This window comes from Rhizobium sp. BK491 (assembly GCF_014194925.1).
Taxonomy (GTDB): Bacteria; Pseudomonadota; Alphaproteobacteria; order Rhizobiales; family Rhizobiaceae; genus Rhizobium.
Window position 1 is genome coordinate 340,653 of the sequence record NZ_JACIAR010000005.1, and the last position, 57,671, is coordinate 398,323.

The window sequence follows — 57,671 nt, forward strand, 5'->3', positions numbered from 1 at the left end:
CTGAGACCGTGCCGCCGCGTTTGCGCAGCTCTTCCCAGTAGTTGTACCATTCCTTGGCGTCGTCGACGCCGAAGCCGAGTCCACCCTCTTCGGTGAAGAGGCTTTTGCCGCGCTGGCGCAGCCAGACATCGAGCACGTAATTGTAGCGAGCACCATAAGGACCGCCCCAATATCCACGCTTACCGGCAGCCTTGGTCATTTCCACCGCGAGATCGGCATATTCGGCCCATGTCGTCGTCGGACCGGGCGGCGTCAGGCCGGTCTTCTTGAACATGTCCTCGTCATAGAACATTGCGAAAGAATTCAGTCCGAGACCAACGCCATAAAGCTTGTTGTCGACCGTGGTCAGCTTCAACACGTCCTTGCCGAAGCTGTCGATCTTCAGCGTCGAGGGCACAAACTGGTCGAGCGGCATGCAGGCGCCGCGTTTCGAATAATCCGAGATCGTGCTCGGCTCGAGCTGGAAGACATCGGCAATGTTCTGGCTGGCCATTCCCGTGGCGAGCTTGGCCCAGTAGCCGTCGCCGCTGATGCTCTCGCCGATGACGGACAAATCAGGATTCTTGCTGTGAAACAGTTCGGCAACCGCGACGGTACGCTTGCCGCGATCGGGCGAGCCCCACCACATCGCCCGGAGCTGCGTCGCATCGGCAAAGGCGGGCATTGCGCCTCCCCCGAAGGCAATGCCGGCCGCGGTCCCAGTGGCTCCGATCATGAAAGAACGACGATTCATGCGCATGAGATTCCTCCTTCTCTTGCGTTGCCATCCGCGGCGATCTCCCCGACGCCTTCAGCGGACAAGTAGCGTGACGATATGCAACTTCATTGCACCGTGCAATAAAAAATCTTTCTATTGCAAATTTGCATAATTTTGCATAGCGTTTGCGACATGAACGATAATCGCTCCAAACGCATCAGGCAGGCCGACATCGCCGCTGCCGCCGGCGTCTCCGTCTCGACGGTGTCGCGGGTCCTCACCAATGAACCCGGCATCAGCGAGACGATCCGCCAGCACATCTTCAAGGTGGCGAGTGATCTCGGCTATCCGCTGAAGACCGCAGCCGAGACGGCAGCCGGCGGCCTGGCATTGATCGCCAGTGACAGCGTCACCGGCGGTTTGAGCGTCTTCTATGAAGGCATTCTGGAGGGCCTTCGGGCAGGCGCTGCCGAGCGCGGCATGCGCTTCGATATCCGCCTCATCCGCGAGGCAAGGACGGAACCGGAACTGGTGAGGGAATATCTGCAGACTGCCGGTGCCGAGGGCCTCTTTCTCGTCGGCATCGACCCGTCGGAAGAGCTCTGCCGGTGGCTCGAAGCCAGCGGTACGCCGACCGTGCTCGTCAACGGCACCGATCCGAAGCTGCGCTTCGACGGCGTTTCGCCCTCGAATTTCTTCGGCGCCTACAACGCCACCCGACGCCTGCTCGATGCCGGCCACCGCCGCATTCTGCACCTGACCGGCTCGCATCGGCAGACGATCCGCGAGCGCATCCGCGGCTTCGAGGCGGCGATCGCTTCGGTGGAAGGCGCTGAAGGCCGCATCGTGCTGATGAATTTCAGGGGTAGCTCCAGCCAGGAAGCCCACGACAAGACCGCCGAGATCCTTGCGGCAGACAAAGGCTATACCGCCGCCTTCTGCATGAACGATTTCATCGCTGTCGGCGTGCTCGACGCCGTCATTGAAGCAGGCCTGCGGGTGCCAGAGGATTTCGCTATCGTCGGCTTCGACGACCTTCCCTGCGCCCTGATGACCAATCCTCGGCTGGCAACCATGCGCGTCGACCGCGCAGCTCTCGGTCGCGAAGCGATCGGCCTGATGATCGCACGCTTCCGCGACCGCGATGCGCCGGCCCGCCACATCTGTCACGGCGTCCAGCCGATCGCCGGCGGCACGTTGCCACCCGAAACCTGAAATTCAATCCACCGCGGAAACGATCGAGAAAGCCGAACCGATGATCTATGACCCCGCCAGCTCCAATCCGCTTGCCGGCAACCCGCTGAAGACCCTCCCGGACATGCGCCGCGCGCTCACCGATCTGTTCGATCCGCTGCTACCCTACTTTTCCAAGGGCAATGCCCGCGTCCGCATCGATGGCGCAGGCGCCCATTTCGACCGCGCCGCCGCCGATCTCGAGGGTTTCGCCCGCCCGCTCTGGGGCCTCGCGCCGCTCGGGGCCGGCGGCGGCGATTTCCGCCATTGGGACCGTTATGCCGAGGGCCTCGCCAATGGCGTCGATCCGCAACATCCGGAATATTGGGGCACGGTCAACGGCCGCGACCAGCGCATGGTCGAGTTGGCCGCTCTCGGCTTCGCGCTTGCGCTCGTACCCGAAAAGATCTGGGAGCCGCTCGATCAGCGCGCGCGTGACAATCTGATCAGCTATCTCAAGCACGCCCGCACCTTCGATTATGCCGACAACAACTGGAAATTCTTCCGCATCTTCGTGGATATCGCGCTCGACCGGCTCGGCGCCACCTTCGATCGCAGCCTGACCGAAACCTATCTGAACGAGCTGGACGGCTTTTACATCGCTGACGGCTGGTATCGCGACGGCAATGTCCGCCGCATCGATCACTACATTCCCTTCGCCATGCACTTTTACGGGCTGATTTATTCCAAGCTGGTGGATGACGATCGCGCCGAGCGCTACCGCGAGCGTGCAGCGCTCTTCGCCAGGGATTTTCGTCATTGGTTCGCGCCCGATGGGGCCACCATCCCCTTCGGCCGCAGCCTGACCTATCGCTTCGCCTGCGCCGGCTTCTGGTCAGCACTCGCCTTTGCCGATGTCGAGGCGCTGCCATGGGGTGAAATCAAGGGCCTGTGCCTCCGGCACCTGCGCTGGTGGGCCGACAAGCCGATCGCCCATCGCGACGGCACCCTGCCGATCGGCTTTGCCTATCCCAATCTGCTGATGTCGGAGAACTATAACTCCGCCGGCTCGCCCTATTGGGCCTTCAAGGCCTTCCTGCCACTGGCGCTGCCTGAAACGCATCCATTCTGGACCGCCGAAGAAAAGCCGCCGGAAAATGAGCCGGCTATCATCCCGCAAAAGCATCCCGGCATGGTCCTGCTGTGCAGTAGGGATGATGTCGTGGCACTCTCCTCCGGCCAGGAAAACCAGCAGATGCGCTTCGGCGCCGAGAAATACTCGAAATTTGCCTATTCCGCACGCTACGGCTTCAGCGTCGAAAGCGACGAACGCATCTTTACCGGCGGCGCCTTCGACAGCATGCTCGCCTTCAGCGATGACGGTCTGCACTACCGCGTGCGCGAAACCAATGAAGAGGCCAAGCTTGCGGGCGATACGCTCTATGCCAAATGGTCCCCCTATCCGGATGTGACGGTGGAGACCTGGCTAATGCCGGCCTCGCCCTGGCACATCCGCCTGCACAGGATCAACACGCCGCGACCGCTGCAGACGGCCGAAGGCGGCTTTGCCATCGCACGGCGGGATTTCGAGGCCGACACGCTCTCCTCGACGATCGGTGCCGCCTATGCCATCGGCGAAGAGGATTTCAGCGGCATTCTCGACCTCGGCTCGACGATCGCACGCGAAGGCATCGCGCAGAAGGCGCCGCCGAATACCAATCTTATCGCCTCGAAAACCTTGGTGCCGCAGTTGCGCGGCTCGATTCCGATGGGCGAAACCATTCTCGTCTCCGCCGTGCTTGCGGCGAAAGACCCAACTGCCATCGATCACGCCTGGAGCAGGCCGCCCGCAAAGCCCGATATTGATGCGCTGTATGCCCTCATCAAGAACAAGGGCATCACGGTCAGCGCCATCAAGGCACCGGGTCGCCTGCCATGAGGCAATCCCTCTCCAGTCACCCGGCCATCGCCTTTGCCATGCAGCCGTCGCGCACGCAGCATGTTCTGCCGGAAGCACTCATCCGGCGTCTCGATACCATCGGCCGCGTGCTCGATACCGCACCGATGCAAAGCTTCGACGATGAGCATGCAGCCAAACTGCTCGCGGAAACCGAAATCCTGATCACCGGCTGGGGTTCGCCGACGATCGATGTTGCCGCACTGGCGCAAGCGCCGCATCTGAAGCTGGTGGTCCACGCTGCCGGCACAGTGAAAGGCCTGCTCGGCGAAAGCCTCTTCGATCGCGGCATTCTCGTCAGCCACGCCGCCCAGGCCAATGCCCTGCCGGTCGCCGAATTCACGCTGGCCGCCATCATCTTCGCCGGCAAGAAGGTTTTCCGCTTTCGCGATTTCTACCTCGCCGATCGCAACCGCAATCGCACGATACCGATGCACGCCGACGCCATCGGCAATTATGGACGCACCATCGGCATCATCGGCGCCTCGCGGATCGGCCGGCGGGTGATCGAGCTGCTTGCTCCCTTCGACTACCGTATTCTGCTCTATGACCCGATGGTCGATGCGGCCGAAGCGGCACGTCTCGGCGTCGAAAAGGCCGAGCTGGACGTGCTTATGGAATCGGCCGACATCGTCTCGCTACACGCGCCCTCGCTGCCCGCCACACGCCATATGATCGATGCCAACCGCCTGTCGCTGATGAAGGATGGAGCGACGTTCATCAATACGGCACGTGGCGCGCTGGTCGACGAAGCCGCCCTGATCGCTGTGCTGAAGACCGGGCGGATCGATGCAATTATCGACGTCACCGATCCGGAAATTCCGGAGGCCGGATCGGCCTTCTACGGCCTGCCGAATGTGTTCCTGACGCCTCATATAGCCGGTGCCGTCGGCCTGGAACGGACCCGCCTCGGTGAGATGGCGGTGGACGAAGCCATCCGCTTCATCGAGGGCAAGCCATTGCTCTATGAAGTCCGCCGCGAGGACATGACGCGCATGGCATGATGCGACGCAGCAAAACCATGAAAACACCCTGAAATCGCCCCATTTCGACACAGGCAAACAACCCGTTTTTAATCATTCCGCGCTAGCAATCTCATAAGCGTGGGTCCGCCAAAAGCTCGGTCTCGAACTTTTGGAAAGGATCATGCGCCGGCAGGTTGTTGCTACGTATCTCGTGCCACTGAAAGACGCACGGCGCAGCAATGAAGAGGTTCTAGTAATGCGTACCCGCGTCCTTTCCATTCTGGCCGTAATGCTGCTCGCCGTGCTGGCAGGCTGTGCCACCGCACCGTCGCGCACCCGCAATATCTGCGCTATCTTCGATCAACGCGACGGCTGGTTCAACAACTGGCAGCGAGCTGCCGAACGCACGGAACGCAAATACGGCGTGCCGGTGCCGATCCTGATGGCGACGATCTATACCGAATCCGGCTTCCGGCCTCGCGCCCGTCCGCCGCGGCGCTATTTGCTCGGCTTCATTCCCTGGAAGCGCCCGACGACGGCTTACGGCTACTCGCAAGCGCTCGACGGCACCTGGGATAAATACAAGCGCGAAACCGGCAACTGGACGGCGAGCCGCACCAATTTCGCCGACGCAATCGACTTTGTCGGCTGGTATCACTACCAGACGCATCTGCAGACCGGCATCGCCCTGAACAATTCCTACGATCTCTACCTCGCTTATTACTCAGGTCCCAAGGGCTACCTGCAGGGATCGTGGCGCGGCAATTCGACAGCCCTCGCCGGAGCCAGGCGCTTCAACGGCATGACGAGACTTTACGCGCAGCAGCTCCCTAGCTGCAGCTGATCGCAGCGTGGTTTCCGTCAACTGTAAGCCGCAACCCTAAGGCCGCGGCTCCAGCAGATTGAGACCGCCATCCTCGCCCCAGATATCGGCAACCGATACCTGCTGGCCTGTGCGACTGCTCTGCAGCGCGGCAATGCCACAGAGGACCGACATCGCTCCTGCCCGCGAGCCAGCGCGCTGCTTGAGCTCGTCGTTCGGACCGGAGCGTAGGAGCATGTTACGCAGCCGGTCGTCGCCGCCATAGTGCCCGCCGGATGAATGCGGCACCCATATCCGCTCGACATCGCCGAAATTCTTCATCACGACGATCTCGTCCGCCGGCGGTGTCGTCCAGTTCTGCTTCTCATATTGCCGGAGCTCGATACGCCCCTTGTGACCGTTGAAGGCAATGTGATGCCCTTCGATCGGCATATAGGTATTCAGGGAATAAGAGACGTTGATGCCGTTGCGATAGCGGATGGAGGCAACCATCGTATCGGGGATGTCGATATCCTCGCGGAAGACGCAGGCATCGCGCGCATAGCCATCGACGGTCGACGGATCCTCATAGAGGCTTTCGAGCAGCGGCGTCTCGCTGATGTCGAGATAATAGTCGCACTCGTCCTTGTACCGACAGCTTCGACAGCGCTCGCCGCGGAACGGACCCTTGCGGCCGTAATGCTTGAGATCGGCAAAGGCGGCGACCGTTTCCGGATCGGAATCCAGATACCAGTTCAAAAGGTCGAAATGATGCGTCGCCTTATGAACGAAGAGGCTGCCGGAATTTTCGACGTAAGCATGCCAGCGGCGGAAGTAATCGGCACCATGGCTGGTGTCGAGATACCAATGGAAGTCGACAGAAGCGACATCGCCGATGACGCCCGAAGTGATCAGCTCCTTGATCTTCGCCGCCGTGGGTGCGAAACGGTAGTTGAAGGAGATATCCAGCCGTTTGCCGGTGCGCGCCTCGGCATTGAGGATGCGCTTGATCTTGTCGACGGTGGTCGTCATCGGCTTCTCGCTGATGACATCGGCGCCGGCTTCCATCGCCTTGACGATGAGATCGTCATGGGTGGAATCGCGGGTGCAGACGATAACGAGATCCGGCTTTTCCACCCGCAGCAATTCGTCGAAGTCGGTATAGATGGGCACCGATGCGCCGATATACTCCAACGCCCGCTTTGCGCGCATGGCGTTGAGATCGCAGACCGCCACGAGCTCGACCTCATTGCTCCAGCGCTCCACAAGATCCTTGCCCCACATGGTCGCACCACGGTTTCCCGTGCCGACCAGAGCGTAACGTTTCCTCGATGACTGCATCTGCTCCTCCAGACTCTGCAAACAGCGATGATGAGGCCTCGGCGACCTTCATTTACTTCGGCATGCAGAGAATCTACGCTGTCAGCGACCTCTCCATCGCCGCCCAATCCGGCGCGACCGACGAACCGAGACCGATAGCACCGATAACGGAGCGGATCGCAAGCTGCCCCGCCTCGATCCGCAGCCGCGTGCGGCCATTGCTGACGCGGTAGAGATCGGAATGGGCCTCGGCGAAAGCGGCCTGCTCCGCCTCCGGCGCACCGGCCATGCCGTCGACATAATGGTGACCGTTGCGCTCGATATGCGTCATGCCGATGAGGGAAGCGAGCGCCAGATCCTGCTGCACGGCAAGGCCGCCCTGTGTCGTCAGATCCTCCGCCGACATGAAATAGGGAATACCGCCCTCGGCGCTCCATTTGGCGACGCGGGCGCGGTTCAATAGCGAGCGATAGAAACCCTTGCAGGATTTCGAGGATATGCCGGTATAGCCGAGCCCTCTCGCCGTGACGAAGGCATCGATGTCGGCATCGGATTCGTCGATCTCCACCGGTTTGAAGGCGGCGAGCGCCTTCACCGGCTTCTCGAAGGCATGGGCGCGGGCGATCGGCTGCTCGACAAACAGGATCGAAGAAGCGAAACGCGCAAGCCTCGGCTCTTCCTTCACGCGGCCAAGCAGATCGGCGACCGCCTCGGCGGATGAAAATTGCTCGTTGCCGTCGAGCGTCACCGAGTAATTGGGCACCTTGGCATCGATGACGGCAGCGACGCGGCAAAGGCGGTCGATATCAGCATCCGGGGCGCCGGAAACCTTGACCTTGAAAAAGGTCAGGCCATAGGCGTCGATCGCCTCTTCGAAACTCTCCGGCAGGCCGTCGTTCAGCCGCTCGCTTGCCGGAATATCGCGTGATACGATGGCGTCGACCAGGCCGACAGTATGGCGGGCAGCAAGGCTTGCGGATGGCTGCAAGGTCGAGAGGAAACCGGAGAGATCGAAACCTGTGAGATCGCGCGCGGTGGAAGCATCGATGCCGGGGCGGTTCGCCTTGATTGCTCTCGCGACCGTCAGCCCTTCCAGCCGGCAGAGCGCGTCGAGAATAGCCCGGTTTGCAAGCGCCAAACCGAAGGATGCGACAAGCCCGTTCAGCTTCTCAGCCGCCGCGCGGGCGTGATGCGAGGGCTCGACCGCCGCATGCAGGCCAAAAGCTGTTCCCGCACCCGCATCTCTTAGGGAATCGAGCGCCAGAGCCAGCGACCGGCGCAGCTGGTTTTCATTATCGGCATTGGAAAGGTCGGGCGATTTGTCGAACCATTTCGGCACCATCAGCTCGGCTGCCATGCCCTCCGCCGACCGTCCCTGCGCATCCTCGATGCGTACCCGCAGAAAAATCTGTCGCGCCTCCCGCAAAGTCGCCGCCCCGAAACGGAAGGGAAGCCGCAACTTGACCGGGCGCTCGAATGTCACGGCCTCGACAAGCCTGATGTTCAATGGATCGGTCATGATGCTGGTCGGCTCCTGTTATGGTCATCTATTTGCATAGGGCACCAATATGCGTGGCCCCTCACCCCAACCCTCTCCCCGCCTGCGGGGAGAGGGAGTCTTCCAGCCCGAAATTGATATAGCGAGTTGGTTTGCTCTGTCGCCCCCTCTCCCCGTTTCAACGGGAGAGGGCTGGGGTGCGGGCTATTCAGTTCATTGCAGAAGCAGTTTACCGTCAGCCAATCGCATCGCCCTATGGCAGGAGATAGATCGTGTCGGCACGACAGATTTCATGATTTTCCTCCATGCCCGATTCCCTCCAGAATCAGGAAAAGCAAATGCTTGGTCCTCCAAGCATTGTAACCATATAGTTACAAGATCGCGCGTTACCTCCGGCCTTGTCAATTACCTTTTGAAAATTTCTCGAAACCGCTGCGCTGCACGGCATTACACCCGGATCGAAGCAAGCGTGACGGCAACGATATGCTCACCCCAGGCATTGAGCGCATCCGGCGCCATCAGCTTCCGTGCAAAAATCGTCGACAGCGTATGGCGGTTCGACAGATAGAAGAAACCGAGCGCCGCGATCGTGAGATAAACGGATATCGGATCGACTGCCGGCCGGAAAATGCCGAGTGCCTCCCCGCGACGCAGCACATCGGAAAGCTCGTCGATCAGATGCGAATGCATGGCCGAGATTCTATCGGAGCGCTGCAGATAATGCGCGTGATGCAGGTTTTCGGTGGCAAGCAGGCTCAAAAACTCAGGATGCGCTAGGAAATGCCGCCAGGTGAACAAGGCCAGCTCCCGCATCCCCTCCTCCGGATGACGATGCGCCAGATCCAGCTGCTTTTCGGCATTGCGGATCGTCGCATAGCTCGCCTCTAGCACGGCGAGATAGAGCCCCTCCTTATCGCCGAAATAGTGATAGAGCATCCGCTTGTTGGTCTGTGCCCGCGCTGCGATCGCATCCACCCGGGCGCCGCCGAAACCATGCGCGGCAAATTCTTCCGTCGCCGCGTCCAGGATCGTTTCCTGGGTGCGCTGCGGATTGCGTGAGGCCTTCGTTGACCGCTTGTCCATGGTCTTGCAGGCATCCGCTTGTGCTTTATTTTCAGTCTCTTGTCTCGCCCTGACCGCCATGGACGATCTCCTTCCGAACGGTAGCATTAGCGACGGATGCGGCCGGTTCCGGCATGCATCGTTTTGATTGCCGCACGATTGGCGCTTGACAGCGGTCGCGTTTCTATCCAACTTGTAACCAAATAGTTATATCATGCAAAGCAGTTCGTAAATCATCGGTTCGCTGGGGAGGAGACCAGGATGACGTTGACGATCGACCGCCGGCAGTTGCTTGCCGGCATGGCAGCCACACTTGCTTTCAGCAGCATCGGACTTTCCCGCGCCAATGCGGCAACCGCGATGCGCCTTCTTTGGTGGGGGTCGAAGGAACGCAGCGACCGGACATTTGCAGCGGTAAAGGCCTATCAGGCCAAGAACCCGGATATCACCATCGCCGGCGAATCCTTCGGCTGGGACAGCTATTGGACTCGCCTCGCCACCCAGACCGGGGGCGGCAATGCGCCCGACCTCATCCAGATGGACTATCGCTACATCTTCGAATATGCCCGCCGCGGCGCGCTGCTCGACATGACGCCTTATCTAGGCAAGAGCCTGAAGATCGAGGATTTCGGCCCCGCCAACATCGATTCCGGCAAGGTCGACAACAAGATCTACGGCGTCAGCCTCGGCGTGAATTCCTTCATGGTCGTCCTCAACACGGCCGCCTGGGCCGAAGCTGGTGTCGAACCGCCACATGACGCCATGACGTGGGAACAGGTCGGCGATGCCTGCGCCAAGGTAACCGCCGCCAAGAAGCGTCGCGGTTTCTACGGCACGGCCGACGCGAGCGGCGGGGAGCCGGCGCTAGAATGCTGGCTGCGCCAGCGCGGCAAGGCGCTCTATACGACGGACGGCAAGCTCGCCTTCGAAGCCAAGGACGCTACCGAATGGTTCGATCTGTGGGGCCATATGCGCAAGATCGGCGCCTGCGTTCCGGCCGACGTACAGGCGCTCGATCAGCAGACACTCGAAACCGATATGCTTGTCACCAAAAAGGCAGCGATGAGCTTCGCCCATTCCAACCAGTTCGTGGCCATTCAAGGCCTGAACAAGGAAAAGCTCGATATCGTCTCCTATCCGGTCGCGAGTGCAGACAGCAAACCCGGCCAGTATCTGAAGCCCTCCATGCTCATGTCGGTCTCGGCCACATCCCAGAACAAGGATGCCGCCGTCGCCTTCGTCAACTACCTGGTCGAAGACCCGGAAGGCACCAAGGCACTCGGAGTCGAGCGCGGCGTTCCGCCTTCAAAAAAGATCCGCGATCTCCTGACGCCGGATCTGGATCCCGTCAGTAAACAGGTGGTCGATTATATCGGCCGGCTGACACCACATGTCGGAGCGCTGCCACCATCCCCGCCGAACGGCGCCGGCGAGAATGCATTCCTGCTGAAGAAGATCGCCGAGGAGGTGGCCTTCGGCAAAACCAGCGCACAGGACGCTGGCACGAAGTTCACCGAACAGGCAGCGGCAAACATTACGCGAGGCTGACACCGTGGGTACAAACAGCAAGAGCGTTGCCGGCGGCCTGGCCGTCGGCGCGCGCGCGCCGTTGCGCGTGGAAACCGCCTATAAGGCGCCGAGCGCATTCGCGCGCAACGCACCCGGCTATCTCTTCCTTTTGCCGTGGTTCATCGGCTTCTTCGGACTGACCCTCGGCCCGGCGATCGCCTCGCTCTATCTCTCCTTCACTGACTACAATCTGCTGCAGTCGCCTAACCTCGTCGGCATCGAGAACTATGTGCGGATCGCGACGGCCGACGACAAGTTCCTATCGTCGATGAAGGTGACGCTGTTCTATGTCATCTGTTCCGTGCCGCTGAAGCTCGCCTTCGCGCTGCTGGTGGCGCTGCTGCTCAACCGCGGCATCAAGGGCCTGCCGGTCTACCGCGCCATCTTCTACCTGCCGTCGCTGCTCGGCTCCAGCGTCGCGATTGCGGTGCTCTGGCGTCAGATCTTCGATGCCGACGGCATCGTCAACACCCTGCTTTGGTACGCCTTCGGCATCAACGGGCCGAGCTGGATCTCCAATCCCGACTATTCGCTCTATACGCTCGTCATCCTGGCCATATGGCAGTTCGGTTCGCCGATGATCATCTTCCTCGCCGGCCTCAGGCAAATCCCGACGGATCTCTACGAGGCCGCCAGCCTGGACGGCGCCTCCAAGGCGCGGATCTTCTTCAAGATCACCCTGCCGCTTTTGACGCCCGTGATCTTCTTCAACGCCGTGGTCCAGACGATCGACGCCTTCAAGGCCTTCACGCCGGCCTACGTCATTTCCTCCGGCACCGGCGGGCCGATCGATTCGACGCTGTTCTATACGCTCTATCTCTACCAGGAAGCCTTCGGCTATTTCCGCATGGGCTATGCCTCGGCGCTGGCCTGGATCCTGGTGATCATCATCGCGATCTTCACCACCTTCTCCTTCCTCTCCGCTCGTTATTGGGTCCACTACGATGACTGACGCGAAGCTCACCCATTTTGCCGAGGACATGAAGCCGCCGCGCGAGCGCCCGTGGTTCCTCTCCGTCCTCATCCACGTCGCCCTCGCCGCCGCGTCGATCGTGATGCTCTATCCGCTGCTGTGGATGCTCTCAGGTTCGATCAAGGATCAGAACGAGATCTTCGGCACAGCATCGCTGATCCCGTCACATTTCGATTTCAGCTCGTTCTCGCGCGGCTGGTTCGGCGGCCAGGTCACCTTCGGCAAATTCGTCTGGAATTCGGCTGTCATCGCTGTGCTGTCGGTCATCGGCAATGTCATTTCCTGCTCGCTGGCGGCCTACGCCTTCGCGCGGCTGAACTTCTGGGGCAAGAATTTCTGGTTCGCGCTGATGCTGGGCACGCTGATGCTGCCCTATCACGTCACGCTGATCCCGCAATATATCCTCTTCCTGAAGCTCGGCTGGGTGAAGACCATGCTGCCGCTCGTTGTGCCGAAGTTCCTCGCGGTCGACGCCTTCTTCATCTTCCTGATGGTGCAGTTCTTCCGCGGCATCCCCCGCGAGCTGGACGAGGCGGCCATGATGGACGGCTGCAGCCCATGGCGCATCTACTGGCGCATCATGCTGCCCCTGTCGCTTCCCGTTCTGGCAACGGCCGCCATCTTCTCGTTCATCTGGACCTGGGACGATTTCTTCGGGCCGCTGATTTATCTATCGGATATCAACACCTACACGGTGCAGCTCGGCCTGCGCTCCTTCGTCGACTCCACCGGAAGTTCCGACTGGAGCAGCCTGTTCGCCATGTCGAGCCTATCGCTGATCCCGGTCTTCCTGATCTTCCTCTTCTTCCAGAGGCTGCTGATCGACGGCATCGCGACCGCCGGCCTCAAACGCTGATTACGAAGCCCGTGGTCCCGAATACCCAAGATTTGGGGCTGCGAACCCACAAACCCACGAAAGGAAATGTCGCATGAGCGCGCTGCGCTTCGCCGCCATCGGCCTCAATCACGATCACATCTACGGCCAGGTCAACGTCATGCTGCGGGCCGGCGCCGAACTCGTCGCCTTCCATGCGGTGGAGGACGATCTCGCCGCCACCTTCGCCGAGCGATTTCCGCAGGCCAAGCGCGTCGCCGACAAGCGCGAGATCCTGGAGGACAGCTCGATTGCGCTGATCGTCAGCGCCGCGATTTCCAGCGAGCGCGCCGGCCTTGCCATCGAGGCCATGCGTCACGGCAAGGACGTGATGCTCGACAAGCCCGGCATGGTGACGCTGGATCAGCTGGCAGACGTCAAAAAGGTACAGGCTGAGACCAAGCGCATCGTCTCCATCCTCTACTCCGAGCACTTCGAGACGGCATCGACCGTCAAGGCAGGCGAACTGGTGAAGGCAGGCGCCATCGGCAAGGTCATCCACACCACGGGCCTCGGTCCGCACCGTCTGCGCAAGCCGACCCGCCCGGACTGGTTCTTCGACCGCAAGCGCTATGGCGGCATCATCGCCGACATCGCCTCGCATCAGTGCGAGCAGTTCTTGTTCTTTGCCGATTCCCTTGAAGCCGAAGTGCTGTCGGCAACGGTGTCCAATCGCGCCAATCCAGAAACGCCGGGCCTGCAGGACTATGGCGATTTCCATGTGAGGACGCCTGATGTCACCGGCTATGTCCGCGTCGACTGGTTCACGCCGGACGGTCTTTCCACCTGGGGCGACGGTCGCCTCTTCATTCTGGGCACAGAAGGCACGATTGAGCTGCGCAAATATATCGACGTTGCCGGCCGGCCCGGCACCGATCACCTCTTCCTGACCGACCGCAAGGGCATGCAGCATATCGATTGCAGCGGAGTGGAGTTGCCCTATGGCCGCCAGCTTGTCGCCGACATAAGAGATCGCACCGAAACGGCCATGGGCCAGGAACATTGCTTCAAGGCCATGGAGCTGGCGCTGAAGGCGCAGGCGCTTGCCGAGGCTACATCGCTCAAGAACATTCAAAGGTAATTGCGATATGTCCGACATCAAGAAAGTCGCGATCATCGGCCTCGGCATCGGCCGCTCCCACATCGTCGAAGGTTATCTGCCGCATTCGGATCGTTTCGAGGTCGCCGTTCTCTGCGATCTCAACGAGGAACGCCTGAACGCGGTCGGCGATGAATTCGGCATCGCGAGACGCCTCAGGGATTTCTCCGAAGTCCTCAACATGCCCGATATCGACATCATCGACATCTGCACGCCGCCCGGCTCGCATTTCCAACTGATTATGCAGGCGCTATCGGCCGGCAAGCATGTGGTCTGCGAAAAGCCGCTCGTCGGCTCGCTCGCCGATGTCGACGCGGTTATCGCGGCCGAAAAGACGGCCAAGGGCCGGCTGATGCCGATCTTCCAATATCGCTATGGCGACGGCATCCAGAAGGCCAAGCGCATCATCGCTTCAGGCATCGCCGGCAAACCCTATGTAGCGACGTCAGAGACACATTGGGTGCGCGGCGCCGACTATTATGCGGTCCCCTGGCGCGGCAAGTGGGATACCGAACTCGGCGGCGTTCTGATGACGCACTCCATCCATCTGCACGATATGCTGACCTATCTGATGGGACCGATCGCAGGCCTCTTCGGCCGCGTCGCCACCCGGGTCAACGATATCGAGGTCGAGGATTGCGCCAGCGCCAGCCTGCTGATGGAAAACGGCGCACTCGCCACCATCAGCGCCACGCTCGGCTCGCAGGAGCAGATCAGCCGCCTGCGGCTCGCCTTCGAAAACGTCCTGATCGAAAGCAACCACGAGCCCTACAGCCCCGGCCAGGATCCATGGAAGATTGTTCCGGCCAATGACGAGATCGGCGCGAAGATCGATGCGCTGCTCGCCAACTGGTCGCCGATCCCGAACCGTTTCAATACGCAGATGAGGCTGTTCCACGAAGCGCTGGTGTCTGGCGGCCCGTTGCCGGTGACGACAGCCGATGCCCGCCAGGCACTGGAGCTGGTTACGGCATTCTACGAATCGTCGGAAACCCGCACGGAAGTCCGCTTCCCCGTCGGGCCGGAAGCCAAGAAATACAAGAGCTGGAGGCCGGCATGAACATTGCTCCGCGAGCCATCGGAACCAAGAAGGAGGAAGCACCCATGGCGACAAGCGTATCGCTGCAGAAAGTTATCAAGCGCTATGGCGAGCTTCAGGTGGTTCACGGGATCGATCTGGAAATCGAACCGGGAGAGTTCACCGTTTTCGTCGGCCCATCCGGCTGCGGCAAGTCCACGCTCCTGCGCATGATCGCCGGGCTGGAGCCGATTTCGGGCGGCGGCCTCTATCTCGACGGTAGCCGCATGAACGATGTCCCCGCTTCCAAGCGCGGCATCGCCATGGTCTTCCAGTCCTATGCGCTCTATCCGCATATGACCGTCTACAAGAACCTGGCCTTTGGCCTCGAAACTGCCGGCATGAAGAAGCAGGAAATCCAGCCCCGCGTCGAAAAGGCGGCCGAGATCCTGCAGATCAAGCAGCTGCTGCAGCGCAAGCCGAAGCAGCTTTCCGGTGGCCAGCGCCAGCGCGTCGCCATCGGCCGCGCCATCGTGCGCGAGCCCAACATCTTCCTCTTCGACGAGCCGCTCTCGAATCTCGATGCCGAACTGCGTGTGCAGATGCGCGTCGAGATTGCCCGCCTGCACCAGCGGCTCGGCAACACCATGATCTATGTCACCCACGACCAGACGGAAGCCATGACCATGGCCGACAAGATCGTCGTGCTCAATGGCGGCAAGATCGAGCAGGTCGGCGCTCCCCTTGACCTCTACAACAGGCCGAAGAACAAGTTCGTCGCCGGCTTCATCGGCTCGCCGAAGATGAACTTCCTCGATGCGAAGATCGTCGCCTCTGACGACGGCTCCGCCGTCATCGATCTCGCCGGCCAAACCGTGCGCCTGCCGCGCCGGCTCGGTGGTCTCCAGCCCGGACAGCCCGTGACGCTTGGCGCGCGCCCGGAACATTTGAACGTCGGCGATCGCGGCGTAGGGCTCGGTAGCGCACGCGTCGATCTCGTCGAGCACCTCGGCGGCCAGACCATCCTCTACGTCACGCTGCATGGCGGCCAGGCACTGACGGTCGCGCTGGAAGATCAACAGAGCATCCGCGCCGGCGAAACGGTCAGCATCCATATCGATCCCGAGCGCTGCCATCTGTTCGGCCCGGATGGCATGACTTTGTGATGGAGCTGGCGGCGGGCACGGAGTTATCCCGCCCCTGGCTGGCGAGATAGGCGCTCAAACCTCGACGATCCGCCGGCTGCCGACCGTGCGGATCTGGCCGGATGGAATGACATCGGCCGGAACGCCCTCCCGTCGGTACAGCCGAAGTCGCCGGCTGCCTGGTGCAAGATGGAACCAGTCATCCTCGGCGCGATAAGCTTCCAGGTCGATTTGCACCGATTGCGCCAACCGATCGCTGCTCAACTCGAGGAACCAGTCTTCACCCTCCTGCACTGCCGACGCCGTGATCTCCGCATCGTGGAACGCCTTTGTGCGCCCGAGCGGGAAGTAAAAGGCCTGGGCGATCACAGTACCGGTCGCAGGAGCTGTCAGCCGCGCCACTGTCACATCATGCGATGGCGGTCCGAAACGGAACGCATAGGTCGTATCGAAGAAGGCGCCGAAAAGATCAGTGCAGGCTATCTTTTGCTTGCTTCGGGCATCGAGCACCAGATCGCGCCCGCCACCGACGACGATCTGACGGCCGTCGCGCAGGCAGGATACCTCGACGGTCAGATCGAGCGCCGCATCGCTCTCGTTGATGACATGCACGTCGAGGCCGTTCGTGCCTTCATCCATGAGCAGCACCTGCACCGGCCGGAAGGCTCGGCGCAGCCCGTACCAGACCGGCTTCGGCTCCCCCGTCGAATCGATCACGCCCCAACCGGCGCCGGGAAGCAGATCCTGCAGCGTCCAGACGAGGGCACCGTTGCAGCCGGAACCTTGGCGGCGCCACTCGGCATAGGTCTCCTCGGCCACCTCGCCGGTTACCGCACGGGAGAGGTTGAGATAGAAATCCGGGTCTTCCCGCCGTAGCCGGTTTGGCTCGAAGCCGTAAAGCTCCTGAAGATAATGATCACGCACATCCTCGAAATCCCAGGACGCGCCGCGATCGCGCGGCACGCGCTCTTTCCATAGCGGGCTATGGACTGCCGGAACCGGCAGGTGCTGGCCGAGCGTGCGGGCTTGCGGCACGTGCGCGAAAGCCAGGCTCTCGGCGGCGAAGCGAACATCGGCGCGGCGGGCATCGGCAAGCGGCCGCATATAGGCGCCGACGCCGTAATAATGCGTGACGCCAACATTCGAAGAAAACGGCATGGCCCCGCCGGACGGCGAATTGACGACATAGGGCACGTCCGGCCGCAGCGATTGCACCAGTGGCGGGATGATCTCCTCGACAACGGGGCTCTTCCAGAACTGTTCGGGCAGGCCCATCATGGCCGCCTGCTGATGGATCTCGCTGCCACCGCAAAGGATAGCCAGGCAAGGCGAGAGGCGCGTCCGACCCAAAAACTGCGAAACCTCCGTTTCGACATGGGCGCTGAACGCCTTGTCGTTCTTCGGATAGTCGAAATTGGCGAACATGAAATCCTGCCAGACCATCAGACCAAGTTCGTCGCAGATGCGGAAGAACTCCGGCGTCTCATAGGCCGTGGTGCCGCCGATGCGGATCATGTTCATGCCGGCTTCCGCCGCCAGCCGCAGCCAGCCCTCGTAATCACCGCGGTCGCCGCGCAGGCGCACGATATCCGCCGTAGTCCAGACAGCACCTCGGCAGAAAATCCGCTCGCCATTGACGATGACAACGAAATCCTGCCCATCGGCGCCACGATCGACCGATAGCCGCCGAAACCCGGTCTGTCCGAGCGCATGCTCCACGCCATCGACGACGAGCGTGACATCATGGAGCTGCGGCACGCCATGCGTATGCGGCCACCACGGCACGACATCGGGAATTTTCAAGATTGCGGTATAGCGCCCCGCACCATCCTTCTCAAACGCCTGTTCCGTCTCACCGCAGCGCAAAAGGAGCTCTTCAACATCGCCCTCGATCGAGAGCGAAGCATAGAGCCGACCTTCACCGTTCTCGAGCAGGTCCGGCCGCAAGGAGAGATCACGAATAACAGGCGCATTCGGCCGCAGCAGCGAAATCGGCCGCCAAGGACCGACGGCCTGAACCTCCGGGCACCAGCCGGGCATGTGGCCCAGCAGCGTCGTGCGCACCATCCGCAGACCCTGCGGCGTGATCATCTGCGGCCGCCAACGGGCACGCGGCCCAGGCTCCAAAAGCTTCGGCTCCAGCGCGCGGAAGCAGAGCGCCAGCTCGTCGCCGCCAAGGAGGGTAACATCGACGTCATGGGCCTCGAACATGCTTTCGGAGACGAGGATTTTCTGGCCGTTGAGGAAGACTTCGCAAAGCGTCGCGAGCCCCTCGAGCCGCAAGACCGCCTCACCGGCGTCAGAATCCACCAGACGGCAGATATACCAGGCATCACGGTCGTGAAGAGGCTGCGGCCTCGTCCGGTCGAAACGACCGGCCCTTTCCAAGGCTTCCGCCACCGTGCCCGGCACCGGCGCTGGAATGAAGCCAGACGCCAGCGGCACATCGGAGGGCGAGAGGCAGGTGCCCGCCTCCGTCAATACCAGATTCCAGCCTTCGCTCAGCCGCATTCCATCGCCGAGATCCGCCAAGCGCCCGCCCATGACATTTTTCGAGGGATTGCCCCCGCCCCAATATGTTCAGAAATAACCCAGCCGTATCGCGATCCAACGGAAGCCGATTAGAGCTTCCGTTCGAGTTCGCTCATCATGGCATCCCACGCATCGGCAGCCGGATCAAGGGCCGTACGCAGCGGCTCGAATTTCTTGCGTGTGATGGCGCGGGCAAGCTGGAACTGCACCGACTTCGCAGTCTCGGAAATTTTCCGCGCCTCGGCCACCGCTTCAGACAGATCGGTCGAAAGCCAGTCGAAATGACTGCCGGCAAGCTCGAAATTGGCGCCGAGCTGACGCAACGTGTTGAAGGCATATTTATGGAAGAAACCGAATGGCCGTTCGGCGACCGCTTCCACCTGCGTAGGGAAAACCTCCGCGAAAGCGCGGATCGGATTGGCCAGCGGACGACGGCGGAAATGGAAAGACAAAAGCTGTCGTGCCGTCTGACGGATCGCAGCGTCGGCCGGTGCCGTCTCCGGGAATTTCGCAAATTCCGTATAGGGCAGGAAGGGCAGATCCCCATCCGTCAGATGCAGCTGGAAAAGCCCGTCGAAATCCTCGCCGGACAGGCTGAAGAACCCGCCATTGTGGAAGTAATCGAGCGTGCGGCCCTGCATGTCGAGCCGGTTGATCGCGACCGTCGTCTTGCCGTGTTCGCGGCGATAGCCGACCCCTTGAGTATCCGGCATGAAGAAGGAATCCATCTCCACCAGGCAGAGCCTGCCACGGCCGATCTGCTCGGCGACATGGTTCTGAACCTTGTCGTAGATCGCAAGCTCGGTGCAGCGCACGCCATAGAGCGCTTCCAGATCCTCGAGCGGCACCTTGAAGAAGGTGAACTGGTCGCCCTCGAAATCCTGCGTCACCGTGAAGCCGAGCATGGCTTCCGGCGGCAGCTTCAGGCTCGAAAGAACCTCGATCCAGAGATCGATATAGCAGTTGGTCTCGGGCCACATGCGCTCGCTGTCGTGCAGTGCATGTGGCTTGTAGGCGGCGGGATCCAGCCCCTGAAACACGGAAGCCATGGGTGCGATCAGCCCCACAGCGCCTTGCGCACGCTCTCGGGCCATTCCTTGGTGTCGAGACCATGAGTGTGGAACAGCGCCAGCGCGATGCGCTCCAGGCCAAAGCCGACGCAGGCCGTATGCACGACGCTACCATCGGCAAAGTTCAGGCCCCACTTCGTGCCAAAGGCATCCTGATGATAGTTGAAGCTCATGCAGGCGGTCGGCTTGGCGGTCGAGGTGATCGGGATCAACAGCTCGAACTTCAGGTTCTGGTCGCGCTGGTTGTTGGCGAGCATCTTGCCGGCGCGGCCGAAGAATGGGTCGTTGGCGACATCGATGGTCACATCGAGACCGACGGCCTTCATCATCTCGACACCGCGATCCATCCAGCTCTGGCGGAAATCCGTCACATGCTTTTCGCTGCCCATGCAGACATATTCGCGCATGCGGAAGAGCTGCTGACGGGCCGGATCCTTGGAGGGCTCGTGGCGGAAGCAATAGGATTGCAGATCATAGAGCGCGCCGTCTTCCGGAATGGCGCCGCGCTTGGCAACGGTCGGATAGAGCGGATAGCAGGCGGCGGGCGTCAGCACGATATCGGTCGCTTGCTGGTCTTTCGTCCAGTCGTCGCCGACTTCCATGCACTTCAAGAGGCTCATATGGTCGAGCTCGTTGCCGCAGAAGCTGTGCACCGTGCCGGCAAGCTGCGGGAAGCTCTTCATGTAGCCGCTCGTCTCAAAGAAGGCGCGGTTCATGCCGGGCGGAAAGCGGATGGCTTCAGCGCCGTCCGCACCGCCGAACGTGTCGATCAGACGCTCGAAGGCGGAAATCACGTCTTCGAACTGGCCGCTGCGGCCGTAGAGACCATCGACGCCAGTGTCGATCAACAGGCCGGAATCGAAAAGACGGTCGAGAAACGATGTTTGCATATCCATGACGGTTACCCCAACAGGCTGGTATCTTGTTTGTGGACGAGCAGCATGGTCGACGTATTGCCGAGAATGCGGTCGTTCGAGATCATCAATTGTGCCGAATGCGCGTCGCGCAGGTGGCGGCCGAGGCTGTAGGGCGTACCGTTCTTGTAGCCCATGATGCCGCAGATCAGCATCGCATGGTTGATGATCGGCAGGATCATCTCCGATGATGCGATCTTGACGTTGTTCATCGCCACGGCAAAGGCCATCGACGACAGGCGGTCCGCGTCGAGCTTCGCCTCTTCATAGGCCTTGAGCCCCGCGACCACATTGGATTTCACCATCTGCAGCATGCTGGATGCTTCAGCCAGACGTAGCGCGCCGGGCGGCGGCGCGCCGGGAGACTTGCGGGCAGCAGCCCGCACGAAAGCCTGCGCGCGGGAAACCGCATCGGCGGCAATGCCGTACCACACACCGCTCCAGAGCAGATGCGAGCTTGCGAGCATCGACTGTGCGGCGATCTCGGCAAAGGGCTTCGGCAGGATCTGCTTGGCCGGAGCCTTTCCCTTAAACAGGAAGCCGTCGGAACAGGTGCCACGCATGCCGAGCGTGTTCCACTCGACGGTGCGCTTGATGTCGTATTGATCTTTCAGGAAGCAGGTCAGTACCTGATCGGAGGACGCCGCCTCGGCATGGCTGCGCGAGGTGATCAGAATGGCGTCGGCATGAGCGCCATAGGAAATGACGGTCGCATCCTTTTCGAGGGTGCAGGTATCGCCTTCGACATTGATGGCGCAGATACTGTTGCGCAGGTTGCCGCCGATCCCGCCCTCGGTCGTCGCAGAGGCAAGCAGCAGCTGTTCCCTGGCGATACGGCGCATGAAATCACGATGCCAATCGCTGTCGACGCCGTGCTCGACCAGGCTCGAAAGCTTGATCTGATGCATGGCGAAGACCATGGCGCTGGCGGCGCAAGCCTGACCGAGGATCGAGCAAAGCTCGGCGATTTCGGTCATCGACGCGCCTTCGCCGCCGAGATCGGCGGGGATCTGGATGGAGAGCAGCTTTTCGGCGCGCATCGCGTCGACTGCTTCGCGTGGGAACCGGCCCTCGGCGTCGACGGCATCGGCGTGTTGGCTGGCGATCGCTGCGACGCGGGCGGCGCGCACCGCCGCTCCCTCGCCCGTCCCAACCTCGAGTAGAGCGACCGCCGCAGTCATCAGGCGACCTTTCTGCTGTCCAGGATCATGCCGACGGTTCTTTCGATCGCGGCGATGCTGGCGAAAGACTTGCGGTTCAGCAGGTTGTCCGGGAATTCGATGTCGAAGGCTTCCTCGATGCCGAGCATCAGCTGTACGGAAGCGAAGGAAGACAGCCCCGTCGCATAAAGATCAGCATCGTCTTCGATCTGATCGACAGCAACGGGAAGCGCGCCGAACTTGGCCAGCAAATCGCGAATCGTCTTGTTCATAGTCTAGTCCCTTCTGGCAATGGCAAGCATAACTGCAGTTACGCAGTCTTATTCTTCGCCGAGAAGTAACAGGCAAAATAGAACATTCCGCTAAGCGACGTGGTAAATACAACCAACTTATGCTTCGTGTAAAATTGCTATATTCGATACTTACCTGATTGAAATTTACCAAGCGTAAGCCATCTAACACGCGGCTCAAGCACGAATATCGAAAATCTCTAATATTAAGGAATGACGATTTTTGGAATGTCGAGAGGTGAAAGAAGGTTAACGTACCAAAATTCGCCACCACGTTTCATTCAAAAAACGTCATAACAATCAGAGCGTCAGTGAAAGTATAGGCCTGCAGGACAAAGGCCGCCCCTAGCCTTCCGGCGGATAGATATGGCCGCCGCCGCGATAGTCCGAAATCGAATAGCAGCCTTCGCGCAGCTCCCGCACCGACGTTTGCCCGATATCCGCCTTGCCGTAGCCGCCGGGAATATCGAGAATGTAGGTCGGTTGGCAAAGGCCGGAAATGCGACCGCGCAGGCTTGCTACAATTGCCTGCCCTTCGGCGATCGTGAGGCGGAAGTGGCTGGTGCCGGGCGCAAGGTCCGGATGATGCAGATAATAGGGTTTCACCCGGGTTTCGACGAAAGCCCTCATCAGCGCCGCCAGCACCTCCGGATCGTCATTGACGCCCTTCAACAGAACCGACTGGCTGATAAGCACGATTCCCGCATCGACCAGCCGGGCGCAGGCAGAGCGCGCCTCCTCCGTCATCTCCCGCGGATGATTGGCATGCAGCGCCACATAGATGGTCTTGCCGCTCGCCTTCAGTGCCGCAATCAGCGCCGCATCGACCCGCAAAGGATCTACGACGAGGATGCGGGTGTGGAAGCGGACGATCTTCACATGGTCGATCTCGGCAAGCTGCCCGAGAATCTCTTCCAGGCGCCGCGGTGAAAGCACCAGCGGATCGCCGCCGGTCAGAATGACCTCCCAGATCTCCTTGTGCTCGCGGATATAGGCAAAGGCGCCGTCAAGCGCAGCGCCGTCCAGCGTCCCGAGCCCCTGCGGTCCGACCATCTCGCGGCGGAAGCAAAAGCGGCAATAGACCGGGCAGACATGCACGGCCTTCAGAAGCACACGGTCGGGATAGCGGTGGACGATACCCTCGACCGGGCTATGCGCGTGATCGCCGATCGGATCGGCCCGCTCCTCCGGGGTGACGAGGAGTTCCGCCGCATCAGGCACGAACTGCCGGGCTATGGGATCGACAGGGTTTTCGGCGTCGATCAGTCGCGTCACGGTCGGCGTCAAGGCGACGGCGTAGCGCTCCGCCACGGCTTCGAGCGCCACTGCCTGGTCGGCGTCGATCAGCCCGGCGCGCTCAAGTTCGCCGATAGTCCGGATTGGGCGCATCACATTCATGCGTCATACTCCGCGACTGGTGCCCACAGCACCTGTTCGACCCGCGAAGCGCCGGTTGCCAGCATCACGAGCCGGTCGAAACCCAGCGCGATGCCGCTTGCGTCAGGCATGACGGCAAGCGCCTCCAGAAACTCCTCGTCCAGCGGATAGGTCTCGCCATAGACGCGCTGCTTTTCCGCCATCTCGATCTCGAACCGGCGGCGCTGCTCCTCGGCGTTGGTGAGCTCGCCAAAGGCATTGGCAAGCTCCACGCCGCAGGCGTAGAGCTCGAAACGCTCGGCAACGCGGTGGTCGGCTGCCGACGGCCGGGCAAGCGCCGCTTCGGAAACGGGATATTCATCGAGGATCGTTGCGCGGCCGAAGCCTAGATTCGGCTCAATCTTCTCAACCAGCACCCGGCTGAAAAGATCCTGCCAAAGATCGTCGTCGGCAACGCGGATGCCAGCCTGCCGCATATCCGCTGCCAGACGCTCGCGATCCGTCGATCCGTCGAGACCGATGGAGGCAAAGAGATCGATGCCGGCATAACGTTCGAAAGCGGCTGCGACGCTGATGCGCTCGGGCTGGAGGAACGGATCGGTCTCCGCGCCGCGATAGCTGAATTTCTTCGCCCCGACCGTCTCGGCAGCAAGCCCCAGGATTGCGGCGCAATCGGCCATGAGGGCCTCGTAGCTCTCTCCTGCCCGGTACCATTCCAGCATGGTGAATTCCGGATGATGCAGCGGCCCGCGCTCGCGATTGCGGTAGACATGGGAAAAGCAGGCGATGCGCTCCTCGCCCGCCGCAAGCAGCTTCTTGCAGGAAAATTCCGGTGAGGTGTGCAGATAGAGGGGCAGCGTTTTGCCATCCGTCGTCACCGCCTCCGTCACGAAAGCATGCAGATGGGCCTCGTTGCCGGGCGATACCTGCAGTGTCGCCGTATCGACCTCGATGAAGTCGTTGCGCGCGAAGAAAACCCGCAACGCAGCCTGAATGGCATTGCGGCCGATGAGGAACGGCCGCCGGTCCGCATGGACATTGCGGGTCCACCAGGGGGACGCTTTGCTCGTCTTTGGCTTCATTCCTAGCTTTCTTCGGGGCACGAGCCACGCAAGGGGGTGGCAATTTCCATTGATTTAGGGTAGTTGCGCCCCCAAGCAAACAATTGCTGCGTCTCGGAGAGCATTTCGACAGTCCCTCTACGACGCAAAACGCAGCGTTACAAGGAAGTCTTATGGTCAAGGTCATCGCCTCTTCGGTCCGCAAGGGCAACGTTCTCGATGTCGACGGCAAGCTCTACGTCGTTCTCACCGCTCAGAACTTTCATCCGGGCAAGGGTACGCCGGTTACCCAGGTCGACATGCGCCGCATCGTCGACGGCGTGAAGGTCTCTGAGCGTTGGCGCACCACCGAACAGGTCGAGCGCGCCTTCGTCGAAGACGTGAACTTCCAGTACCTCTATGAAGACGGCGAAGGCTTCCACTTCATGAACCCGGCCACCTACGACCAGGTTGTGGTCGACGTCGAAACCATGGGCGACCAGAAGGCCTATCTCCAGGAAGGCATGACCTGCATCCTGTCGATCCACGAAGGCATCCCGCTCGCGATCGAACTGCCGCGCCATGTCACGCTCGAAATCAGCGAGACAGAGCCGGTCGTGAAGGGCCAGACAGCATCGTCTTCCTACAAGCCCGCCATACTGTCGAACGGCATCCGCACCCTGGTGCCGCCGCACATTACCGCCGGCACCCGCGTCGTCATCGCCACGGAAGACAATTCCTACGTCGAGCGCGCCAAGGACTGAGCCTCAAGCTCATAGCTTGCATGAAAAACGCCTCGTCCTCGCGACGGGGCGTTTTGCGTTTTGGGCGGTTGAAGCCAGAGGATCACAAGAAGATGGATCCCACCGTATTAGGGAGCACTGGCCTTTTTCCCGCCCGTCCGCATTGCACCGGCGGTCTCGGGCGGCGTTTGCATATCGGTGCTGTGCTCATGCGGAGCCAAGGACTGCAGATGCAGGATGCGCGGCGACATGGAGTTCATGAAGGCTTCTGAGCGCCCGATATAGATCAGAGTCGCATCCTTCAATTCGGTGAGCATAGCAAAAGCCTTCGCCTGAACTTCAGCCTCGAGCCCATCCATGGCATCATCGAAGACGATCCATTTCGGCTTCGCGAGCAGCAGATGCGCAAAGCCGACAGCCTTCTGCTCTTCGGTATCGAGCAATCGATCCCAGCGGGCCTGCGTATCGAGACGGCTCTTCAGCCGGCCGAGGCCCACCTTGTCGATGACGGCCTCGACAGCGGCATCGTCGTAGGCGTCCGGATCATCCGGAAAACAGATTGCCTCTCTGAGCGTGCCGGTCGGCACATAGGGCGTATGCGGCACGAAGAGCATGTCATCCATCGGCGGCAGGCTGACCGTGCCCGAGCCGCTGTACCACTGGCGCGCCAGCACCTCGAACAGCAGCCTGCGGTTTACGCCGTGATCGCCATTGATCATCACATGCTCGCCGGCATTGATCGTGACCGTACCCTCCGCGATTCGGAAGCCGTTTTCAGTCGCCTCGTCGCTGGTCTTCGTCGAAATTTCCAGATCGGTCCAAGCCATCGTCCCGGGTGCCGCCTTCTCAAAGACGAGGGTGTGCGGCATCGGCGTCTTGTCGTCCATCTCCGTCAGCGCCTTGCGGAAGTCGGTCACGCGCATCAGCGTCGCGCGCCATTCGGCGATCGGGCCGAAATTCGCGACATACCAGCGCAGCGCCGAATTGACCTGATTGAAGGCGCCGACCGCCACCATCAGCTGACCGAAGGTCAAGCCTCCGGAGAAATAGGCGGGCGCGGCAACGAGGATCGGAATGATGAGCACCAGCCAGCCATAGCCGGCGGACACCCAGGTGAGATTGGTATTGGCGATGGCAAGCTGCCGGATGACGGCAAGCACGGCCGATATATCGAGATTGATCCGCCGGCGCTCGTTCTCTTCGCCGCCGGCAATCGTGATCGCCGGCATGTGCTCGTTGGCATGCATGAGCGCAAAGCGCAGCTCGGCCTCTTTCGAATAGCGATCCGCATTCAGCCGCACGAGGCGGCGGCCGACGAATTGGCTGAGGAACGATGCCGATCCGGCATAGAGGATTGCCGCCCAGACCATGTAGCCGGGGATGGCGAAACTCATGCCGTTGACTTTGAATACCATGCCGCTGGAAAGCTCCCAGAGCACGCCGATAAAGCTCAGCAGCAGGATCGTCGCCTGCACCAGACCGATGGCAAGCCCGGTCGTGCTTTCCGCGAGGTTGCGAGCATCTTCATGCAGACGCTGGTCGGGATTGACGCCGATCAGGCCGGAAGAGGCGAGACGAAGCGCGCGCTTCGCCTGAAGCCACTGATTGACGAGATCACGCGCCAGACCCTCGCGCATGTACAGCGCGGTCATCTGGTTAAGCCAGGCCTGGATGACGTTGAGGACCAGGAGCGAACCGGCGATGATGCCGAAGACGCCGAGCTGATGGAAGAAAGCGGTGATATCGCGTCTTGCCAGCGAATCGTAAAAGGGCGCGTTCCAATTGTTGAGCAGCACCTGAACATAGGCCGTGACGAGGATGATTGCGAAAAGCGCGACGACGAGAATAATGAGCTTGATGCGGACCGGCGAATTCCAGAACGCGGAAAACATCATCCTCAACCGAAAGAAGAGGCTCAAATCGTATCCGACCTGCTCGTTCCCCTGCCCATTCGGCTTGGCTTGCGTATCAACTGCCATCAGCACTTCCCTGCCACGCGTCCCGTCAGTTAATCATGAGCCGCCCTCATGTCCACCCTTGCAATAGATCGGTGGGATCACATTCCTATATACACGGTTTCGCGTCTTAAACCGAATAAGACCAGCAATTAGCTTGCGCTTGAAAAATTGAGAAAGCCTTCCGATGCAATTTCAGGGAACTGCCGACTATATCGCCGACAAGGATCTGATGGTCGCCGTCAATGCCGCCATAAGGCTGGAGCGTCCGCTTCTCGTAAAGGGCGAACCCGGTACGGGCAAGACCGAACTCGCACGCCAGGTGGCCACCGCGCTCGGCCTTGACCTGATCGAGTGGAATGTCAAATCGACGACGAAGGCCCAGCAGGGTCTCTACGAATATGATGCGGTTTCGCGCCTGCGCGACAGCCAGCTCGGCGACATCAGAGTTCATGATGTCAGCAACTACATCCGTCGGGGCAAGCTTTGGCAGGCATTCACCTCGCCGCAGAAATGCGTGCTGCTGATCGACGAGATCGACAAGGCCGATATCGAATTCCCGAACGATCTCCTGCAGGAACTCGACCGCATGGAATTCCATGTCTACGAGACCGGCGAGACGATCCGGGCCGCGATCCGCCCGATCGTCATCATCACCTCGAACAACGAGAAGGAGCTGCCGGACGCCTTCCTGCGCCGCTGTTTCTTTCATTATATTCGCTTCCCCGACATGCAGACGCTGACGCGCATCGTCGAGGTGCACTATCCCGGCATCAAGCAGACGCTCGTCCATGCGGCACTGACGCAATTCTTCGAAATCCGCGACGTGCCGGGCCTGAAGAAGAAGCCCTCGACCTCGGAAGCGCTCGACTGGATCCGCCTGCTGGTCGCAGACGATATCGATCCGGAAACGCTGCGCGCCGATGCGAAGAACGTATTGCCGAAACTCCATGGCGCGCTTCTGAAGAACGAGCAGGACGTGCACCTCTTCGAGCGGCTGGCCTTCATGGCACGTGGGCAGGGTAGATAATGCAACCCGATGCCGTAAAGGTTTTGATCTATGCTGTTCGGAATCGGCATCTGCTGGTATTCGATGAGCCAGACTTCCCCGCCGTCCAGCTCCAAGTTCCTGGTGGCACTGTCGAATCCGGTGAGGACATTGTAGCGGCCGCAGCGCGCGAATTCGAGGAGGAGACCGGTTTTGCGCCGCGCGAACTCTATTCCCTGGGCGTCCACGACTACCGTTTCGAAAAGAACGGCCGCGATTACTATCACCAACGGCACTATTTCCGCTGCGGTATCTCCGAGCGAGCGCCTGCCACTTGGCTCCACCACGAAATGACGCCTTTCGACGGTGGCGACCCGATCGGCTTCCGCTTCTTCTGGCTACCGATCGAGGCTGCCAGGCATCGCCTCGGTTATGGCATGGAAGCTCTCATTGAACATCTGTAGGCCACATCGCGCCTCCGAGCTCAGTCCCGGACTTTCCCCGACGCTCGCCCCATTGACCCGCGGAGATGTCGGGTTTATGAGATTTCCCTTGTGGTGATTTGGCCGGCCGGCTTGCAGCCACGTTAAATAAGTCGCTAAAGGGCCGCGTGCGGACCGGTAGCGATTCATCGCGGCCGGTTTTTTTGTATTTGGCGAGTGAAAAGATGCCCATCAAGATTCCCGATACGCTCCCCGCGTTTGAAACCCTCCAGAACGAGGGTGTGCGGGTGATGACCGAAACGGTGGCGTTCCGTCAGGATATCCGCCCCCTTCAGATCGGGCTTCTCAACCTCATGCCGAACAAGATCAAGACCGAGATCCAGATGGCGCGCCTGGTCGGCGCATCGCCGCTGCAGGTGGAGTTTTCCCTGGTGCGCGTTGGCGGCCACAGGGCCAAGAACACCTCGCAGGAGCATCTGCTTGCTTTCTACGAGACGTGGGAGGAAGTGAAGCATCGTAAGTTCGACGGCTTCATCATAACCGGCGCGCCGATCGAGCTGCTCGAATATGAGGACGTCACCTACTGGAACGAGATGCAGGAGATCTTGGATTGGACGACGACCAACGTCCATTCGACGATGAACGTCTGCTGGGGTGCGATGGCAGCGATCTACCATTTCCACAAAGTGCCGAAATATACGCTGACGGAGAAGGCCTTCGGCATCTACCGCCATCAGAACCTGAAGCCCTCCTCGGTCTATCTCAACGGCTTTTCCGACGATTTCGCCATTCCGGTCTCGCGCTGGACCGAAGTGCGCCGCGCTGACATCGAAAAAGTGCCTGGTCTGGAAATACTGATGGACTCGAGCGAGATGGGCGTCTGCCTCGTGCATGAACGGACTTGCAACCGGCTCTACATGTTCAATCACGTGGAGTATGATTCCACATCGCTGGCGGATGAGTATTTCCGGGATGTGAATGCCGGCGTGCCGATCAAGATGCCGCACAACTATTTCCCGCATAACGACCCGGAAATCCCGCCGCAGAACCGGTGGCGCAGCCATGCACACCTGTTCTTCGGCAACTGGATCAACGAGATCTATCAGACCACGCCATATGATCTGGAGGAGATCGGCCAGGAAAGGATTTGAGGCTTGTTCATTCCCTTCTTCCTGAAGCTCAAGGAAGCGAAGGTTCCGGTGACGCTCCGGGAATTCCTGTCGCTGCTTGAAGGAATGGAGGATGGGATTGCCGATTACGACGTCGAGGCCTTCTACTATCTGGCCCGCGCGACGCTGATCAAGGACGAGCGCTTCATCGACCGTTTCGACCAGGTCTTCGCCGATTACTTTCGTGGCGTCGAGGCGATCGGCGGCAATGCCGATGGAGAAGCGGCGGAGCCAGCCATCCTTCCCGAGGAATGGCTGCGCAAGCTCGCCGAGCGGCATCTGACCGAAGAGGAAAGACGGCAGATCGAGGCGCTCGGTGGCTTCGACAAGCTAATGGAGACGCTGCGCGAGCGGCTGGCCGAGCAGAAGGGCCGGCATCAGGGCGGCTCGAAATGGGTCGGCACGGCGGGCACCTCGCCCTTCGGCGCCTATGGCTATAACCCCGAAGGCGTGCGCATCGGCCAGGAAACCTCGCGCCACCGCCGCGCGGTAAAAGTCTGGGATCGACGCGACTTCAGGAATCTCGACGATGGCGTGGAGCTTGGCACCCGCAACATCAAGGTAGCGCTGAAACGCCTGCGACGCTGGGTACGCGAAGGCGCCGCCGAAGAACTGGATCTTTCCGGCACCATCCGCTCCACCGCCGAACATGGCTATCTCGATGTCCAGACACGGCCGGAGCGCCGCAACGCCGTCAGGCTGCTGATGTTCTTCGATGTCGGCGGCTCGATGGACGACCATATCCGCGTCGTCGAGGAACTCTTCTCCGCCGCCCGCGCGGAGTTCCGCCACATGGAATATTTCTACTTTCACAACTGCCTCTACGAGGGCGTGTGGAAGGACAATCGCCGCCGGCGCGTCGACATCACGGCGACGACGGATCTCATCCGCACCTTCGGTCCCGACTACCGCGTCGTCTTCGTCGGCGACGCATCCATGAGTCCCTACGAGATCACTCAAGCCGGCGGCTCGGTGGAGCACTGGAACAAGGAGGCTGGGGAGGCCTGGCTCGCCCGAATGACCGGCCATTTCCGCAAATGCATCTGGATCAATCCGGTGCCGGAAAGCTATTGGAGCCATACGACCTCCATTTCCATGATCCGCTGCCTGATGAGCGACCGCATGTACCCTCTGACACTCGGCGGGCTGGAAAAGGCGACGCGGGAACTGTCGCGCTGAATGTTCAGCATTTGCCTGTCGCGGCGCCACCAAATAACCACAACCATTTGTAGAAAGAGAAGCGCAGCCGATACCGCCCCGAATCGCTGCGGAAACTGGTGGAGATGTGCGTGCGCTGCGCTGCAAAATTACTTCTCTTCATCGCAACCATTTTGTTCGTCTCGCAGCAGGCAAGATCCGAAGAATTGGGCTTCTCCGGCCAATGGGAACAGATCGACTCCAACGCCAGCGCCGGTGAAAAATGCCGCATGGGAATAATCAGGCAGGGCAGGTTTATGAGGATCAGCACCAGCAATGGCTGGAGCGCTACCGCGGAGACAAGCAGTTATGCAAACGCCAGCTACGCGGCAGGTATGGGACGCTGGAGCTCCTATGTGGAAAAATACAGTCAAAAGGCGTTCTATATCCTTCTCGCCGTTCGCGGCGACAGGTTGATGGTAATCATGAAGGCCGAAAAAGCGGACGGGTCGAACCAATTAATTCGAACGCTTTTCAGCAGACGGACAGCCAACTCTCTTCACGACAAGCTGGACGGATCAGGACGAAATCGACCGCCTGTCTTCTGCGCCTCACATTCACAGCATAACGTGTCAATCTACTAGCTATGGGCAAAGCCTAATCAGACCTTGCCCCCTTCCCACCCGCCCCTAAATTTCGCCATCGAACTGGTTGCGGAACGGCGCGAATGGAGGCAGGGTCTGACCGCGCATACTCAAAAGCAATGGATGAGCTGATATGACGGAAAGCACTTTGCGGCGGGAACATTTTGGGACGACGGCGGATGGGGAGACTGTCTATCGCGTCAAAATCGTCGGTGGCGGCCTGACCGCCCATATCATGTCCTGGGGGGCGGTCATCCAGGATCTGCGCCTTGACGGCCACGAGCCCTCGCTTCTGCTCGGCTTCGACAATTTCGCCGATTATCCCGCTCATTCCTCCTATTTCGGCGCCACGCCCGGCCGCTGCGCCAACCGCATCGGCGCCGGCCGCTTCACGCTCGACGGCAAGCAGTATCAGCTGGAGCTCAATGAAAAGGGCGTCACCCATCTGCACGGCGGCAAGGACAATATCGCCAAGCGCAACTGGACCATCGTCGAGCACGATACCGACCGCGTCGTCCTGAAGATTGTCGATCCCGATGGCCGCGCCGGCTATCCCGGCAACTGCACGATCCAGGCGACCTATCGCGTGCATGGCAATGGCGAACTGTCGGTCACCTATGAATCGACCACCGATCAGCCCACTCTCGCCAATGTCTGCCAGCACGCCTATTTCAACCTCGACGGCCGCGACGATGCGCTCGGTCACGACATCATGATCGCCGCCGATCACTACACACCGACGGACGACAAACAGATACCAACAGGGGAAATCCGCTCCGTCGAAGGCACTGCCTTCGATTTCCGCGAGATGTCGCCGATGAAGCGTTTCGAAGGAAGCGAGCAGGCGCTCTACGACCATAATTTCTGCCTCTCGACCGAGCGCACCGCCAAGCGGTCCGTCGTTCTCGCCCGCAGCGTCAATTCCGGCGTATCGCTTGAGGTCCGCACCACCGAGCCCGGCGTGCAGTTCTATACCGGTTTCAAGCTGGATGTCCCGGTTCCCGGCCATGACGGCCGCAAGATCGGGCCGTTTGCCGGTTTCTGCCTGGAAACGCAGGTCTGGCCGGACGCCATCAACCATGAAGGCTTCCCCAATGCCGTGCTCCGCCCGGGCGAGGTATTGCGGCAGGAAACGGATTACATCTTCACCAAGAACTAGAGCCGGGCGTGCCTTGCTCACTTGAAAATCGGCCGGGCGTCCAAAGCGCCCGGCCGATTCTTTTTTTGCACTGCGGACAGATTCACCTTGTGAATTGGTTCTAAATAGGTTCTATATGACGGCTATGGATAGAACCAGTTTGATCGCCGAACTGAACAATCGCGGCCTCAGCGACGGGGCTGGTAGCGGCCCGCTATACAAGCGCCTGGCACAAGCGCTGACGGGTCTGATCCAAGAGGGCCTACTGAAACCGGGCACGGCACTTCCGGGGGAGCGCGATCTCGCCAGCGCACTGGAAATCGGCCGCGTTACCGTGCGAACGGCCTATCGCGACCTGCTCACTTCAGGCGTCATCGAATCCCGCCACGGCAGCGGCACCTTCGTCTCGCAGCATGTGGAGCGCATCGAGCAGCCGCTCTGGCGGCTGTCCTCTTTTTCCGCAGACATGCGATCGCGCGGCCGCGAACCCGCAGCGCGCATCCTGTCCCGCACTGTTAGCGCGCCCGCGCCGGAGGAATCCTTCCTGCTCGGCCTCGGCCTTGATGAGCCCGTGTTGCGGCTCGATCGACTGCGTCTGGCGGATGGCCAGCCGCTCGCCATCGAGCGCGCCGTCGTTCCCATCAAGTTCCTGGGTGAGGAGGCCATATCCGAGGGATCGCTTTATGACGCTCTGGCCGCCAAAGGCTTCAAGCCCGTGCGCGCCCAGCAGAGGCTGACCGCCGTGACGCTCGACCCGACCTCCGCCTCGATCCTGACCGTGAAGGCCGGAGCGCCCGCGCTTCTGATCGAGCGTGTCTCCCGCCTCGCGGACCAGCGCGTTGTTGAATATACCCGCTCGCATTACCGCGGCGATGCCTATGATTTTGTTGCTGAATTGAGAATTGGAGATGACCTATGAGCGAGACCCAATCCCTGATGCTGACGGAAGCCGGCCAATCGCCCGAGGTGGTTGCGACGCTGCTTGAAAAAGAAAAGCCTGCTTTTGCCGAGATCGCGAAGCTCTTCTCGACCGGTCGCCCATCCCTGATAACGACTGCCGCGCGCGGCTCGTCCGACCACGCCGCCACCTTCTTCAAATATCTCTTCGAAATCTCCTGCGGTATCCCGGTCGCTTCCGTCGGCCCGTCGATCGCTTCTGTTTATGGCGCTCCGCTGCACCTGAAGGGCGGCATTCACTTCACGGTCTCCCAGTCCGGCGGCAGCCCCGATATCATCGCCATGCAGGCCGCCGCAAAGAAGGGTGGCGCAACGACGATCGCCGTCGTCAACGTCACCGACAGCCCGCTCGCCAAGGAAGCCGACATCGTGCTCGGCCTGAACGCCGGCAAGGAACAGAGCGTCGCCGCGACCAAATCCTTCATCGCCTCGGTTGCCGCTCTTGCCGGTGTCACGGCTGCAGTGTCGCAGGACAAGGCGCTGATCGATGGTCTTGCCAAGCTGCCGGAGGCGCTTGCCGCGACCTCGGGCATCGACGGCAGGGCGGCCGAAGATGTGCTCTTCGACGCCTCCTCGCTCTATACCGGCGGCCGCGGCCCGGCTTTCGCCATTGCACTCGAAGCGGCCTTGAAGGCCAAGGAAACCGCCGGCCTTCATGCCGAAGCCTTCTCGCTCGCCGAACTCATGCACGGGCCGATGCGCCTCGTACAGCCGGGCTTCCCGATCGTCGCCTTTTCGCCCGACGACGCAGCCTTCGCTAACAATGCCAAGGCGCTGGAACGGCTCCAGAAGCTCGGCGCCACCGCCGTCTCCTTCTCGACCGCGCCGCTTGCCGGCATCAACCTGCGCATGCCGACGACAGGCAACGGCCTGCTCGACCCGCTCGTGTCGCTGCTGTGCTACTATCGCCTCATCGAGTCGGTGACCCGCCGCAAGGGCTTCGACCCGGATAAGCCGGCTAATCTTCTCAAGGTAACGGAGACCATGTGATGGACTACAAGGTCTTTACCGGCGCCCGCGTCTTCGATGGCGACCGGTTTCACGAGGATAGCGCGTTGGTGATCGGCAATGGCCGCATCCATGCCATTACCGGCATCAACGATGTGCCCGATAATGCCGAAACCATTCAGCTGAAAGGCGGCGTTCTCTCTCCGGGCTTCATCGACGCGCAGGTCAACGGCGGCGGCGGCCGCATGCTGAATGACGAGCCCTCGCCGGCGTCCATGTACATGATCGCCGAAGGGCACCGCCCCTACGGCACGACATCGGTGCTGCCGACGCTGATAACGGATGTCGCAGCCGCAACGACGGCCGCGATCGAGGCGGCCATCGAAGCCGTAAAAGCCAATCGCGGCGTCGCCGGCCTGCATCTGGAAGGCCCGCATTTGGCGCCTGCCCGCAAGGGTGCGCATCTGGCCGAACTGATGCGTCCGGTCGAAGACAGCGACGTCAAGACTTTCATCCGCGCCCGCGAGGCGATCGGCACGCTGCTGGTCACCATGGCGGCCGAGCAGGTGACGGAGCGGCAGGTGCAGGCGCTCGCCGAAGGCGGCGTCATCGTCAGCATCGGCCATAGCGATTGCACGGCTGAAGCCGCCGATGCGCGCTTCGACGCCGGCGCCCGCGGCGTTACCCACCTTTTCAATGCCATGAGCCAGATGGGCCATCGCGCGCCCGGCCTCGTCGGTGCAGCGATCGACCATCCCACCCCCTGGTGTGGCATTATCGCAGATGGTCATCACGTCGAGCCGACGGCGCTTAGGGTTGCACTGCGCGCGAAACGCGGTGAGGGCCGTCTGTTCTTTGTCACCGATGCCATGTCGCTGGTCGGCACCGATCTTCCGAGTTTCACGCTGAACGGCCGCACGGTCTATCGCACCAAGGGCGGCTATTGCTCCAAGCTGACGCTCGATGACGGCACGCTGGCAGGCTCTGATGTCGATATGGCCTCGACCATTCGCTATGGCGTCAATATTCTCGAGCTGCCATTGGCTGAAGCCCTGCGCATGGCGACCTCCTACCCTGCCCGCTTCCTCCGGCTTGCCGATCGCGGCCATTTGGCGCCGGGAATGCGTGCCGATCTCGTTCACATAAACGACGGCATCGAAGTCACGGAAACATGGATCTCAGGTCAAGCTTCGGCCTGACTCAGCGTATGAGGAAGCTCGGCATGAGCGCAGTCACGGACAACTATTTCTCCGCTCTCATCGGTCGGTTAGAGACCCTGCGCGAAACGTTGGCCGAGCCCATGTCCCGGGCCTCGGCCGCCATTTGCGCGGCCGCGCGCGCCGACCGCCGCGTCTATGTCTTTGGCACCGGCCATTCGCATATGCTGGCCGAAGAGGTGCATTATCGCGCCGGCGGCCTCGCCTTCACCATTCCCGTGCTCGTGGGCTCCGCCATGCTGCATGAAGGCGCCGTCATCAGTTCGGTCTATGAACGCACCGAAGGCCTTATCCGCCCGGTCTTCGAGCGCTACGGCATGCAGCCGGGCGATGTGCTGATCATCGCCTCCAATTCCGGCGTCAACGCAGCACCGATCGAGGCGGCGGATTATGGCCGCGAGATCGGCGCAACGGTCATCGCCATCACGTCGCTCGCCTATTCGGCCGCCATCGCCAATGGACGTAGGAAGCTCGCCGATATCGCCGATATCGTGCTGGACAACGGCCTGCCGCCCGGTGACGCGATGATAGAGCTGTCGGGAACGGAGCTGAAGGTCGGGCCGGCCTCAACAGCCGTCGGCGCGACGGTGCTGAACGCCATCTTCGCCGATGTCGCCGCCGAACTCTGTAAAGATGGCAATCCACCCGTCTACCTCAGCGCCAACATGCCAGGCGCCAAGGAAACCAATCAGCGGCTGGTCAAGAAATATAGACCGCGCAATCCGCATCTATAATGCATTCAGCGAAAGAATATTGAACCGCTTTGCGTCTGGCATTGCCTGAAAGCAGCCAGATAGAGAGGCCGAGCGGTTCCCGTGAAACGCTCGGCCTCTCCTCTGCTAGATATCATTGTGCTGCGGCATCTGTGGCCGAGGGCTCCTGCGCGGCTTCCGCCTGCTTGCGCCGCCTGCGCAGGACGACATAGAAGACCGGCGTCAGGAACAGGCCGAACAGCGTCACGCCGAGCATGCCGGAGAAAACGGCCGTACCGAGCGACTGACGCATTTCCGCGCCAGGGCCTGTCGCAACCATCAGCGGCACGACGCCGAAGATGAAGGCGAAGGCCGTCATCAGGATCGGACGCAGACGTAGGTGGCTGGCCTCGATGGCCGCCTCGACGGCGCTCTTTCCCTCTGCCTGCGCCTGCCGGGCGAACTCGACGATCAGGATTGCGTTCTTGGCCGCAAGGCCGATCAGCACGATTAGCCCGATCTGCGTCAGGATATTGTTGTCCATTCCTCTCAGATGCACGCCGATCAGCGCCGCCAGCACCGCCAGCGGGACGATGAGGATGATCGCAAGCGGCAGGATCCAGCTTTCATACTGCGCCGACAGCGCCAGGAAGACGAAGATGACCGATAGGGCGAAGATATAGATCGCCGTATTGCCGGTATGCTTTTCCTGATAGGCGAGTTCCGTCCATTCGAAGGTCGTGCCCGAGGGTAAGAGGTTCTTGGCCAGCCCCTCCATGGTATCGAGTGCAGTACCCGTGGAAACCCCCGGTCCCGGATTGCCCTGCAGGGGAACCGAGACATACATGTTGTAGCGCTGGACGAGCGCCGGCCCGGTCGTATCGCGGATATCGACCAGCGTGCCGAGCGGCACCAGCGCGCCCGTCGCCGAGCGCACCTTCAGCGCCAGAATGTCCTCGCGATCCATGCGATATTGCTGATCGGCCTGCGCCCGCACCTGGTAGACGCGGCCGAAGGCGTTGAAGTCGTTGACATAGGATGTGCCGAGGTTGATCGACAGCGTCTCGAAGATATTCGGGATCGGCACGTTGAGTGCGCGCGCCTTATCACGGTCGATCGCCAGGAAATATTGCGGGCTGTTGGCGGAGAAGGTGGTGAAGACGCCGCTGACGCCCTTGTTCTGTGCGGCAGCGCCCATCATCTGATAGGCGAGCGGCAGGATGCGGCGCATGTCCGGATTTTCCCGGTCCATGATCTGCATCTTGAAGCCGCCGGAATTGCCGACGCCGCGGATCGAAGGCGGCGGAATGGCGATAATGAAGGCTTCCTGGATACCTTGCAGGCTGCCGAAGAGCTGGCCGATGATCTTGGTCGCCGAATCTCCGGTTTTCAACCGTTCCTCGAATGGCTTGAACGGCGTGAAGATGACACCCGAATTCGAGGCATTGGTGAAAGTCGCACCATTGAAGCCGGCGAAGGCGACGGCATTGGCGATACCGGGCGTCTTGCTGATGATATCGGTCGCCTTCTGGATGACGGCATTGGTGCGCGCAAGCGACGCGCCGTCAGGCAGCTGCACGACGACAATGGCATAGCCCTGATCCATGGTTGGAACGAAGCCTTGCGGGACGATCCTGCCCATATACCAGGTTCCCGCGAGCAACCCTGCGAAGACGAGAAGTGCACAGGCAAGCGCCGCCCAGGTTGTGACAAGGTGTCGGATGATCCACGAATAGCCGCTGCTCATCCGCTCGAAGCCGCGGTTGAACCCATCACCCAGCCCACGGCCGAAGCGCGCGAAGATGTTGTTGGATTTCTTGTGGCTATGCGGCCGCAGCACAATCGCGGCGATCGCCGGCGAGAGCGTCAGCGAGTTCAGGCACGAAATCGCCGTCGCGACCGAAATCGTCACCGCGAACTGCCGGTAGAATTGGCCTGAGATGCCGGGGATAAAGGCTGTCGGCACGAAGACGGCGATCAGCACCAGCGAGATTGCCAGAACCGCCGTACCCACCTCGTTCATCGTCACATGCGACGCCTCTTTTGGCGTCATGCCGAGCGCGAGGTTTCGCTCGACATTCTCAACGACAACGATCGCGTCATCGACGACAATGCCGATGGCGAGCACCAGGCCGAACAGCGTCAGCATGTTCAGCGAGAAGCCGAAAGCCAGCAGGAACGCGAAGGTGCCGATCAGCGATACCGGTATGGCGACGATTGGAATGATCGCCGTCCGCCAGGACTGCAGGAAGACCAGCACGACGATGGCAACGAGGATAGCCGCCTCGAAGATCGTCTTGTAGACCTCGTGGATGGATTCGGCGATGAACTCCGTGGGGTTATAGATGATGCGATATTCGAGCCCCTGCGGGAAATCCTGCGCCAGGCTTTCCATCGTCTTTTGAATATCGGCGGCGGCATCGAGCGCGTTCGTGCCCGGGCGTGCGAAGACGCCGAGCGCCACCGCCGGGCTGCCGTTCAGATAGCTGTTGGTGACGTAGTCCTGCGCGCCGAGCTCGATGCGAGCGACATCCTGCAGCTGCACGAGACGACCGTTGCCCGTCGCCTTCACGATGACATAGCGGAATTGCCGCGCATCGGAAAAACGCCCCTGCGTGGTGACGGTATATTGGAAGGCGTTGGTGCCGGACACCGGTGGCCCGCCAATCGTACCGCCGGAAACCTGCACGTTCTGATCGCGAAGCGCCTGAACGATGTCGCCGGCGGTCATGCCGTAGGCGGCGAGCTTTTCTGGATCCAGCCAGATACGCAGCGAATATTGGCGCTCGCCGAAGAGCTGGACGTCGCCAACGCCATCGAGACGAACGAGAAGATCGCGGATGCGCGTACGGGCATAGTTGGAAATATAGAGCTGGTCGTAGCGATTGTTCGGCGAGAGGAGATGCACGACCATCATCAGGTCGGGCGAGCTCTTGACCGTCGTGATGCCGATGCGGCGGACATCATCGGGCAGTCGCGGTTCGGCAATGGCGACGCGGTTCTGCACCAGCACCTGTGCCTTGTCGAGATCGGTGCCGAGCTTGAAGGTGATCGTCAGCGCCATGGAGCCGTCAGCGCTGGAATAGGAGGACATATAGAGCATGTCCTCGACGCCGTTGATTTCCTGTTCGATCGGCGTCGCCACCGTATCGGCTATGGTCTGCGCGTCGGCACCCGGATAGGAGGTACGCACGACGATGGTCGGCGGCGCGACTTCGGGATATTGCGCCACCGGCAGCTGGAAATAGGCGATGCCGCCGACGATCAGCAGCACGATGGATAGGACCGATGCAAAGATCGGCCGGTCGACGAAGAAGTGGGAAAACCTCATTGGCTCGTCCCCTGCGCATCGGCCTGGGCCGGTGGCTCGTCATTCGTCGCCTGCTGCGGCAGCTCGATCAGCTGGGGCGTCACCTTGACGCCGGGCCGGATACGCATCAGCCCGTTGACGACAATGGTCTCGTCGCCGCTCATGCCGTCGCGGATGACGCGATAGCCATAGAGCTTCGGCCCGAGACGCACGGATTTCGGCGTGATGTTGCCGGCGGTATCGACAGTATAGACGACGCGCTGGTTCTGATCCGAACCGATGGCTTCATCCGGCACGAGGATCGCCTTGTAGCTGTTGGACCCCTGCACCTGAATACGTCCGAAAAGGCCGGGTTGCAGAACGAGATTGGGATTGGGAAAGCGGGCACGGACGCGGATCGTTCCGGTCTCGTTGTCGACACGGTTTTCCGCGAAATCGAGCTTGCCCTTGAAAGGCTTCTGCTTGGAATCGGCAATCGTCACGGTCACATCGAGACCACCACCGCCCTGCTGCAGGGCGCTGCCATTCTTGCGGGCCTCGTCAGCGTAGGAGAGCAGCCGGCGCTCATCGACATCGAAATAGAAATCGATGGGATCGAGCGACACGATGGTCGTCAGCACGGTCTGATCGGCCTGCACGAGATTGCCGACCGAGATCAGCCGCCGGTCGATACGGCCGCTGAGCGGCGCGGTAATCCTGGTGAAATCCATGTCCAGATTGGCGCGATCGACCGTCGCCTGCGCACCGCGCACATTCGCCTGCGCCGAAATGAGATCGCGGCGTCGATCATCGAGCGTCGAAGCCGACTGGCTGCCCGTCGTCGACAGGGATTCCGCCCGCTTATATTGCGCATCGGCAAGCGTCAGCGACGATTTTGCCACTTCCAGCGAGGCGGTCGCCTCGTTCAGAGTAGTGATGAAGGGCCGCTGGTCGATGACAAAAAGCAGATCTCCCTGCTTGACGATCGCGCCGTCCTGGAAATGCACCTCCTGCAGGTAACCGCCGACCCGCGAGCGCACGGAAACCTCATCGACCGCCTGGAAGCGCCCGATGAACTCGTCGCTATCGACGACATCGCGAACGACAGGTTTGGCGACCGTAACGGGCGGTGCCGGCGGCGCACCCTCCGCAAGCGCCTGGGCACTCGATAAAACGGCAATAACACAGCTCAACAAGACGGCACGCGGCAGCATCGGCATGAAGCACCCCTTGAAAAACCGCATGCGGCAGCAGGCGCCGTCATTACGGTACGCTCACGAAATTTGTCTGCAACTTTCCGCGAAGAACCTGTCGCCATCAGGCGCGGTGAAACCAGGTCGCTTCGCACTTCCCCAACATGCGCCACGGGCCGCGCCGGCCCGGGGGTATCAACCGGAGCGTGGTCCGGCAACATGCGTTTATGTATAAACGGTTTATCGGATTCGACAACAGGGAATGAACCGCCAGCGATCGAGCGCAACCGATTGTTTTTACTGGATAGTAAAGACGCGCATAGGATGAACCGATAGAAACATCAGCCCTCCAGCTCCTCGCGCAGCATTTCGAGCTCCAGCCATTCCTCTTCCATCTTGATCAGGCTTTCGCGCAGCTTTTCCATTTCCGCCGCAAGGCGGTTGAAGGTTGCGGGATCCTTGGAAAAGAGGTTCGGATCGGCCATTTTCTTTTCGCGCGCGGCAATCTCGGCTTCCGCCTTCGCCATTTCCTTCGGCAGGTTTTCGAGCGCAAATTTCTGCTTGTAGGAAAGCTTGCCCTTTCCCTTCGAGCTCTCGCCGGCCGGCGCTGCAGCTTCGGCCAATTTCGGCTTTTCGGCTGCTTTTTCCGCCCGCTTGCGCTCCTCGATTGCCCCCTTGCGCTGAGCGAGCATGTCGGAATAGCCGCCGGCATATTCGATCCAGCGCCCGTCGGGCTCTTCCGGATCGGCGGGCGCGATCGTCGAGGTCACGGTACGGTCGAGGAAATCGCGATCGTGGCTGACGAGGATGACCGTACCGGCAAAGCCGGAGACGATTTCCTGCAGCAGGTCGAGCGTCTCGATGTCGAGATCGTTCGTCGGTTCGTCGAGGATCAAAAGATTGGTCGGCCGCGACAGGATACGGGCCAGCATCAGCCGCGCGCGTTCGCCGCCGGAGAGGTTCCTGATCGGCGTGCGCGCCTGCTCCGGCTGGAACAGGAATTCCTTCATATAGCCGGTCACATGCCGCTGCTCACCATTGACGAGCAGGTTCTCGCCGCGACCGTCGGTCAGATAGTTGGCGAGCGTATCTTCCGGGTTCAGCTCCTCGCGCTTCTGGTCGAGGGTGGCGATTTCCAGATTGGTGCCGAGCTTTACAGTGCCGCTATCCGGCTCCAGCTGCCCGGTCAGCATTTTCAGAAGCGTCGTCTTGCCGGCGCCGTTCGGGCCGACGAGGCCGATGCAATCGCCGCGATGTACGCGGATCGAGAACGGCGCGACGATGACCCGCCCATTATAGGACTTGGTGATCTTGTCCGCCTCGATCACCAGCTTGCCGCTTTCCTGCGCATCGGAAGCAGCCGCCTGTACCGTGCCCAAAGCGCCTTTGTGACCGCGATAGCGCGAGCGCATATCCTGCAATTCGCCGAGGCGGCGCATGTTGCGCTTGCGCCGCGCCGTCACGCCGTAGCGCAGCCAGTGCTCTTCACGCTCGATCTGCTTGCCGAGCTTGTGCTGCTCCAGCTCTTCGGCCTCCAGTACCTGATCACGCCAGGCTTCGAAATAGCCAAAGCCCCTGTCCAGCCGCCGCGAGGTGCCGCGATCGAGCCAGACGGTCGCGGTCGACACCTTTTCGAGGAAACGCCGGTCGTGCGAGATCAGAACGAGCGCGCTGCGGCTCTTCTGCAGCTCGCCTTCCAGCCATTCGATGGTCGGCAAGTCCAAATGGTTCGTCGGCTCGTCGAGCAGCAGGATATCCGGTTCGGGCGCCAGAACGCGCGCCAGTGCCGCGCGGCGCGCTTCACCGCCGGAAAGGTTCTTCGGATCCTCCTCCCCGGTCAGGCCGAGATGGGAGAGCAGATAGGTGACGCGATAGGGATCATCGCCAGGCCCAAGACCGGCCTCGGCATAGGCCGCCACCGTCTTGTAACCGGCAAAATCGGGCGCCTGCTCGAGATAGCGCACGGTCGACGACGGATGACGGAATACCTCGCCCGATTGCGCTTCGACGAGACCGGCGGCGATCTTCAACAGCGTCGACTTGCCGGAACCATTGCGTCCGACAAGGCAGATCTTGTCGCCCGGCTCCACCTGCAGGCCGGCACCGGCGAGCAACGGCGCACCGCCGAAGCTCAGAAAGATGTCGTCGAGTTTCAAAATGGGAGGGGCCAAGATCAGACTCCGGAAAGGTCATAAGGGCGGGCAAGAACAATGGCCCTACCGCTGCCGAGCGAAAAGCGCACATCGCCTTCCGCCACGTTGGAAATGGTGCGCGATGCGCCGAAGGGCAAATGAAAATCGCGCAAGGGGTAACGGGCATTGTCGATGAAAAGACCCGTCAGATCGCTGAAACCAAGAACGGAGAACAGCGAGCCCGATGGTAGCGCCAGCGTGAGCTCGCCTGACGGAAGCGGCACCGCCTCCTCGTCACCCGACGTCAGCAGCACGTCGAAGCCTTTTTCGGCGAGCTGGATACCATAAAGCAGGTGCTGGATCGCATGATCGGAGCGCTCGCCGCCCATGGCGCCCGCCAGGATCAGTCTCGTGGCGCCGCGATCGATCGCTTCCGAGACGGCGATCTCGCCGTCGGTCGCAGCCTTCGCCGCCGGATAGGGCTGCCTGGGCACGTTCGGAAAGGCTCCCTGCAGATCGGCAGGCGTGGAATCAAAATCGCCAACCCACAGCTCCGGTTCCACGCCAATCGCGAGGGCATGGCGCATGCCGCCGTCGGCCGCGATGAAGCGGCTGCCGGAAACCGCAGCGCGCAATCGCTCCGTCAGGCGAAGCTCGCCGCCGAGCAGGATAGTGAAGGTAGTGGACTGGCTCATGAGGCAAGCCCATAGCGCAAAGTCCTATCCCTAGGGAAGAGCGCCGTTATCCGAACGATGCGGCCAAGCCGATCATTCGGTCGTTTCCTTCATGGCGGTCTGGACGACACGTTCATAGCCGCTGACATAACGATCGAAGAGAAACGAAAAGCTCTCGATGTCTTCGGGCGACCAATCGGCAAAGATGCTTCCGATAACAGCGTATTTCTGCACCTGGATTTCCGACAGCAAACGCTGCCCGAGTGCGGTCAGCACCACGACGATACGCCGCGCGTCCGCCTGCGATGCCTTTCGCCGCAACACACCACGCGCCACCATGTCGGCAGTGATGCGGCTCGCGCGCGATGGATCGATGCGCAAGAGCTCGGCAATCGTGCCGACGGTCACTTCGCCCGTATCTTCCGCGCGCCGCACGACATCGAGCACATCGAGATGCGAAAGCTCAAGCCCCGGGGCCACGTGTTGAATGGCGAGCCTGCCGATCATGCGACGGCCAGTCAGCAAGCGCATGCGCATCATCGCCTGACCGATGCGCAGAAACTTCTCGTCTTCGGCCAGCGTCGGAACTTCGATATCTTTTGTATTCGGCGCAGATGTCATCCCTAAAGCATAGCAGAGGTCGGGACGAAACAAAACATGCAAATGGCATTCACCTGCCATTGACAATTATATGCTAATAGCACATATATTCACCCATGAAGACCGGGCGTCCCGCGCATTCGCTCGATAGCGCAGCGTTCCGGCCCAGTTCGGGTTCTTGCTCCATGGACATGCAGACAGGCTTCACACCGCTCGTGGCGGATCACAAACGGCGGCTGATTCTTTTCCTCTTTCTGATGACTGCCATGTTCATGGCAACGCTCGACAACCAGATTGTCTCGACGGCACTGCCGACGATCGTCGGCGAGTTCGGGCATCTGGATCGCTTCGGCTGGATCGGCTCGGCCTATCTTCTCTCGCTTTCCGCCGTCATGCCCGTCTACGGCAAACTCGGTGATCTCTTCGGCCGCAAATATGTGATGATGACGGCGATCGCGATCTTCACGGTCGGCTCTGCCGTCTGCGGTCTAGCCGTCTCGATGGATACACTGATCGCCGCCCGCGTCCTTCAAGGCTTCGGCGGGGGCGGCATCATGGTCTCGATCTTCGCCGTCAACGCCGATCTTTTCGAGCCGCGCGAGCGTGCGCGCTACCAGAGCTATTCGAGCCTCGTGCTGATGGCGTCGGGCGCCATCGGCCCCGTTCTCGGCGGCACGATGAGCGATCTTTTCGGCTGGCGTTCGATCTTCCTCGTCAACGTGCCGATCGGCTTCATCGTGCTTGCCGGCCTGGCCTTCATGCTGCCCTACCGCAAGCCTGCCCGCCGTCCGAAGATTGATTATGCCGGCGCCATCGTCCTTGCCCTGACGACGACAAGCATTGTGCTTGCTGCCGACGGAAGCGAACTCTTCGGGTCGCTGCTATCACCGCAATGCCTTGGTATTATTGCCTTCGGGGTAATCTGCGCCATCGCCTGGGTCTTCATCGAGCGCCGCGCACCCGAGCCGATTGTGCCGATGACGCTGTTCCGCAATCCGACATTCGGCCTTCTCCTGATCCTCTCGATCACCAGCGGCGCCGTCGCCATCGGCATGGTCAATTACTTCGCGCTCTTCCTGCAGACGACGACAGGCCTTTCTCCCTCCATGGCCGGGCTGCTGTTCATTCTCCTGACCGGCGGCATCGTCTGCGGCTCGCTCTCCGCCGGCCGGCTGATCGCGGCCAAAGGCCGTTACAAGCCGTTTGCCGTCGCCAGCGCCAGCTGCAGCACCATCGCATTCGCCTCGCTCGCCTTCGTCCATGCCGGTACGCCCATCGTCCTCATTGGCGGCCTGATGCTGCTGCACGGCATCGGCATCGGCCTTGCCCAGCAGGTGCCCGTTATCGGCGTACAGAATGCAGCGGCTGCCCGCGACGTTGGCGCCGCGACCGGTGCCGTCACGCTGTCGCGCATGGGCGGCGCCTCCATTGCCATCTCCATTTACGGCGCCATCATCGCCGCCAAACTCGGCAATGTCGGCGTCTCCATATCCGGCGTACCGAACATCGAGGAGCTGACGCCCAAGATGATGGCCGCCTTGCCCGAGATTACCCGCGAGGCCGTCGCCAACGCCTATGCGAGCGCCTTCAGCCCGTTGTTCATAACGGCAGCCGGCATCTGCATGTTTGGTCTCTTGACCTCGCTGACACTGAAGAATGTGCAGCTCCCGGGTGCCGCGAAGAAATTCGAAAGCCCGGCGGTCGCGGAAGCTGCCGAGTAAATCCTTCCTGCTGCAATCGGCAAGGGAATCATTTCCCTTGTCATCCCTCCGTCACAAGGCTAAATCTGCCGACGCTCTAACGGGGTGCCTTATGTCCTTCAGGACATTTGGCTGAGAGGCTTTCACCGGCCAACCCGCGGAACCTGATCCGGCTAACACCGGCGGAGGGATTAGACGCGTGACGAAATCATAGCGCCCTTTCCCCTTCAAGACGAAACCAAAGTGGAGGCGCTGTCGTGCAAAACCGATCGCTATTGTCATTCTTCACCGGCCTGGCCCTTGCCGCCGGCGCAACGTTTTTTGCTTCTCAGACGGCTGAAGCAGCCGACAAGACCCTGACCATCTACACCTATGAAAGCTTCACGGCCGACTGGGGTCCTGGCGCCAAGGTCAAGGCCGCCTTCGAAAAGACCTGCGGCTGCACGGTCAACTATGTTGCCGTCACCGATGGCGTTGCACTTCTCTCCCGCCTCAAACTGGAAGGGACCGGCACTAAGGCCGATGTCGTTCTCGGCCTCGACACTAATCTCATCGACGAAGCGAAGGATACAGGCCTCTTCGACGCAAGCGGCGTCGACACCTCGGCCCTCAAGGTTCCCGGCGGTTTCACGGACGACGTCTTCGTGCCCTACGACTACGGCCATTTCGCCGTGATCTATGATAGCCAGACCGTCAAGAACCCGCCCAAGAGCATGAAGGATCTCGTCGAAGGCGATCCCAATCAGAAGATCGTCATCGAGGATCCGCGCACCTCGACGCCGGGTCTCGGCCTGCTGCTCTGGGTCAAGTCGATCTATGGCGACAAATCCGCCGATGCCTGGGCGAAGCTCAAAGGCCGCATCCTGACGGTCACTCCCGGCTGGTCGGAAGCCTACGACCTGTTCACCAAGGGCGAAGCGCCGATGGTGCTCTCCTACACGACGTCACCGGCCTATCACATGATCGAAGACAAGACCGATCGCTATCAGGCCGCCGCCTTCTCGGAAGGGCATTACATTCAGATCGAGGTCGCTGGCCTCATCAAGTCCTCGCCGAACAAGGAACTTGCCCGCGATTTCCTGAAATTCATGATCTCCACCGGCTTCCAAGACATCATTCCGACAAGCAACTGGATGATGCCGGTTTCCGCCACTTCCGAGCCGCTGCCGGATGCCTTCAGCAAGCTCGTCGTGCCGTCGAAGACCTTCCTGATGAGCCCTGCGGACGTCGACAAGAACCGTAAAGCCTGGATCGACGAATGGCTGACCGCCACCAGCGGCAACTGATGCCTTGATCATACTCACGGCACCCGAGCGAAGACGCGCTATTTCTGGCGGGGCGTTCAGCCTCGGCAGCATTGCGCTCTTCGTCGGGATCGCCGTTCTTGTTCTTATCTCCGCCGGCATCGAATCCGGCAGCGACACCTCGCTCACAGACCCATATCTACTGCGCATCCTGCGCTTCACACTGCTGCAGGCGGTGCTTTCGACACTGCTCTCCATTGTGCTCGCCATTCCGGTCGCCCGCGCATTGGCGCGCCAGCCGCGCTTTCCCGGCCGGCTGTGGCTGATCCGACTGATGGCCGTGCCGATGGGCCTGCCGGTGCTGATAGGCGCACTAGGCCTGCTCGGCATATGGGGCAGGCAGGGGCTCATCAATCAGGCGCTATCAGCACTCGGCCTGTCGCAGCCCGTCAGCATCTATGGCCTGGCCGGTATCCTGCTTGCGCATGTCTTCTTCAACATGCCGCTCGCCTGCCGACTGATGCTGGTCGGACTGGAGCGTGTGCCAGCGGAATATTGGCTCGTGGCCGGCGGGCTGGGCATGCAGCCCATCTCGGTCTTCCGCTTCATCGAATGGCCTATCCTGCGCGGCCTCGTTCCCGGCATCGCCGGCCTGATCTTCATGCTCTGCGCCACCAGCTTCACGCTGGTCCTGATCCTCGGCGGCGGCCCGGCCGCGACGACGCTGGAAGTGGCGATCTACCAGGCGCTCCGCTTCGATTTCGATCCCGGCCGCGCCGTGATGCTGTCGCTGCTGCAGATCGTCGTCACCCTGCTTTTGCTCGGCGTCATGACGCTGTTTCGAGCTCCCGACGATCACGGATTGACGGCCGGCCGGGCGCTGCGCCGCATCGATGGACAGGGGATGGCTGCGCGGTACGTCGATGCTGCGCTGCTGGCGGCCGCGACGCTCTTTCTCGGCATGCCGCTTGCTGCGGTCGTCGTGACCGGCCTCAAGGCCAATCTTTTCAAGCTCGTCTCCCAGCCGATCTTCCTGCAGGCGACAGTCACAAGTCTTGCAATCGCGCTTGCTGCGGGCCTTCTGGCCGTGCTGACATCCTTCGCGATCATTCGCGCCCGCTCGGTGATATCGGCGGATCGCCGAAAGTCCCTCGGCCTATACGGCCTGGCGATCGCAACAGGCGCAAGCGCCTCCCTCATCCTGCTGGTGCCACCGATCGTGCTGGCAACCGGCTGGTTCCTGGCGCTCAGGCCATTGGGCGATCCCAGCCGCTTTGCGGCCGTCCTCATCATTGTCATCAATGCGCTGATGGCGCTGCCCTTCGTCATTCGCGTCATCGAGCCGGCCTATACGGTCCATGTCAGCCGCACCGGGCGGCTGGTGGCAAGCCTCGGCCTTGACGGCATTGCGCGCCTGCGCGTGGTCGATTGGCCGGGTCTGCGCAAACCGCTCTTCACGGCGCTCTCCTTCGCCATGGCCCTGTCACTCGGCGATCTCGGCGCCGTCGCACTCTTCGGCTCCGACAGCCTGATGACCCTGCCCTGGCTGGTCTACAGCAAGCTCGGTAGCTACCGCACCAACGACGCCGACGGATATGCCTTGATACTCGGCCTGGTATGCCTTCTCCTGACCATAGCCGGAACCGCGGGCCAAGGCGTCCCGGATGACGAAAGCAGACGAAATGACTGACAGCAGCATCATGAAGGCAGAAGGCATCAGCATGGAACGGGTCGAACTGCGCCTCGGCACGCATGACTTCCGCTTCGATTGCGCATTGCCGCAGGGTAAGATCATCGCCCTTGCCGGGCCGTCAGGGTCGGGCAAATCCACCTTTCTCAATTTACTGGCCGGCTTCGAACAGCCTGACCGCGGCCGTATCCTGCTCGCCGAACAGGACGTGAGCCGCCTGCATCCCGCCGAACGGCCGGTGTCTCTCGTCTTCCAGGACAACAACCTCTTCGCTCATCTCGATCTCTTCACCAATGTCGGCCTTGGCATCAGCCCGTCATTGAGGCTTACGAAGGAGGATCGGCAAAAGGTCTCGGAGGCTTTGGCGCGGGTCGGGCTACCCGGCTTCGAGAAGCGCAAGCCGGGAACGCTTTCCGGCGGCGAGCGCCAGCGCGCGGCTTTCGCTCGGGCTCTGGTGCGCGACAAGCCAATCCTGTTGCTGGACGAGCCTTTCGCCGCGCTCGATCCCGGCCTGCGCTCCGGCATGGTCGAACTTCTGAAAACTCTGCATCGCGAAACCGGCAATACGGTGCTGATCGTCTCGCATGACCCGGCCGAAGTGCGGCGCCTTGCCGACCACGCCGTCTTCATCGACGGCGGCACGATCAAGCTTACCGCGCCCATCGAAACCTTCCTGCAGGCGGACGGGATTCCGGCATTGACCACATTTCTGCAACATTGATTGTGTCATGGCAGCTTGCCGCCGGCTTTGCCTTAATTTCGTCTAGCGAAGCGGCTGAAAGTCCTCGGAAATGCTTGCTAAAATACAACGCTGCCATATTTAAACGGAGTCTCGCTATGCAACCGGTGCCAAAATCGGCTACAGCAAGAGGTCGAAGCCGTCCGGGTAAACGCGGATCGATGGGGGCGAAAACAACCTTTATCGGCGCGCGACCATGATCGACCCGGTAAGGATCAACCGGATTTGGCGCCGAGCCGGCATGACAGCGAAATGAGTAGGATGCAGGTCCTGAAGCAGAGCAAGCGAGCAGAACGAAGGATCGATTTGACCGTCGCAGCCCGTTTGCGCCGTTTTGTGCCCTTCCTTGCAGCCGCAGCAATGTTGAACAGCTGCCAGACGGTGATGGATCAATCCTATCAGCCGAGCGTTTCGCCCTCCGCCAATCCGCAGATCGTTTCCGAAGTGCAGAAGAACGATCCGCGCGCGCAAATGGGCGCTCGCGAGCATCCGCGTATCCTCGCAAGCTATGGCGGCGAATACAAGGATGCCAAGACGGAGAGGCTCGTTGCCCGCATCGCCGGCGCCTTGACCAGCGTGTCGGAAAATCCGCAGCAGTCCTACCGCATCACCATTCTCAATTCGCCCTCGATCAATGCCTTTGCCTTGCCCGGCGGCTATCTCTATGTGACGCGCGGCCTTCTGGCGCTTGCCAATGATGCGTCCGAAGTCGCCGCGGTGCTGTCGCACGAGATGGCGCACGTAACAGCCAATCACGGCATCGAGCGGCAGAAACGCGAAGAAGCCGAAGTCATAGCCAGCCGCGTCGTTTCCGAAGTCCTGTCGAGCGATCTGGCCGGCAAGCAGGCGCTTGCCCGCGGCAAGCTGCGTCTCGCCGCCTTCTCGCGGCAGCAGGAACTCCAGGCCGACGAGATCGGCATTCGCACACTCGGCCAGGCCGGCTACGATCCTTACGCCGCCGCGCGCTTCCTGAACGCAATGGAGGACTATAGCCGCTTCATGTCGGCCAATTCCGACGTCGACCAGAGCCTGGACTTCCTTTCGAGCCACCCGAGCACGCCGCAGCGTATCGACCTTGCCAAGGCGCACGCGCGCGAATTCGGCGAGGAAGGCAAGGTCGGCGACATCGGCCGCGACTATTATCTCAACGGCATCGACGGCCTGCTCTATGGCGACAGCCCCGAAGAAGGCTATGTGCGTGGCCAGACCTTCCTGCATGGCGGCCTCGGCATCCGCTTCGACGTCCCGCCCGATTTCCGTATCGACAACAAGGTCGAAGCCGTCATGGCGACCGGCCCCGGCGACATCGCCATCCGCTTCGACGGCGTGGCCGACACCCAGAACCAGAATCTGACGAACTATATCTCCAGCGGCTGGGTCACCGGCCTCGACCCCTCCTCGATCAGGTCGATCACCGTCAACGGCATGCCGGCGGCCACTGCGCGCGCCTCAGCCGACCGCTGGGATTTCGATGTGACCGTGATCCGCGACCGCACGCAGATCTTCCGCTTCCTGACGGCGGTACCGAAGGGGAATATCGCTCAGCTTGATCAGACCGCCAATGTGCTGCGTGCCAGCTTCCGGCATATGACCCCGGAAGAGGCGGCCTCGCTGAAGCCGCTGCGTATTCGCGTCGTTACCGTCAAACCCGGCGACGCCATCACCACGCTCGCCGCCCGCATGATGGGCACAGACCGCAAGCTCGACCTTTTCAAACTGATAAATGCCCTGCCAACCGGGGCAAACATTGCACCGGGCGACAAGGTCAAAATCATTTCGGAATAATAGCGGGACGACTTCTCCCAAGGGAGAAGCGCACACTCAGGCGTAGCTGGCCATGCGGGGATCCGCATCCACCAGGGCGTTGCGGAGCTTGTCCATCGCGCGGCTTTCGATCTGGCGCACGCGCTCCTTGGAAATGCCAAGATCGGCACCGAGCTCTTCGAGCGTCGCGCCGTCTTCGACCAGGCGGCGCGCTTGGATGATCTTCATTTCACGTTCGTTGAGATGTTTCAGCGCCGACGCCAGCCAAACGCGGCGGCGCTCGCCGTCGATCATGTCGGACACCTGCTCGTCGGGAAGCGGCTCGTCGCTGATCAGGAAATCGATGCGCTCGGCACTTTCGGAATCGCCAGCAATGGAGGGGGCTTGCAGGGAGGTATCGCTACTGGAGAGGCGCGCATCCATCGTCTGCACATCCGTAAGGCTGACGCCGAGCGTCACGGCGATTTCCTCATGGATGGACTGGACGGTGACGTTGGAATTGCTGCGGGCAAGCTTGGCGCGTAAGCGGCGCAGATTGAAAAACAGCGCCTTCTGGGCGGAACTCGTGCCGCCGCGCACGATCGACCAATTGCGCAGGATATAGTCCTGGATCGAAGCGCGAATCCACCAGCTTGCATAGGTGGAGAAGCGAACTTCCCGCTCCGGTTCGAAGCGGGCGGCCGCTTCCAGCAGGCCGACATAGCCTTCCTGCACCAGATCGCTCATCGGCAGTCCGAAGTTACGAAACTTCCCCGCCATGGAGATGACGAGGCGCATATGGGCAGTTGCGATCTGATTGCGGGCGCCGCGATCATCGTGGTCTTTCCAGCGCATGGCGAGATCGTGTTCTTCGTCGCGAGCCAGATAGGGAGCAGCCATGGCAACTTTGATCATGCGCCGATCTGCAGACATATTCGTCATATGCATCTCCTGGGTTTCGGCCTCAAATCGTCTCTATGCCGCGGTCGACGAAAAAGGCAGCAAGCATCGTTTCCGAACATCGCTGTTCGGATGGAAATCAATGAATGAAATTGCAAATTGGAAACCGATTATCCGGGTCACCGGATGATCGGTGACTAGTCTAGTTCGATCTCATCGAACGGGTCTGACGATTGAATCATCTTCAGATCGCCGGGGAGCTTCGAGTGAAAACGCATAGGCCGGTCCTCGTGAATGTCCATAAAAACGGCCTGTCTGAATACCCCTCTCCACAGGAGTGTACCCACACGGACCGCCAACACAGGGCTTCAACGCATCAGAACGGAAAAGGTTCCAAAGAAAAAACCCGGCACCAAGGCCGGGTTTTTTGAAGCGATATTGGCGTCTGGCCTTATGCGGCTTCGTCCTGCGAATCGTCTTCTTCGACGACCTTGCCGCGCTTCGGTCCCTTGTTCAGGTTGGTTTCGACAAGGCGAACGGCTTCGGTTTCCGACATCTTGTTGACAGCGGCGATTTCACGCGCCATGCGGTCAAGTGCAGCTTCATAAAGCTGACGTTCGGAATAGGACTGTTCCGGCTGGTTCTCGGCGCGATAGAGATCGCGAACGACTTCTGCGATCGAGATCAGATCGCCGGAATTGATCTTGGCATCGTATTCCTGCGCGCGGCGCGACCACATGGTGCGCTTGACGCGGGCCTTGCCCTGCACGACCTTCAATGCACGCTCGACGAAATCGGTCTCGGAAAGCTTGCGCATGCCGATGCTCATGGCCTTGGCCACCGGAACCTTCAGGCGCATCTTGTCTTTCTCGAAGTCGATTACAAACAGCTCGAGCTTCATGCCTGCGACTTCCTGTTCTTCGATCGCAGTGATCGTGCCGACACCGTGGGCCGGATAAACGATCGCTTCACCAGTCTTGAAGCCATGGCGTGCTGCTGAAGGTTTTTTCTGCTGGGTCGTCATTCTTTTCAAAAACTCCCTGTTATGCGCCCCGTTAGGGCCGGGGTGCCGGGTCAGTCAGGCCCGGATGAGACGGACGTACCGTCGGGTCACTTCATCCTGGTCCAGCCAGACTTATGCAAACAGAAACCCACCCATCGCGATCAGGGACCCGACAACACAATACGTTGATATGTCAAGGAAACCGCGTACGGATTGGTGATTTGCTTTCGTGATGGTTTCGGGCATGCGAAATGCCGCAGTGGATCAGTGTGACGACCCTATCACAAAAATCTGAGGAAATCAATAATTTGCTGCGCACGCGCCAAATTGGCCATGTTGACCGGCCAGCGGCCCAATGGCAATGATTCGCTTTCTGCGATATCGACTACACCTTTATCGAAGGCCTGTCACGGCCTTCGATCAGTCGCCCGTACCGGGATTGGCCGAGAAATACTTCTCGAATTTTCCCTGTTCGCCATCCATTTCCTTGGCTTCCGGCATCGGGTCACGCTTGACCGTGATGTTCGGCCAAATGGCGGCGTATTCCGCATTGACCTTCAGCCACTTGTCGAGACCCGGTTCCGTATCGGGCTTGATCGCCTCGGCAGGACATTCCGGTTCGCAGACGCCGCAATCGATGCATTCGTCGGGATGGATGACGAGAAAGTTCTCGCCCTCGTAGAAGCAGTCGACAGGGCAGACTTCCACGCAATCGGTATATTTGCAGCGAATGCAATTGTCAGTCACGACATATGTCATGAAGCACTCCAGGGATGTATTGAGCTTCCGCGGATGCGCAACCTGGAACGTCGCACCTTCCCACGGCGCCGAACGGGCAGACGAATGCATCACACGCAAACGCGCCGCCCGGCTGGTTACCGGCAGGGTGATCGTGAGGTATCGACTTTGTCACCCAATTTCAAGGACAAACAATCGCAAAACCCCTCTGCAACAGGCAGAGTTTTCTAATCATCGTCGGAGATGAGGCGATCGATCGCACGCCGATCCCTTTTTGTGGGCCTGCCGCTGCCGGGTGCCCGCAACGCCTGCTCGAACGGGGTGAGGCGTTTTGTCTCATCGGGCGGCGGCGTCAGATCTTCGTAAAGCAGCCTGGCTTCTTCGAAGGGACCTCTACGTTCGCCGGCCGACCGTACGATCAACACTATATCCCGCCGCTCCAGCGAGAGCTCGATGCGGTCACCGGCCTTGATGCCAAAACTCGGCTGCACGACCCGCTCGCCATTCACCCGGACGCTGCCGTTCTGCACATAGACCTGCGCCAATGAGCGGGATTTCACCATGCGGGCAAAGAACAGCCATTTGTCGATGCGCTGGCGCGAACCGGAAAATGGCTGTTTTTCGTCCGTCATGACCTATTTCTTCATCTGCTCCTTGAGGGCAGCGAGCTTGGCGAAAGGAGAATCCGGATCGATCGGCTTTTCCTTGCGCGGCGGCTTGGCTTCGAAGCGCAACGGCTGCGAGGCACCGCGATTGTTGCGATCATTCCGGTCGCCACGTTCCTGACGATCACCGCGTTCGCCGCGGTTGCCCTGATGCTGCGGACGGCCGCCCTCGCGATTGCCGCGCGGACCCTTGTCACTGCCACGAGCCTCACGATTGTCGCGGCGATCACGCCCGCCTTCGCGATTGCCTTCACCGGCTGCCTGCTCGCCACCACGACGATTGCCCTGCTGACCGCGCCCCTCGCCCTGCTGGCCGCGGCGATCGCCATGGCCACGGCCGCCTTGCCGCTGCTGATGGTCGTTACGGCCACCCAGACGCCAGAGAAGAACAGGCTTCGGTTCCGCCGGCTCTGCGGTGACTTCTGCAGCGGCGACAGGCTCGGCAGCTGCGGCAACTTCCGTCTCAGCAGGTGCCTCGGCGGGAGCGGCTGCTTCCTGCGAAACGGCTTCTACTTCCTTAGCCGGCTCGTCAGTCGCAGTGTCGGCATCATCATGATCGGCTTTTTCGGCTGTGGCGTCCCCAGCCGGTGCGGCGGGCGCTGCAGCCGCATCCTGCTGAGCGAGGAAGGCCGTAGCCTCCTCCGCCTTCACCGCATCGGCGCGATAGCCGAGACCCTTGAGGATTTCCTCCATGTCCTCGAGCGTCGCGCCGAGAATGGAGAGCATCGCGGTCGTCGTCGTGAAGCGGCGGCCGTCATAAGCGCCGTCAGGGCGCGAAGCCTGGCCGGGCTTCCACTGCAGCAGCGGACGGATAAGGTCCGCCAGGCGCTCGAGAATGTCGATGCGCACCGCGCGCTTGCCGAGGAACCGGAAGCCGGCAAGCTTGTAAAATGTGCGCTCATAGCCCGGATCGGTGACGACCGAGGTACGGCCGGCGGCCAGAACCGGGATCAGATCGCCATAGCCCGGCTTGTCCAGGCCATCATTCTTCAGCGCCCAGAGGAGCGTGATGAGCTCGGCCGGAGCCGGCTTCAGCAGCGCGGGCACGAAAATATGGTACGCACCAAAGCGAACGCCGTAGCGGCGCATCGAGGCACGCCCGTCCTGATCCAGCGATTTCACTTCTTCCGTGACGTCGCGGCGGAACAGAACGCCGAGATTCTCCACCAGCTGGAAAGCCAGCCCCTTGGCAAGGCCCTGCAGATCTTCGGCACGTTGGAGATCGTCCAGCGGCTTCAGGATCGTGCTGATGTGATGGTTCACGAAGCGCTCGATACGGGCGGCGACATGATCGCGCGCATTGCCGGTCAGCTGTTCGTCGGCAAGCAGGATGACGCGCGGACGCATGACATGATCGCTGCCTGACAGGCGCGCGACGGGGTCGCCGAGCCAGCGCACGAGGCCATCGGCACTGATCGCGAGATCGCCGTTGCCGGCCGCATGCAGACGTGCGGCACGTGCCTCGAACTCCAGCCCGAGCGCCTTCTGCGAGGCGGTCTGGACAGCCTTGGCATCCGGCCCCTCGGTCCCTGCGATAGGCGTGAACCGGAATCCGGTCAACTGTCCCACATGATGCCCCTCTACGAAGACATCTCCATTCACACTGATTTCAGCTTCCAGCATCGCATTCTCTCTCAGGCGCTTCATGAGCACAGATGTCCTGCGATCAACAAAGCGTTTCGTCAACCTCTCATGTAACGCGTCGGACAATCGATCTTCGATTTCCCGCGTCTTTTCTTGCCAGTGTGTCGGATCGGCAAGCCAGCCGGGCCGGTTCGACACATAGGTCCAAGTCCTTATCTGCGCGATTCGCGCCGAAAGCGTGTCGATCTCGCCATCCGTCCGATCGGCGCGATGCACCTGTTCGGCCAGGAAATCCTCTTTCACCGTGCCATAGCGCACGAGATCAGAAAAGAGGGTGGCGATGAGATCAGCATGCTGGGCAGGCGTGATGCGCCGATAGTCGGGAAGCGCACAGGCCTCCCATAATTTCTCAACCCGAGCCGGGTTGCTGGCAAGATCGACTATCTCCAGATCGCGTGACAGATATTCCAATGCCTGCTGGTCTACCGCAGGCAGCGCGCGCGTCAAGCCCTGCACGCGAGGCGCGTCCTCCAAACTTGCACGCAACGCCGCGATCGAAGCGAAATCCAGGTCTTTGGTGCGCCATTGCAGCACCTTGACCATGTCGAATTCGTGTCCCTCGATCCGGCGCACGAGTTCGTCGTCGAAAGGATCGACCTGTCCCGTCACCCCGAAGGTGCCGTCCTTGAGATGGCGGCCGGCGCGACCTGCGATCTGACCGAGCTCGGCCGGATTGAGATTGCGGAATTGATAGCCGTCGAACTTGCGGTCCTGCGCAAAGGCGACATGATCGACATCGAGGTTGAGCCCCATGCCGATCGCATCGGTCGCAACCAGATATTCGACATCGCCGGCCTGATAGAGCGCCACCTGCGCATTACGGGTACGCGGGCTGAGCGCCCCGAGGACGACGGCCGCGCCACCGCGCTGGCGGCGGATAAGCTCTGCGATCGCATAAACCTCGTCTGCGGAAAAGGCGACAATGGCCGTGCGCTGCGGCAGCCGCGTGATCTTCTTCTGCCCGGCGTAGAAAAGATGCGATAGCCTCGGCCGTTCGAGGACGGTAATCCCAGGCAGAAGTTGTTCAAGGATCGGCCGCATCGTGCCCGCGCCGAGCAGCAGGGTTTCATCGCGGCCGCGCAGATGCAGAAGGCGGTCGGTAAAAATATGTCCGCGCTCCAGATCGCCGGCAAGCTGCACTTCGTCGATCG

The 57,671-nt window shown here is 61.0% G+C and carries 48 protein-coding genes and 2 riboswitches (2 of these 50 cut by a window edge); of the genes, 26 read left to right on the top strand and 22 right to left on the bottom strand.

The window, feature by feature from the left end; translation table 11 throughout:
• On the bottom strand, positions 1-739 hold the 5' portion of the coding sequence (locus tag FHX05_RS23440; RefSeq protein ID WP_183874822.1) for an extracellular solute-binding protein. The gene continues 557 nt to the left of window position 1, outside the view; the window shows 739 of its 1,296 coding nt (coding positions 1-739); the start codon lies at positions 737-739; the stop codon falls past the left edge of the window.
• A gap of 150 nt (positions 740-889) precedes the next feature.
• Between FHX05_RS23440 and FHX05_RS23445 the strand changes: the two genes are divergently transcribed.
• From FHX05_RS23445 to FHX05_RS23460, 4 genes are all read left to right on the top strand, one after another.
• Positions 890-1,912, top strand: coding sequence for a LacI family DNA-binding transcriptional regulator (locus FHX05_RS23445; RefSeq protein ID WP_183874824.1), 1,023 nt, complete (start codon positions 890-892; stop codon positions 1,910-1,912).
• 40 nt (positions 1,913-1,952) lie between these two features.
• Positions 1,953-3,809 carry a DUF2264 domain-containing protein gene (locus FHX05_RS23450; protein ID WP_183874826.1) on the top strand — a complete coding sequence of 619 codons (1,857 nt, stop codon included), beginning with the start codon at positions 1,953-1,955 and terminating at the stop codon, positions 3,807-3,809.
• Entirely contained in the window at positions 3,806-4,831 is a 1,026-nt protein-coding gene (locus FHX05_RS23455; protein WP_183874828.1) for a hydroxyacid dehydrogenase, read from the top strand. Before FHX05_RS23450 ends, FHX05_RS23455 begins: the two co-directional genes overlap by 4 nt.
• Before the next feature lie 217 nt (positions 4,832-5,048).
• Positions 5,049-5,636 (top strand): transglycosylase SLT domain-containing protein, encoded by a 588-nt coding sequence (locus FHX05_RS23460; protein WP_112414045.1) that lies wholly within the window; start codon positions 5,049-5,051, stop codon positions 5,634-5,636.
• A 36-nt stretch (positions 5,637-5,672) separates the two neighbouring features.
• On the opposite strand, the gene FHX05_RS23465 is transcribed toward FHX05_RS23460, so the two are convergent.
• From FHX05_RS23465 to FHX05_RS23475, 3 genes are all read right to left on the bottom strand, one after another.
• A complete protein-coding gene (locus tag FHX05_RS23465) occupies positions 5,673-6,935 on the bottom strand; it encodes a Gfo/Idh/MocA family oxidoreductase (RefSeq protein WP_183874830.1) in 1,263 nt (420 codons plus the stop codon).
• Positions 6,936-7,008: 73 nt separating this feature from the next.
• Entirely contained in the window at positions 7,009-8,433 is a 1,425-nt protein-coding gene (locus FHX05_RS23470) for a mandelate racemase (protein ID WP_183874832.1), read from the bottom strand.
• A 426-nt stretch (positions 8,434-8,859) separates the two neighbouring features.
• Positions 8,860-9,495 (bottom strand): TetR/AcrR family transcriptional regulator, encoded by a 636-nt coding sequence (locus FHX05_RS23475; RefSeq protein ID WP_246699057.1) that lies wholly within the window; start codon positions 9,493-9,495, stop codon positions 8,860-8,862.
• A 240-nt stretch (positions 9,496-9,735) separates the two neighbouring features.
• Between FHX05_RS23475 and FHX05_RS23480 the strand changes: the two genes are divergently transcribed.
• From FHX05_RS23480 to ugpC, 6 genes are all read left to right on the top strand, one after another.
• The gene (locus FHX05_RS23480; RefSeq protein ID WP_183874834.1) at positions 9,736-11,022 is read left to right on the top strand and encodes an ABC transporter substrate-binding protein; all 1,287 of its coding nucleotides are present in this window, start codon (positions 9,736-9,738) and stop codon (positions 11,020-11,022) included.
• Positions 11,023-11,083: 61 nt separating this feature from the next.
• On the top strand, positions 11,084-11,995 hold the full coding sequence (locus FHX05_RS23485) for a sugar ABC transporter permease (RefSeq protein WP_210294973.1): 912 nt from the start codon (positions 11,084-11,086) through the stop codon (positions 11,993-11,995).
• 28 nt (positions 11,996-12,023) lie between these two features.
• Positions 12,024-12,872, top strand: coding sequence for a carbohydrate ABC transporter permease (locus FHX05_RS23490; protein ID WP_183874942.1), 849 nt, complete (start codon positions 12,024-12,026; stop codon positions 12,870-12,872).
• A 73-nt stretch (positions 12,873-12,945) separates the two neighbouring features.
• Positions 12,946-13,971 (top strand): Gfo/Idh/MocA family oxidoreductase, encoded by a 1,026-nt coding sequence (locus tag FHX05_RS23495; RefSeq protein ID WP_183874837.1) that lies wholly within the window; start codon positions 12,946-12,948, stop codon positions 13,969-13,971.
• A 7-nt stretch (positions 13,972-13,978) separates the two neighbouring features.
• On the top strand, positions 13,979-15,049 hold the full coding sequence (locus tag FHX05_RS23500; RefSeq protein WP_112606724.1) for a Gfo/Idh/MocA family oxidoreductase: 1,071 nt from the start codon (positions 13,979-13,981) through the stop codon (positions 15,047-15,049).
• A gap of 44 nt (positions 15,050-15,093) precedes the next feature.
• Positions 15,094-16,173, top strand: a complete 1,080-nt coding sequence (gene ugpC / locus FHX05_RS23505; RefSeq protein ID WP_112607036.1) for a sn-glycerol-3-phosphate ABC transporter ATP-binding protein UgpC — start codon at positions 15,094-15,096, stop codon at positions 16,171-16,173.
• A gap of 54 nt (positions 16,174-16,227) precedes the next feature.
• On the opposite strand, the gene FHX05_RS23510 is transcribed toward ugpC, so the two are convergent.
• The 7 genes from FHX05_RS23510 to epmA form a co-directional block, all read right to left on the bottom strand.
• Complete coding sequence (locus tag FHX05_RS23510; RefSeq protein WP_183874839.1) at positions 16,228-18,696, bottom strand: glycoside hydrolase family 2 protein; 2,469 nt, start codon at positions 18,694-18,696, stop codon at positions 16,228-16,230.
• Between the two features lie 77 nt (positions 18,697-18,773).
• Positions 18,774-19,733, bottom strand: coding sequence for a DUF1839 family protein (locus FHX05_RS23515; RefSeq protein WP_183874841.1), 960 nt, complete (start codon positions 19,731-19,733; stop codon positions 18,774-18,776).
• Between the two features lie 8 nt (positions 19,734-19,741).
• Positions 19,742-20,650, bottom strand: a complete 909-nt coding sequence (locus FHX05_RS23520; RefSeq protein WP_183874843.1) for an amino acid--[acyl-carrier-protein] ligase — start codon at positions 20,648-20,650, stop codon at positions 19,742-19,744.
• 5 nt (positions 20,651-20,655) lie between these two features.
• Positions 20,656-21,849 (bottom strand): acyl-CoA dehydrogenase family protein, encoded by a 1,194-nt coding sequence (locus tag FHX05_RS23525; protein ID WP_112606730.1) that lies wholly within the window; start codon positions 21,847-21,849, stop codon positions 20,656-20,658.
• Positions 21,849-22,100, bottom strand: a complete 252-nt coding sequence (locus FHX05_RS23530; RefSeq protein ID WP_106999433.1) for an acyl carrier protein — start codon at positions 22,098-22,100, stop codon at positions 21,849-21,851. Before FHX05_RS23530 ends, FHX05_RS23525 begins: the two co-directional genes overlap by 1 nt.
• A gap of 363 nt (positions 22,101-22,463) precedes the next feature.
• Positions 22,464-23,516 (bottom strand): lysine-2,3-aminomutase-like protein, encoded by a 1,053-nt coding sequence (locus FHX05_RS23535; protein ID WP_183874845.1) that lies wholly within the window; start codon positions 23,514-23,516, stop codon positions 22,464-22,466.
• The gene (gene epmA / locus FHX05_RS23540) at positions 23,513-24,577 is read right to left on the bottom strand and encodes an EF-P lysine aminoacylase EpmA (RefSeq protein ID WP_183874847.1); all 1,065 of its coding nucleotides are present in this window, start codon (positions 24,575-24,577) and stop codon (positions 23,513-23,515) included. The genes FHX05_RS23535 and epmA overlap by 4 nt, the downstream gene beginning before the upstream one ends.
• Before the next feature lie 152 nt (positions 24,578-24,729).
• On the opposite strand from epmA, the gene efp reads away from it, so the two are divergent.
• Positions 24,730-25,299: an elongation factor P gene (gene efp, locus FHX05_RS23545; protein WP_015341611.1), complete on the top strand. Its 570-nt coding sequence runs from the start codon at positions 24,730-24,732 to the stop codon at positions 25,297-25,299.
• A 107-nt stretch (positions 25,300-25,406) separates the two neighbouring features.
• Here efp and FHX05_RS23550 read toward each other — a convergent pair whose 3' ends face one another.
• On the bottom strand, positions 25,407-27,257 hold the full coding sequence (locus FHX05_RS23550) for an ABC transporter ATP-binding protein/permease (protein WP_183874849.1): 1,851 nt from the start codon (positions 27,255-27,257) through the stop codon (positions 25,407-25,409).
• A gap of 163 nt (positions 27,258-27,420) precedes the next feature.
• Between FHX05_RS23550 and FHX05_RS23555 the strand changes: the two genes are divergently transcribed.
• The 10 genes from FHX05_RS23555 to FHX05_RS23600 all read left to right on the top strand — a co-directional run bounded on the left by FHX05_RS23555 (position 27,421) and on the right by FHX05_RS23600 (position 36,608).
• Positions 27,421-28,263, top strand: a complete 843-nt coding sequence (locus FHX05_RS23555) for a MoxR family ATPase (RefSeq protein ID WP_183712673.1) — start codon at positions 27,421-27,423, stop codon at positions 28,261-28,263.
• Positions 28,263-28,685 carry an NUDIX domain-containing protein gene (locus FHX05_RS23560; RefSeq protein WP_183874850.1) on the top strand — a complete coding sequence of 141 codons (423 nt, stop codon included), beginning with the start codon at positions 28,263-28,265 and terminating at the stop codon, positions 28,683-28,685. The genes FHX05_RS23555 and FHX05_RS23560 overlap by 1 nt, the downstream gene beginning before the upstream one ends.
• 80 nt (positions 28,686-28,765) lie before the next feature.
• Positions 28,766-28,843: riboswitch (SAM riboswitch) on the top strand.
• A gap of 45 nt (positions 28,844-28,888) precedes the next feature.
• Positions 28,889-29,815 carry a homoserine O-succinyltransferase gene (gene metA / locus FHX05_RS23565; protein ID WP_183874852.1) on the top strand — a complete coding sequence of 309 codons (927 nt, stop codon included), beginning with the start codon at positions 28,889-28,891 and terminating at the stop codon, positions 29,813-29,815.
• A 3-nt stretch (positions 29,816-29,818) separates the two neighbouring features.
• Entirely contained in the window at positions 29,819-31,012 is a 1,194-nt protein-coding gene (locus FHX05_RS23570; RefSeq protein ID WP_183874854.1) for a VWA domain-containing protein, read from the top strand.
• A 110-nt stretch (positions 31,013-31,122) separates the two neighbouring features.
• Positions 31,123-31,614: a hypothetical protein gene (locus FHX05_RS23575; RefSeq protein WP_183874856.1), complete on the top strand. Its 492-nt coding sequence runs from the start codon at positions 31,123-31,125 to the stop codon at positions 31,612-31,614.
• A gap of 133 nt (positions 31,615-31,747) precedes the next feature.
• Positions 31,748-32,773 carry an aldose epimerase family protein gene (locus tag FHX05_RS23580; RefSeq protein WP_183874858.1) on the top strand — a complete coding sequence of 342 codons (1,026 nt, stop codon included), beginning with the start codon at positions 31,748-31,750 and terminating at the stop codon, positions 32,771-32,773.
• A gap of 124 nt (positions 32,774-32,897) precedes the next feature.
• Positions 32,898-33,671, top strand: a complete 774-nt coding sequence (locus FHX05_RS23585) for a GntR family transcriptional regulator (protein WP_112414046.1) — start codon at positions 32,898-32,900, stop codon at positions 33,669-33,671.
• Positions 33,668-34,699, top strand: a complete 1,032-nt coding sequence (locus FHX05_RS23590) for an SIS domain-containing protein (RefSeq protein WP_112410969.1) — start codon at positions 33,668-33,670, stop codon at positions 34,697-34,699. Before FHX05_RS23585 ends, FHX05_RS23590 begins: the two co-directional genes overlap by 4 nt.
• Positions 34,699-35,856 carry an N-acetylglucosamine-6-phosphate deacetylase gene (gene nagA, locus FHX05_RS23595; RefSeq protein ID WP_183874860.1) on the top strand — a complete coding sequence of 386 codons (1,158 nt, stop codon included), beginning with the start codon at positions 34,699-34,701 and terminating at the stop codon, positions 35,854-35,856. The genes FHX05_RS23590 and nagA overlap by 1 nt, the downstream gene beginning before the upstream one ends.
• Before the next feature lie 23 nt (positions 35,857-35,879).
• Positions 35,880-36,608, top strand: coding sequence for an SIS domain-containing protein (locus FHX05_RS23600; protein WP_112410979.1), 729 nt, complete (start codon positions 35,880-35,882; stop codon positions 36,606-36,608).
• A 112-nt stretch (positions 36,609-36,720) separates the two neighbouring features.
• Here FHX05_RS23600 and FHX05_RS23605 read toward each other — a convergent pair whose 3' ends face one another.
• The 5 genes from FHX05_RS23605 to FHX05_RS23625 form a co-directional block, all read right to left on the bottom strand.
• On the bottom strand, positions 36,721-39,897 hold the full coding sequence (locus FHX05_RS23605; RefSeq protein WP_112606758.1) for a multidrug efflux RND transporter permease subunit: 3,177 nt from the start codon (positions 39,895-39,897) through the stop codon (positions 36,721-36,723).
• Positions 39,894-41,075, bottom strand: a complete 1,182-nt coding sequence (locus tag FHX05_RS23610; RefSeq protein ID WP_183874862.1) for an efflux RND transporter periplasmic adaptor subunit — start codon at positions 41,073-41,075, stop codon at positions 39,894-39,896. The genes FHX05_RS23605 and FHX05_RS23610 overlap by 4 nt, the downstream gene beginning before the upstream one ends.
• Positions 41,076-41,389: 314 nt before the next feature.
• Complete coding sequence (locus FHX05_RS23615; RefSeq protein WP_183874864.1) at positions 41,390-43,219, bottom strand: ABC-F family ATP-binding cassette domain-containing protein; 1,830 nt, start codon at positions 43,217-43,219, stop codon at positions 41,390-41,392.
• 2 nt (positions 43,220-43,221) lie between these two features.
• Complete coding sequence (locus FHX05_RS23620) at positions 43,222-43,875, bottom strand: thiamine diphosphokinase (RefSeq protein ID WP_183874866.1); 654 nt, start codon at positions 43,873-43,875, stop codon at positions 43,222-43,224.
• Between the two features lie 72 nt (positions 43,876-43,947).
• Positions 43,948-44,475, bottom strand: coding sequence for a MarR family winged helix-turn-helix transcriptional regulator (locus FHX05_RS23625; RefSeq protein ID WP_183874868.1), 528 nt, complete (start codon positions 44,473-44,475; stop codon positions 43,948-43,950).
• Between the two features lie 164 nt (positions 44,476-44,639).
• On the opposite strand from FHX05_RS23625, the gene FHX05_RS23630 reads away from it, so the two are divergent.
• From FHX05_RS23630 to FHX05_RS23650, 5 genes are all read left to right on the top strand, one after another.
• Positions 44,640-46,175: an MDR family MFS transporter gene (locus FHX05_RS23630; protein WP_183874870.1), complete on the top strand. Its 1,536-nt coding sequence runs from the start codon at positions 44,640-44,642 to the stop codon at positions 46,173-46,175.
• A gap of 70 nt (positions 46,176-46,245) precedes the next feature.
• A riboswitch (TPP riboswitch) is annotated at positions 46,246-46,362 on the top strand.
• Positions 46,363-46,447: 85 nt separating this feature from the next.
• A complete protein-coding gene (gene thiB / locus FHX05_RS23635) occupies positions 46,448-47,440 on the top strand; it encodes a thiamine ABC transporter substrate binding subunit (protein WP_246699063.1) in 993 nt (330 codons plus the stop codon).
• A 7-nt stretch (positions 47,441-47,447) separates the two neighbouring features.
• Positions 47,448-49,088, top strand: coding sequence for a thiamine/thiamine pyrophosphate ABC transporter permease ThiP (gene thiP / locus FHX05_RS23640; protein ID WP_183874944.1), 1,641 nt, complete (start codon positions 47,448-47,450; stop codon positions 49,086-49,088).
• A complete protein-coding gene (locus tag FHX05_RS23645; protein ID WP_183874874.1) occupies positions 49,081-49,809 on the top strand; it encodes an ATP-binding cassette domain-containing protein in 729 nt (242 codons plus the stop codon). The genes thiP and FHX05_RS23645 overlap by 8 nt, the downstream gene beginning before the upstream one ends.
• Before the next feature lie 378 nt (positions 49,810-50,187).
• The gene (locus FHX05_RS23650) at positions 50,188-51,612 is read left to right on the top strand and encodes a M48 family metalloprotease (protein ID WP_183874946.1); all 1,425 of its coding nucleotides are present in this window, start codon (positions 50,188-50,190) and stop codon (positions 51,610-51,612) included.
• Between the two features lie 36 nt (positions 51,613-51,648).
• Here FHX05_RS23650 and FHX05_RS23655 read toward each other — a convergent pair whose 3' ends face one another.
• The 5 genes from FHX05_RS23655 to FHX05_RS23675 all read right to left on the bottom strand — a co-directional run.
• Positions 51,649-52,512, bottom strand: coding sequence for an RNA polymerase factor sigma-32 (locus tag FHX05_RS23655; RefSeq protein WP_015341633.1), 864 nt, complete (start codon positions 52,510-52,512; stop codon positions 51,649-51,651).
• Positions 52,513-52,921: 409 nt separating this feature from the next.
• Positions 52,922-53,494, bottom strand: a complete 573-nt coding sequence (locus FHX05_RS23660; RefSeq protein ID WP_015341634.1) for a CarD family transcriptional regulator — start codon at positions 53,492-53,494, stop codon at positions 52,922-52,924.
• A 399-nt stretch (positions 53,495-53,893) separates the two neighbouring features.
• Positions 53,894-54,232, bottom strand: coding sequence for a ferredoxin FdxA (gene fdxA, locus FHX05_RS23665; protein ID WP_015341635.1), 339 nt, complete (start codon positions 54,230-54,232; stop codon positions 53,894-53,896).
• Between the two features lie 206 nt (positions 54,233-54,438).
• Positions 54,439-54,843 carry an RNA-binding S4 domain-containing protein gene (locus tag FHX05_RS23670; protein WP_112410960.1) on the bottom strand — a complete coding sequence of 135 codons (405 nt, stop codon included), beginning with the start codon at positions 54,841-54,843 and terminating at the stop codon, positions 54,439-54,441.
• A gap of 3 nt (positions 54,844-54,846) precedes the next feature.
• Positions 54,847-57,671, bottom strand: the 3' portion of a protein-coding gene (locus FHX05_RS23675; protein WP_183874876.1) for a helicase-related protein. The gene runs 298 nt beyond the window's last position; only the last 2,825 of its 3,123 coding nucleotides appear in the window; the start codon falls outside the window, past its right edge — the gene reads right to left on this strand; the stop codon is at positions 54,847-54,849.

What these genes read in the sequence shown, in the direction of transcription:
- FHX05_RS23495 (WP_183874837.1), top strand. Translation starts at nt 12,946, where the DNA reads ATGAGCGCGCTGCGCTTCGCCGCCATCGGCCTCAATCACGATCACATC.
- FHX05_RS23465 (WP_183874830.1), bottom strand. Translation starts at nt 6,935, where the DNA reads ATGCAGTCATCGAGGAAACGTTACGCTCTGGTCGGCACGGGAAACCGT.
- FHX05_RS23580 (WP_183874858.1), top strand. Translation starts at nt 31,748, where the DNA reads ATGACGGAAAGCACTTTGCGGCGGGAACATTTTGGGACGACGGCGGAT.
- FHX05_RS23450 (WP_183874826.1), top strand. Translation starts at nt 1,953, where the DNA reads ATGATCTATGACCCCGCCAGCTCCAATCCGCTTGCCGGCAACCCGCTG.
- FHX05_RS23605 (WP_112606758.1), bottom strand. Translation starts at nt 39,897, where the DNA reads ATGAGGTTTTCCCACTTCTTCGTCGACCGGCCGATCTTTGCATCGGTC.
- FHX05_RS23650 (WP_183874946.1), top strand. Translation starts at nt 50,188, where the DNA reads ATGTTGAACAGCTGCCAGACGGTGATGGATCAATCCTATCAGCCGAGC.
- efp (WP_015341611.1), top strand. Translation starts at nt 24,730, where the DNA reads ATGGTCAAGGTCATCGCCTCTTCGGTCCGCAAGGGCAACGTTCTCGAT.
- FHX05_RS23525 (WP_112606730.1), bottom strand. Translation starts at nt 21,849, where the DNA reads ATGACTGCGGCGGTCGCTCTACTCGAGGTTGGGACGGGCGAGGGAGCG.
- FHX05_RS23660 (WP_015341634.1), bottom strand. Translation starts at nt 53,494, where the DNA reads ATGACGACCCAGCAGAAAAAACCTTCAGCAGCACGCCATGGCTTCAAG.
- FHX05_RS23600 (WP_112410979.1), top strand. Translation starts at nt 35,880, where the DNA reads ATGAGCGCAGTCACGGACAACTATTTCTCCGCTCTCATCGGTCGGTTA.
- FHX05_RS23625 (WP_183874868.1), bottom strand. Translation starts at nt 44,475, where the DNA reads ATGACATCTGCGCCGAATACAAAAGATATCGAAGTTCCGACGCTGGCC.
- FHX05_RS23655 (WP_015341633.1), bottom strand. Translation starts at nt 52,512, where the DNA reads ATGACGAATATGTCTGCAGATCGGCGCATGATCAAAGTTGCCATGGCT.
- FHX05_RS23445 (WP_183874824.1), top strand. Translation starts at nt 890, where the DNA reads ATGAACGATAATCGCTCCAAACGCATCAGGCAGGCCGACATCGCCGCT.
- FHX05_RS23480 (WP_183874834.1), top strand. Translation starts at nt 9,736, where the DNA reads ATGACGTTGACGATCGACCGCCGGCAGTTGCTTGCCGGCATGGCAGCC.
- FHX05_RS23555 (WP_183712673.1), top strand. Translation starts at nt 27,421, where the DNA reads ATGCAATTTCAGGGAACTGCCGACTATATCGCCGACAAGGATCTGATG.
- metA (WP_183874852.1), top strand. Translation starts at nt 28,889, where the DNA reads ATGCCCATCAAGATTCCCGATACGCTCCCCGCGTTTGAAACCCTCCAG.
- FHX05_RS23585 (WP_112414046.1), top strand. Translation starts at nt 32,898, where the DNA reads ATGGATAGAACCAGTTTGATCGCCGAACTGAACAATCGCGGCCTCAGC.
- FHX05_RS23630 (WP_183874870.1), top strand. Translation starts at nt 44,640, where the DNA reads ATGGACATGCAGACAGGCTTCACACCGCTCGTGGCGGATCACAAACGG.
- FHX05_RS23520 (WP_183874843.1), bottom strand. Translation starts at nt 20,650, where the DNA reads ATGGATATGCAAACATCGTTTCTCGACCGTCTTTTCGATTCCGGCCTG.
- nagA (WP_183874860.1), top strand. Translation starts at nt 34,699, where the DNA reads ATGGACTACAAGGTCTTTACCGGCGCCCGCGTCTTCGATGGCGACCGG.
- FHX05_RS23590 (WP_112410969.1), top strand. Translation starts at nt 33,668, where the DNA reads ATGAGCGAGACCCAATCCCTGATGCTGACGGAAGCCGGCCAATCGCCC.
- FHX05_RS23670 (WP_112410960.1), bottom strand. Translation starts at nt 54,843, where the DNA reads ATGACGGACGAAAAACAGCCATTTTCCGGTTCGCGCCAGCGCATCGAC.
- FHX05_RS23510 (WP_183874839.1), bottom strand. Translation starts at nt 18,696, where the DNA reads ATGGGCGGGCGCTTGGCGGATCTCGGCGATGGAATGCGGCTGAGCGAA.
- ugpC (WP_112607036.1), top strand. Translation starts at nt 15,094, where the DNA reads ATGGCGACAAGCGTATCGCTGCAGAAAGTTATCAAGCGCTATGGCGAG.
- FHX05_RS23490 (WP_183874942.1), top strand. Translation starts at nt 12,024, where the DNA reads ATGAAGCCGCCGCGCGAGCGCCCGTGGTTCCTCTCCGTCCTCATCCAC.
- FHX05_RS23515 (WP_183874841.1), bottom strand. Translation starts at nt 19,733, where the DNA reads ATGGCTTCCGTGTTTCAGGGGCTGGATCCCGCCGCCTACAAGCCACAT.
- fdxA (WP_015341635.1), bottom strand. Translation starts at nt 54,232, where the DNA reads ATGACATATGTCGTGACTGACAATTGCATTCGCTGCAAATATACCGAT.
- FHX05_RS23455 (WP_183874828.1), top strand. Translation starts at nt 3,806, where the DNA reads ATGAGGCAATCCCTCTCCAGTCACCCGGCCATCGCCTTTGCCATGCAG.
- FHX05_RS23470 (WP_183874832.1), bottom strand. Translation starts at nt 8,433, where the DNA reads ATGACCGATCCATTGAACATCAGGCTTGTCGAGGCCGTGACATTCGAG.
- FHX05_RS23620 (WP_183874866.1), bottom strand. Translation starts at nt 43,875, where the DNA reads ATGAGCCAGTCCACTACCTTCACTATCCTGCTCGGCGGCGAGCTTCGC.
- FHX05_RS23535 (WP_183874845.1), bottom strand. Translation starts at nt 23,516, where the DNA reads ATGAATGTGATGCGCCCAATCCGGACTATCGGCGAACTTGAGCGCGCC.
- epmA (WP_183874847.1), bottom strand. Translation starts at nt 24,577, where the DNA reads ATGAAGCCAAAGACGAGCAAAGCGTCCCCCTGGTGGACCCGCAATGTC.
- FHX05_RS23560 (WP_183874850.1), top strand. Translation starts at nt 28,263, where the DNA reads ATGCAACCCGATGCCGTAAAGGTTTTGATCTATGCTGTTCGGAATCGG.
- FHX05_RS23610 (WP_183874862.1), bottom strand. Translation starts at nt 41,075, where the DNA reads ATGCCGATGCTGCCGCGTGCCGTCTTGTTGAGCTGTGTTATTGCCGTT.
- FHX05_RS23460 (WP_112414045.1), top strand. Translation starts at nt 5,049, where the DNA reads ATGCGTACCCGCGTCCTTTCCATTCTGGCCGTAATGCTGCTCGCCGTG.
- FHX05_RS23475 (WP_246699057.1), bottom strand. Translation starts at nt 9,495, where the DNA reads ATGGACAAGCGGTCAACGAAGGCCTCACGCAATCCGCAGCGCACCCAG.
- FHX05_RS23645 (WP_183874874.1), top strand. Translation starts at nt 49,081, where the DNA reads ATGACTGACAGCAGCATCATGAAGGCAGAAGGCATCAGCATGGAACGG.
- FHX05_RS23530 (WP_106999433.1), bottom strand. Translation starts at nt 22,100, where the DNA reads ATGAACAAGACGATTCGCGATTTGCTGGCCAAGTTCGGCGCGCTTCCC.
- FHX05_RS23550 (WP_183874849.1), bottom strand. Translation starts at nt 27,257, where the DNA reads ATGGCAGTTGATACGCAAGCCAAGCCGAATGGGCAGGGGAACGAGCAG.
- FHX05_RS23500 (WP_112606724.1), top strand. Translation starts at nt 13,979, where the DNA reads ATGTCCGACATCAAGAAAGTCGCGATCATCGGCCTCGGCATCGGCCGC.